The sequence below is a fragment of the Stenotrophomonas sp. YJH_SMC_82 genome (assembly GCF_059368875.1).
On record NZ_JCAFSE010000001.1, the window covers coordinates 1585853 to 1643523 of the forward strand.

The 57671-nt window shown below is 66.9% G+C and carries 50 protein-coding genes (2 of these 50 running past the window's edge); 30 read left to right on the forward strand and 20 right to left on the reverse strand.

What is annotated here, in order from left to right; all coding sequences use genetic code 11:
* The 3 genes in view from AC5P53_RS07110 to AC5P53_RS07120 are tightly spaced (at most 15 nt apart) and all read right to left on the reverse strand, a layout consistent with a single transcriptional unit that may run on beyond the window.
* Window positions 1–1499 carry the 5' end (the start) of a multidrug efflux RND transporter permease subunit gene (locus AC5P53_RS07110; protein ID WP_046431562.1) on the reverse strand. 1675 nt of this gene lie to the left of the window's left edge, so the window shows 1499 of its 3174 coding nt (coding positions 1–1499); the start codon lies at window positions 1497–1499; its stop codon lies beyond the left edge, outside the window.
* Between the two features lie 15 nt (window positions 1500–1514).
* Window positions 1515–2783, reverse strand: coding sequence for an efflux RND transporter periplasmic adaptor subunit (locus tag AC5P53_RS07115; protein WP_032962064.1), 1269 nt, complete (start codon window positions 2781–2783; stop codon window positions 1515–1517).
* Complete coding sequence (locus AC5P53_RS07120; protein ID WP_111207029.1) at window positions 2783–3439, reverse strand: TetR/AcrR family transcriptional regulator; 657 nt, start codon at window positions 3437–3439, stop codon at window positions 2783–2785. The genes AC5P53_RS07115 and AC5P53_RS07120 overlap by 1 nt, the downstream gene beginning before the upstream one ends.
* Before the next feature lie 250 nt (window positions 3440–3689).
* Between AC5P53_RS07120 and AC5P53_RS07125 the strand changes: the two genes are divergently transcribed.
* The 4 genes from AC5P53_RS07125 (at window position 3690) to AC5P53_RS07140 (ending at window position 10909) form a co-directional block, all read left to right on the forward strand.
* A complete protein-coding gene (locus AC5P53_RS07125; RefSeq protein ID WP_046431556.1) occupies window positions 3690–8666 on the forward strand; it encodes an NAD-glutamate dehydrogenase in 4977 nt (1658 codons plus the stop codon).
* Window positions 8667–8948: 282 nt separating this feature from the next.
* Window positions 8949–9722 (forward strand): NAD kinase, encoded by a 774-nt coding sequence (locus AC5P53_RS07130; protein WP_032962058.1) that lies wholly within the window; start codon window positions 8949–8951, stop codon window positions 9720–9722.
* A gap of 47 nt (window positions 9723–9769) precedes the next feature.
* Window positions 9770–10714, forward strand: coding sequence for a 5'-nucleotidase (locus AC5P53_RS07135; protein ID WP_005410242.1), 945 nt, complete (start codon window positions 9770–9772; stop codon window positions 10712–10714).
* Between the two features lie 51 nt (window positions 10715–10765).
* Complete coding sequence (locus AC5P53_RS07140) at window positions 10766–10909, forward strand: hypothetical protein (RefSeq protein ID WP_241887349.1); 144 nt, start codon at window positions 10766–10768, stop codon at window positions 10907–10909.
* Between the two features lie 42 nt (window positions 10910–10951).
* Here AC5P53_RS07140 and AC5P53_RS07145 read toward each other — a convergent pair whose 3' ends face one another.
* From AC5P53_RS07145 to asnS, 12 genes are all read right to left on the reverse strand, one after another.
* Window positions 10952–11503, reverse strand: a complete 552-nt coding sequence (locus AC5P53_RS07145; protein WP_241887351.1) for a DUF2939 domain-containing protein — start codon at window positions 11501–11503, stop codon at window positions 10952–10954.
* A 42-nt stretch (window positions 11504–11545) separates the two neighbouring features.
* Entirely contained in the window at window positions 11546–12526 is a 981-nt protein-coding gene (locus AC5P53_RS07150) for an aldo/keto reductase (RefSeq protein ID WP_049408572.1), read from the reverse strand.
* A complete protein-coding gene (locus AC5P53_RS07155; protein ID WP_032962055.1) occupies window positions 12526–13212 on the reverse strand; it encodes a DUF2461 domain-containing protein in 687 nt (228 codons plus the stop codon). Before AC5P53_RS07155 ends, AC5P53_RS07150 begins: the two co-directional genes overlap by 1 nt.
* Entirely contained in the window at window positions 13209–14648 is a 1440-nt protein-coding gene (sbcB, locus tag AC5P53_RS07160; protein ID WP_241887352.1) for an exodeoxyribonuclease I, read from the reverse strand. Before sbcB ends, AC5P53_RS07155 begins: the two co-directional genes overlap by 4 nt.
* Window positions 14648–16015, reverse strand: coding sequence for an FAD-dependent oxidoreductase (locus tag AC5P53_RS07165; protein ID WP_014647668.1), 1368 nt, complete (start codon window positions 16013–16015; stop codon window positions 14648–14650). The genes sbcB and AC5P53_RS07165 overlap by 1 nt, the downstream gene beginning before the upstream one ends.
* 31 nt (window positions 16016–16046) lie before the next feature.
* Complete coding sequence (gene kynU / locus AC5P53_RS07170; RefSeq protein ID WP_014647667.1) at window positions 16047–17321, reverse strand: kynureninase; 1275 nt, start codon at window positions 17319–17321, stop codon at window positions 16047–16049.
* Between the two features lie 170 nt (window positions 17322–17491).
* Entirely contained in the window at window positions 17492–18013 is a 522-nt protein-coding gene (locus AC5P53_RS07175) for a 3-hydroxyanthranilate 3,4-dioxygenase (RefSeq protein ID WP_049442510.1), read from the reverse strand.
* A 19-nt stretch (window positions 18014–18032) separates the two neighbouring features.
* Window positions 18033–18695, reverse strand: coding sequence for a carbonate dehydratase (gene can, locus AC5P53_RS07180; protein WP_010480460.1), 663 nt, complete (start codon window positions 18693–18695; stop codon window positions 18033–18035).
* Window positions 18696–18767: 72 nt separating this feature from the next.
* A complete protein-coding gene (locus AC5P53_RS07185) occupies window positions 18768–19406 on the reverse strand; it encodes an FMN-binding negative transcriptional regulator (RefSeq protein WP_014647665.1) in 639 nt (212 codons plus the stop codon).
* A gap of 7 nt (window positions 19407–19413) precedes the next feature.
* The gene (locus tag AC5P53_RS07190) at window positions 19414–19728 is read right to left on the reverse strand and encodes a hypothetical protein (protein WP_006453002.1); all 315 of its coding nucleotides are present in this window, start codon (window positions 19726–19728) and stop codon (window positions 19414–19416) included.
* Window positions 19729–19735: 7 nt separating this feature from the next.
* Window positions 19736–20035 carry a hypothetical protein gene (locus AC5P53_RS07195; protein ID WP_005410232.1) on the reverse strand — a complete coding sequence of 100 codons (300 nt, stop codon included), beginning with the start codon at window positions 20033–20035 and terminating at the stop codon, window positions 19736–19738.
* Between the two features lie 30 nt (window positions 20036–20065).
* Window positions 20066–21460: an asparagine--tRNA ligase gene (asnS, locus tag AC5P53_RS07200; protein ID WP_014647663.1), complete on the reverse strand. Its 1395-nt coding sequence runs from the start codon at window positions 21458–21460 to the stop codon at window positions 20066–20068.
* A gap of 128 nt (window positions 21461–21588) precedes the next feature.
* Between asnS and AC5P53_RS07205 the strand changes: the two genes are divergently transcribed.
* From AC5P53_RS07205 to zipA, 7 genes are all read left to right on the forward strand, one after another.
* Window positions 21589–21927 (forward strand): HesB/IscA family protein, encoded by a 339-nt coding sequence (locus AC5P53_RS07205; protein ID WP_046431542.1) that lies wholly within the window; start codon window positions 21589–21591, stop codon window positions 21925–21927.
* 94 nt (window positions 21928–22021) lie between these two features.
* Entirely contained in the window at window positions 22022–22564 is a 543-nt protein-coding gene (locus AC5P53_RS07210; RefSeq protein ID WP_014647661.1) for a CbrC family protein, read from the forward strand.
* A gap of 185 nt (window positions 22565–22749) precedes the next feature.
* A complete protein-coding gene (gene rpsF / locus AC5P53_RS07215) occupies window positions 22750–23187 on the forward strand; it encodes a 30S ribosomal protein S6 (RefSeq protein ID WP_006452997.1) in 438 nt (145 codons plus the stop codon).
* Between the two features lie 11 nt (window positions 23188–23198).
* Window positions 23199–23429 carry a 30S ribosomal protein S18 gene (gene rpsR / locus AC5P53_RS07220; protein WP_002804494.1) on the forward strand — a complete coding sequence of 77 codons (231 nt, stop codon included), beginning with the start codon at window positions 23199–23201 and terminating at the stop codon, window positions 23427–23429.
* 105 nt (window positions 23430–23534) lie between these two features.
* The gene (gene rplI, locus AC5P53_RS07225; RefSeq protein WP_014647660.1) at window positions 23535–23984 is read left to right on the forward strand and encodes a 50S ribosomal protein L9; all 450 of its coding nucleotides are present in this window, start codon (window positions 23535–23537) and stop codon (window positions 23982–23984) included.
* Window positions 23985–24243: 259 nt separating this feature from the next.
* On the forward strand, window positions 24244–27747 hold the full coding sequence (gene smc, locus AC5P53_RS07230) for a chromosome segregation protein SMC (RefSeq protein ID WP_241887354.1): 3504 nt from the start codon (window positions 24244–24246) through the stop codon (window positions 27745–27747).
* A 46-nt stretch (window positions 27748–27793) separates the two neighbouring features.
* Window positions 27794–28531 carry a cell division protein ZipA gene (gene zipA, locus AC5P53_RS07235; RefSeq protein ID WP_014647658.1) on the forward strand — a complete coding sequence of 246 codons (738 nt, stop codon included), beginning with the start codon at window positions 27794–27796 and terminating at the stop codon, window positions 28529–28531.
* Window positions 28532–28621: 90 nt separating this feature from the next.
* Here the strand turns inward: zipA and AC5P53_RS07240 are convergent, their stop codons facing one another.
* A complete protein-coding gene (locus AC5P53_RS07240; protein WP_049420860.1) occupies window positions 28622–29746 on the reverse strand; it encodes a pyridoxal phosphate-dependent aminotransferase in 1125 nt (374 codons plus the stop codon).
* Between the two features lie 224 nt (window positions 29747–29970).
* Between AC5P53_RS07240 and ligA the strand changes: the two genes are divergently transcribed.
* The 9 genes from ligA to AC5P53_RS07285 all read left to right on the forward strand — a co-directional run bounded on the left by ligA (window position 29971) and on the right by AC5P53_RS07285 (window position 44486).
* Entirely contained in the window at window positions 29971–32442 is a 2472-nt protein-coding gene (gene ligA / locus AC5P53_RS07245; RefSeq protein ID WP_172412079.1) for an NAD-dependent DNA ligase LigA, read from the forward strand.
* Window positions 32443–32490: 48 nt separating this feature from the next.
* Window positions 32491–32976 (forward strand): GNAT family N-acetyltransferase, encoded by a 486-nt coding sequence (locus AC5P53_RS07250; RefSeq protein ID WP_010480482.1) that lies wholly within the window; start codon window positions 32491–32493, stop codon window positions 32974–32976.
* Complete coding sequence (gene epmA, locus AC5P53_RS07255) at window positions 32973–33929, forward strand: EF-P lysine aminoacylase EpmA (protein ID WP_014647654.1); 957 nt, start codon at window positions 32973–32975, stop codon at window positions 33927–33929. The genes AC5P53_RS07250 and epmA overlap by 4 nt, the downstream gene beginning before the upstream one ends.
* 138 nt (window positions 33930–34067) lie before the next feature.
* Complete coding sequence (locus AC5P53_RS07260; RefSeq protein WP_241887356.1) at window positions 34068–34799, forward strand: DUF3011 domain-containing protein; 732 nt, start codon at window positions 34068–34070, stop codon at window positions 34797–34799.
* A 47-nt stretch (window positions 34800–34846) separates the two neighbouring features.
* On the forward strand, window positions 34847–35911 hold the full coding sequence (gene mtnA, locus AC5P53_RS07265) for an S-methyl-5-thioribose-1-phosphate isomerase (protein WP_014647652.1): 1065 nt from the start codon (window positions 34847–34849) through the stop codon (window positions 35909–35911).
* A 297-nt stretch (window positions 35912–36208) separates the two neighbouring features.
* Complete coding sequence (gyrA, locus tag AC5P53_RS07270; RefSeq protein ID WP_049442467.1) at window positions 36209–38935, forward strand: DNA gyrase subunit A; 2727 nt, start codon at window positions 36209–36211, stop codon at window positions 38933–38935.
* A gap of 131 nt (window positions 38936–39066) precedes the next feature.
* Entirely contained in the window at window positions 39067–41595 is a 2529-nt protein-coding gene (locus AC5P53_RS07275) for a membrane-bound PQQ-dependent dehydrogenase, glucose/quinate/shikimate family (protein ID WP_241887358.1), read from the forward strand.
* A gap of 123 nt (window positions 41596–41718) precedes the next feature.
* A complete protein-coding gene (locus AC5P53_RS07280; protein WP_241887360.1) occupies window positions 41719–42807 on the forward strand; it encodes a lysozyme inhibitor LprI family protein in 1089 nt (362 codons plus the stop codon).
* 47 nt (window positions 42808–42854) lie between these two features.
* Window positions 42855–44486 carry a peptidoglycan-binding domain-containing protein gene (locus AC5P53_RS07285; RefSeq protein ID WP_495227204.1) on the forward strand — a complete coding sequence of 544 codons (1632 nt, stop codon included), beginning with the start codon at window positions 42855–42857 and terminating at the stop codon, window positions 44484–44486.
* Between the two features lie 51 nt (window positions 44487–44537).
* Here the strand turns inward: AC5P53_RS07285 and AC5P53_RS07290 are convergent, their stop codons facing one another.
* Window positions 44538–45527 (reverse strand): zinc-dependent alcohol dehydrogenase family protein, encoded by a 990-nt coding sequence (locus tag AC5P53_RS07290; RefSeq protein ID WP_046431502.1) that lies wholly within the window; start codon window positions 45525–45527, stop codon window positions 44538–44540.
* Between the two features lie 119 nt (window positions 45528–45646).
* On the opposite strand from AC5P53_RS07290, the gene AC5P53_RS07295 reads away from it, so the two are divergent.
* The 3 genes from AC5P53_RS07295 (at window position 45647) to AC5P53_RS07305 (ending at window position 48604) form a co-directional block, all read left to right on the forward strand.
* On the forward strand, window positions 45647–46552 hold the full coding sequence (locus AC5P53_RS07295) for a LysR family transcriptional regulator (protein WP_049408602.1): 906 nt from the start codon (window positions 45647–45649) through the stop codon (window positions 46550–46552).
* A 62-nt stretch (window positions 46553–46614) separates the two neighbouring features.
* Complete coding sequence (locus tag AC5P53_RS07300) at window positions 46615–47307, forward strand: DUF4952 domain-containing protein (protein ID WP_495227206.1); 693 nt, start codon at window positions 46615–46617, stop codon at window positions 47305–47307.
* The gene (locus AC5P53_RS07305) at window positions 47228–48604 is read left to right on the forward strand and encodes a serine hydrolase domain-containing protein (protein ID WP_227863943.1); all 1377 of its coding nucleotides are present in this window, start codon (window positions 47228–47230) and stop codon (window positions 48602–48604) included. The genes AC5P53_RS07300 and AC5P53_RS07305 overlap by 80 nt, the downstream gene beginning before the upstream one ends.
* Before the next feature lie 16 nt (window positions 48605–48620).
* Here AC5P53_RS07305 and AC5P53_RS07310 read toward each other — a convergent pair whose 3' ends face one another.
* Together AC5P53_RS07310 and AC5P53_RS07315 are read right to left on the reverse strand one after the other, a co-directional pair.
* Window positions 48621–49013, reverse strand: a complete 393-nt coding sequence (locus AC5P53_RS07310; protein WP_014647643.1) for a DUF3037 domain-containing protein — start codon at window positions 49011–49013, stop codon at window positions 48621–48623.
* The gene (locus AC5P53_RS07315) at window positions 48991–49767 is read right to left on the reverse strand and encodes a HipA family kinase (RefSeq protein WP_241887366.1); all 777 of its coding nucleotides are present in this window, start codon (window positions 49765–49767) and stop codon (window positions 48991–48993) included. The genes AC5P53_RS07310 and AC5P53_RS07315 overlap by 23 nt, the downstream gene beginning before the upstream one ends.
* A 467-nt stretch (window positions 49768–50234) precedes the next feature.
* Between AC5P53_RS07315 and AC5P53_RS07320 the strand changes: the two genes are divergently transcribed.
* The 4 genes from AC5P53_RS07320 to AC5P53_RS07335 all read left to right on the forward strand — a co-directional run bounded on the left by AC5P53_RS07320 (window position 50235) and on the right by AC5P53_RS07335 (window position 54502).
* Entirely contained in the window at window positions 50235–50564 is a 330-nt protein-coding gene (locus AC5P53_RS07320; protein ID WP_014647641.1) for a hypothetical protein, read from the forward strand.
* A 168-nt stretch (window positions 50565–50732) separates the two neighbouring features.
* Complete coding sequence (locus AC5P53_RS07325) at window positions 50733–53195, forward strand: S9 family peptidase (RefSeq protein WP_111207043.1); 2463 nt, start codon at window positions 50733–50735, stop codon at window positions 53193–53195.
* Between the two features lie 169 nt (window positions 53196–53364).
* Window positions 53365–54063: a hypothetical protein gene (locus AC5P53_RS07330; protein WP_232503914.1), complete on the forward strand. Its 699-nt coding sequence runs from the start codon at window positions 53365–53367 to the stop codon at window positions 54061–54063.
* A gap of 118 nt (window positions 54064–54181) precedes the next feature.
* Window positions 54182–54502, forward strand: coding sequence for a hypothetical protein (locus AC5P53_RS07335; protein ID WP_041863592.1), 321 nt, complete (start codon window positions 54182–54184; stop codon window positions 54500–54502).
* A gap of 13 nt (window positions 54503–54515) precedes the next feature.
* Here the strand turns inward: AC5P53_RS07335 and AC5P53_RS07340 are convergent, their stop codons facing one another.
* Window positions 54516–55499: a hypothetical protein gene (locus AC5P53_RS07340; RefSeq protein WP_241887368.1), complete on the reverse strand. Its 984-nt coding sequence runs from the start codon at window positions 55497–55499 to the stop codon at window positions 54516–54518.
* A gap of 138 nt (window positions 55500–55637) precedes the next feature.
* On the opposite strand from AC5P53_RS07340, the gene AC5P53_RS07345 reads away from it, so the two are divergent.
* The 3 genes from AC5P53_RS07345 to AC5P53_RS07355 form a co-directional block, all read left to right on the forward strand.
* Complete coding sequence (locus tag AC5P53_RS07345) at window positions 55638–56603, forward strand: DUF2268 domain-containing putative Zn-dependent protease (RefSeq protein ID WP_241887371.1); 966 nt, start codon at window positions 55638–55640, stop codon at window positions 56601–56603.
* 49 nt (window positions 56604–56652) lie between these two features.
* The gene (locus tag AC5P53_RS07350; protein WP_014647636.1) at window positions 56653–57435 is read left to right on the forward strand and encodes an SGNH/GDSL hydrolase family protein; all 783 of its coding nucleotides are present in this window, start codon (window positions 56653–56655) and stop codon (window positions 57433–57435) included.
* 141 nt (window positions 57436–57576) lie between these two features.
* Window positions 57577–57671, forward strand: the 5' end (the start) of a protein-coding gene (locus AC5P53_RS07355; protein ID WP_049408613.1) for a hypothetical protein. The gene runs 583 nt beyond the window's last position; only the first 95 of its 678 coding nucleotides appear in the window; its start codon is at window positions 57577–57579; its stop codon lies beyond the right edge, outside the window.

The window sequence follows — 57671 nt, forward strand, 5'->3', positions numbered from 1 at the left end:
GTCGGCTTGAGGAAGGTCGCGCACAGCGCCGGGGTGAAGCCCAGTGCCAGGAACGCCGAGAACGCCATCGAGATGGCGATGGTCAGAGCGAACTGCTTGTAGATCTCACCGGCGGCGCCGCCCTGCAGGGCGGACGGGATGAACACCGCCGCCAGCACGACGGTGATCGCCACCACCGCGCCGGTGATCTGGGTCATCGCCTTCTGCGTGGCCGGCTTCGGCGCCAGGCCTTCCTCGCTCATGATGCGTTCGACGTTCTCGATCACCACGATCGCATCGTCGACCACGATGCCGATCGCCAGCACCATCGCGAACAGGGTCAGCTGGTTGATCGTGAAGCCGATCATCCACATGCCCAGGAAGGTACCGAGCAGGGCGACGGGGATGACCAGGGTCGGGATCAGTGTGGCGCGGAAGTTCTGCAGGAAGATCAGCATCACCAGGAACACCAGCAGGACCGCTTCAAACAGGGTCTTGACCACTTCCTGGATCGAGATCTTGACGAAGGTGGTGCTGTCGTACGGCGAGAACCAGGTCACCCCGGACGGGAAACTGGGCTGCAGCTCGTCCATCTTGGCGCGCACCGCTTCGGCCACGTTCAGGGCGTTGGCGCCCGGCAGCAGCTGGATGGCGAAGGCGCCGGTCGGCTTGCCGTTGTACTGGGTGTCGAAGCCGTAGTTGTTGGCACCGAAGGCGACGCGGGCGATGTCCTTGAGGAGCACGCGCGAGCCATCGGCGTTGGCGCGCAGGATGATGTTCTCGAATTCCTGCGGCGAGCTGAAGCGGCCTTCGGCCGAGACCGTGGCGGTGAAGTGCTGGCCTTCCGGCGACGGGTCCGAACCCAGCGCACCGGCGGCGAACTGCACGTTCTGCGCACGTACCGCGGCCAGTACCTGGCTGGCCGACAGGCCATAGCCCTGCATCTTCTCCGGGTTCAGCCAGATGTTCATGGCGTACTCGGAACCGAACTGCTGGGTGCTGCCGACGCCGGGGATACGCGAGACCTGGTCGAGCACGCGCGAGCCGACGATGTCGTTCAGGGCGTCACGGTTGATGGTCGGGGTATCGGACTGCAGCGCCACCACCATCAGGAAGCCGGCATTGGCCTTGGCCACCACCACGCCCTGCTGGGTCACTTCCGAAGGCAGTCGTGGCGTGGCCAGCGAAACCTTGTTCTGCACCTGCACCTGGGCGATGTCCGGATCGGTGCCGGTCTCGAAGGTCAGGGTGATCTGCGCGCGGCCGTTGGAGGCCGACGAGGAGCTGAAGTACAGCAGGTGATCGATACCGGTCAGCTGCTGCTCGATCACCTGGGTGACCGATTTCTCGGTGGTGTCCGCGCTGGCGCCCGGGTAGGTCGCCGAGACGGTGACCTGCGGCGGGGCGATGTTGGGATAGGACTCCACGCCCAGGTTGAGGATCGCGATCACGCCGCTGAGCGAGATCAGGATCGCAACCACCCAGGCGAAGACTGGATGTTCGATGAAAAATTTAGGCATGACGGAAGGTTCCCGTTACTGCTTGTTCGAATCGGTGGCGGCCGGCTTGGCCGCATCGGCCTGTTCCGGCTTGGCCGCGTCGGCCGGTGCCTTGCCTGCCGCCGGTGCTGCGCCCGCCGGAGCGGCGCCGCCTGCGGCAGGCTTGCCGTTGGCGTCCTGCCCCGGGGTCCACGGCTTGGCCACCGCCGGTGCACCTTCCTTGACCTTCTGCACGCCGGCCACGATCACCTTGTCACCGGCGGCCAGGCCGTCGCTGACCAGCCAGTTGCCGTTCTGCGCGCCATCGGTCTTCACGTTCTTGCGCACCACCTTGCCGTCGGCACCGACAACCATCACGTAGCCGCCGGTGGTGTCACGCAGCAGCGCCTGCTGCGGCACCAGGTAGGCATTGTTGCGCTCGCCCAGGTTGGCCTGGAAGCTGACGAAGGCGCCCGGCAGCAGGATCTGCTGGGGGTTCGGCAGCAGCGCACGCAGCGACACCGCACCGGTGGCCGGGTCGACCGTGGTCGAGGAGAAGTCCAGCGTGCCCGGCTCACCATAGGTGCTGCCGTCGGCCAGCTTGACGTTGACCGTGGCCTTGCCGTCGCCGGACAGCGCCAGCGAGCCCTTGGCCTGCTGCGCGCGCAGCTGGGTCAGCTCATCCACGCTCAGCGAGAAGTTCACATACAGCGGGTCGAGCTGGTCAACGGTGGTCAGCAGGGTCACATCGCCCTGGCCGACCAGCGCGCCCTCGGTGACCTGCTGCTTGTTGGCCACGCCACTGATCGGCGCGGTCACTTCGGCGTAGCCCAGGTTGATCCGCGAAGAAGTCACTGCCGCTTCGGCCTGCTTGACGGCGGCCAGGGCGGTGCGCTCGGCCGATTCGGCGTTGTCCAGGTCGGACTTGGAGACGAACTGCTGCGGCGCCAGCGAGCGCGCGCGATCGGCGGCGACCTTGGCATTGGCGTAGGTGGCGCGGGCCGAAGCCAGCTGGGCCTCGGAGGCGTTGAGCGAGGCACGCAACGGCGCCGGGTCGATCAGGAACAGGGTCTGGCCCTGCTTGACCTGCGAACCTTCCTGGTAAACGCGCTTGAGCAGCACGCCGGGTACGCGTGCGCGGACGTCGGCGCTGCGGAACGGCGACAGGCGGCCGACCAGCTCGCGCTGCAGCGGCAGGGTCTGCGGCTTGGCGTCGATCACGCCCACCTCCGGCGGCGGGGGCGTCTGCTGTTCCGGCTTCTTGCAGGCAGCCAGCGCGACAGCAACGGCGCACGTCAAGGCAAGGGTGCGGAGTGGGGCGGTCATCAGGAGGAACTCCGGGGTTGGTTTGTAGACGGGGCCGGCGACGGCTGTGGCGCGAACGCGCGCAGGAAGCTGTCGACGGAGAACTCTGCCCAGCGCCGACGCAGGAGCGCGTCATCACGATGGGGGGTATGGAAGCGCTGTTTGTCGAAATCCTGACCGGCGATCATGCTCAGCAGCAGTTCGGCCATGAAGTGCGGGTCGTCATGCCGGAGCTGGCCTTGCATGCAAACGGTTTCAATCCATTCAGCAAGATGAAGCGTCAGCGCGCCGGCACCGTGCCGGTACAGCGTACGCGCCTCTTCGGGAAACTGGGCTGCCTCGGCTGCAATCAGCCGGCAGGCCTGTCCTACGTGCGGTTGGTTGAAATGCTCCAGGAAGTCGGTGGCGAACTGGAGAAGGCTGGCACGCAGGTCGTCACTGCGGAGTGCACGCAGCATGGCCCCGGTGGCGTGGCCGACGTGGCGCTGCATCACCCGGCGCAGCAGTTCCTGCTTGCTGCCGTAGCGCGAGTACAGGGTCTGCTTGGAGCAGCCGGCATGCTGGGCCACTGCGTCCATGCTCATCTGCATGCCCTGCTCGGCCAGCAGTCTGCGCACGGCATCGAACACGCGCTCATCGCGCGCGTCGAGGGCAACGGGGAGGTAGGCCGGGTTCACGCGGTGGACTATACCGTCCAGTTCAGGATTGTGGAATCGAATCGGCGTCGCCGCGTGTGTCTTTCGGTAACACGCTTTGCCGATCCTGTCGGCACTGCTGAAGCAGGCGCCAGCTCCATACCGGAGCGAACTGAATAGGCGTCTAAACCGCAGCAAACCCGAATCTGCTTATTCCGTCCTGCAGCAAGGCCTTTTCGTGCGGTAGGGCTACAATTTCATTTTCCCAACTGAGCAAGCGCATCGCTCTGCCATGAAACCGCAAAAAACCGCAGCCAAGACCGTGAAAAACAAGACGAAACCAGCAGAGTCGGAGGTCGCAGTGACCGCTGGTTTCTCCCTGGAGCCGGTGTACACGGCCTTGCGCAAGCGCTACCCCGCGGCCGCACAGGCCGAAGCGGTGGCCTTCGCCACTGACTTCTACAAGCGCATGGAATCGGACGAGTTCCCGCACCACAGCGCTGAAGAGTGGGCCGCGCTCGCGGCTGAGACGCTGGAATTCGCCCGTGCCCGCAAGGCCGGCAAGGCCAACGTCCGCGTGTTCAATCCGACTGCGAAGGCCAACGGTTGGGAATCGCCGCACACCGTGCTGCAGATCGTCAACGACGACATGCCGTTCCTGGTCGATACCGTCACCATGTCGCTGGCCGAGCAGGGCGTGGGTGTCCACGTGCTGGGCCACCCGGTGCTGCGCTTCACCCGCGACAAGGCCGGCAAGCTGGTCAAGGTCGGCGAGGGCGATGCCGAGTCGGTGATGCTGCTGGAGATCGACCGCCAGCCGGCCGACGCCATGGCTGCCATCGAACAGGCCATCAACAAGGCGCTGGACGAAGTGCGTGCGATCGTGCGCGACTGGCAGCCGATGAAGGACAAGGCACTGGCGCTGGCCGACGACCTCGGCAGCCGCCAGCTGCCGGTCGACGACGCATCGCGCAAGGAAGCACAGGAGTTCCTGCGCTGGGCCGCCGACAACCACTTCACCTTCTTCGGCTACCGCGAATACCGCGTCGAGAAGCAGGGCAAGGAAGAGGTGCTGGCGCCGCTGAACGACACCGGCCTGGGCCTGATGCGCGGCAAGGACAAGTCCGCCGCCCGTCCGGTCAAGACCCTGGCCGCGCAGGGCCTGAACACCACGTCCGGTCTGAAGGATGCGCTGATCCTGACCAAGACCAATGCCCGTTCGCGCGTGCATCGCGCTGGCTACATGGATTACATCGGCGTGCTGGAATTCGACGCCAAGGGCAAGATCATCGGCGAGCAGCGCTTCCTCGGCCTGTTCACCTCCAGCGCCTACAACCGCCGCCCGTGGGAAATCCCGCTGGTGCGCCAGCGCCACGAGCACGTGATGAAGCAGTCGGGCCTGGCCCCGGCCAGCCACAGTGGCAAGGCCCTGCGTCACATCCTGGAAACCCTGCCGCGCGAAGAACTGTTCCAGTCCAGCGAGGACGAACTGTTCCGCACCGCGATGGGCGTGCTGGGCCTGCAGGAGCGCGTGCGCAGCCGCCTGTTCCTGCGCCGCGACAAGTACAGCCGTTTCATCTCCGCGCTAGTCTACCTGCCGCGTGAGCGCTTCAACACCGACGTGCGCCTGCGCATCGAAGCGATGCTGAAGGACGCGCTGCACGGCGAGTACGTCGACAGCTCGGTGGTGCTGGGCGAATCGCCGCTGGCCCAGGTGCACCTGATCGTGCGCCCGAAGCCGGGTGAGATGCTCGACGTCGATACCGCCGAACTGGAGCAGAAGCTGGCCCAGGTGCTGCGCAACTGGCAGGACGACCTGCGCGAAGCGCTGGTGGCCCGCCACGGCGAGACCGAAGGCCTGCGCATCGCCGCCCGTATCGGCAAGGCGCTGCCGGCCGGCTACATCGAAGACAACAGCACCGCGGTTGCCGCCAACGATGTCAGCCAGCTCGACGCCCTGACCGGCCCGGACGACCTGCGCCTGAGCCTGCAGGCCGTGCCGCGCGAAAGCGGTGATGGCCTGCGCCTGAAGCTGTATCGCCAGCTGGACGACATTCCGCTGTCGGACGCGCTGCCGATGATGGAAAACATGGGCTTGCGAGTGATCGCCGAGCGTCCGTACCGCCTGTCGGTCGACAACGCCCCGGTGTACGTGCAGGACTTCGAGGTCGAGTCGACCGCCGGCGCGATCGATGCCGCCAGTGTCGATGAAGCCTTCGGCGAGACCTTCGCCCGCGTCTGGCACGGCGATGCCGAGAACGACGGCTTCAACCGCCTGGTGCTGGCTGCCGGCCTGCACTGGCGCCAGGTCGCCATGCTGCGCGGCTACTGCAAGTACCTGCTGCAGACCGGCGTGCCGTTCTCCCAGGCCTACGTGGAAGGCACCTTCGCGCGCTACCCGCTGCTGGCCCGCCTGCTGGTCGAGCTGTTCGAAGCCCGCTTCGATCCGGCCACCGGCCACGAGAGCAAGGACGACATCGCCGCCGGCCAGGCCCAGCTGAAGGCCCACTTCGACGTGCTGGCTGCCGGTGACGATGCCACCTTGAAGGTGCTCAAGACCGTGGTCGATGCCCGCAAGGGTGACCGCGACGCGCAGATGCAGGCCGCGCGCGATGCGCTGCTGAAGCTGATGGACCGCGTGTCCAGCCTGGACGAGGACCGCATCCTGCGCTCGTTCATGGGCGTGATCGACGCGACCCTGCGTACCAGCTACTACCAGACCGATGCCAACGGCCAGCACGGCCATGTCATCAGCTTCAAGTTCGATTCGGCGCTGGTGCCGGACCTGCCGAAGCCGCGCCCGTACCGCGAGATCTTCGTCTACGGCCCGCGCGTGGAAGGTACCCACCTGCGCTTCGGCGCGGTCGCCCGTGGTGGCCTGCGCTGGTCGGACCGTCGCGAAGACTTCCGTACCGAAGTGCTGGGCCTGGTCAAGGCACAGATGGTCAAGAACACCGTCATCGTGCCGGTCGGCGCGAAGGGCGGCTTCTTCGCCAAGACCCCGCCGGTGAACGGCGACCGTGATGCGATCTTCGCCAACGGCGTGGCCTGCTACAAGCTGTTCATCCAGGGCCTGCTGGACATCACCGACAACATCGTCAACAACAAGATCGTGCCGCCGGTGGATGTCGTGCGCCACGACATGGACGATCCGTACCTGGTGGTGGCCGCCGACAAGGGCACTGCGACCTTCTCCGACATCGCCAACGGCCTGGCCATCGCGCACGGCTTCTGGATGGGCGATGCGTTCGCCTCCGGTGGTTCGGTCGGTTACGACCACAAGGGCATGGGCATCACCGCACGCGGTGCGTGGGAGTCGGTCAAGCGCCACTTCCGTGCGCTGGGCCGTGACAGCCAGAGCCAGGACTTCACCGCGGTCGGCGTCGGCGACATGTCCGGCGACGTGTTCGGCAACGGCATGCTGCTGTCGCGCCACATCCGCCTGGTGGCTGCGTTCGATCACCGCCACATCTTCCTGGACCCGAACCCGGACGCGGCCACCACGTTCGTCGAACGTGAGCGCCTGTTCACCGTGCCGCGTTCGAGCTGGGCGGACTACGATGCCAAGCTGATCAGCAAGGGCGGCGGCGTGTACCCGCGCAGCCTGAAGTCGATCGAGATCACCCCGCAGGTGCGTGAAGCGCTGGGCCTGGACGAGAACGTCAAGGCGCTGTCGCCGAACGAGCTGATGAGCGCGATCCTGAAGGCACCGGTCGACCTGCTGTGGAACGGCGGCATCGGTACCTACGTCAAGGCCGCCAGCGAGCAGCACAGCGATGTCGGCGACCGTGCCAACAACGCGCTGCGCGTGAACGGTGGCGAGCTGCGCTGCAAGGTGGTAGGCGAGGGCGGCAACCTGGGCATGACCCAGCTGGGCCGCATCGAAGCCGCGCAGGCCGGCGTGCTGCTCAACACCGACTTCATCGACAACTCGGCCGGTGTCGACACCTCCGACCATGAAGTCAACATCAAGATCCTGCTCAACGATGTGGTGCGGGCCAAGAAGCTGACCGTCGAGCAGCGCAACAAGCTGCTGGCCTCGATGACCGATGAAGTCGCCGAGCTGGTGCTCAACGACAACTACCGCCAGAACCAGGCGCTGAGCCTGATGGAGCGGATGGCGGTCAAGCGCCTGGGTTCCAAGCAGCACTTCATCCGTACCCTGGAACAGCAGGGCCTGCTTGATCGCCAGATCGAGTTCCTGCCGTCCGATGCCGAGCTGTCGCAGCGCAAGGCGCGCGGCCAGGGCCTGACCCGTCCGGAACTGTCGGTGCTGCTGTCCTACTCCAAGCTGGTGGCATTCGCCCAGCTGCTGGATTCGGACATCCCGGAAGATCCGTACCTGTCCAAGGAACTGCAGCGCTACTTCCCGACCCCGCTGCAGAAGAAGTACGCCGACGCAATGGAGCGTCACCGCCTGAAGCGCGAAATCATCGCCACGGCCGTGACCAACCAGACCATCAACCGCATGGGCGCCACCTTCCTGATGCGCATGCAGGAAGACACCGGCCGTTCCATCGCCGAGGTCGCCAAGGCCTACACCATCAGCCGTGAAACGCTGGATGCACGCGCGCTGTGGGCGCAGATCGATGCCCTCGACGGCAAGGTGCCGGAGTCGGTGCAGATCGACGCCCTGGAAGTGATCTGGAAGCTGCAGCGCTCGTTCGTGCGCTGGCTGCTGTCGCGCCCCGGCGCGATGCCCGGCATCACCGAAGCGGTCAACCGCTACCAGGGCCCGTTCAACGACATCCGCGTTGCCTCGGGTGTGCTGCCGGATTCGCAGCGTCCGACCTACGAAGCCCTGGTGGCCGAGTGGAAGGAAAAGGGCCTGCCGTCCGCGCTGGCGCAGCAGCTGGCCGAACTGCACTTCCTGGAGCCGGCGTTCGACATCATCGAACTGGCCCGTACCCGCAAGCTGAAGCCGGTGGACGTGTCCAAGGTCCACTTCCGCCTGGGCGATGCCCTGCAGCTGCCGTGGCTGTTCGAGCAGGTCGATGCGCTGGAGGTCAATGGCCGTTGGCACGCGGTGGCACGTGGCGTGCTGCGTGACGAGCTGGCCGCCAACCACCGCAACCTGGCGGGCCAGGTGCTGGGTACCAAGGGCAGCAGTGCCGAAGCAAAGGTGGCGGCCTGGATGGGGCGCGACGACAGCAGCCTGCGCTTCACCCTGGCAATGCTGGCCGAACTGGCCGAGCAGAAGACCCTGGACTACCCGACCGTTTCGGTCGCGGTGCAGCGCCTGGGTCAGCTGGCCGCGCATGGTGCGTAAGCGCATTCGCGCTGACGCCCCACGGTTTGCTCTGCAAACCGTGGGCCCCATGCCAACCATGCTCCCAGACCCCCGCGCCGTTGGCGCGCCCCCCTGACTCAGGGGGGGCTCCTGATCTGCAGCAGTTGGAGGAACGGCCCCGCGAAAGCGGGGCCGTTCTGCATTGCCGGGTAGTGCCGGCCGCTGGCCGGCAACCGCGCGGACCACAATCGGGTGCAGCTGCCGGCCAGCGGCCGGCACTACCGGGTATGCTCTTGCTGGCACACCCACCCGGATCCACCGATGAGCGACACCCCCCGCATCGCTTTCCTGGCCAGCGCCACCGAACCTGCACAGATGGCCCGCGCCGCGATGGTCTCGCGTTATGGCGATCACGCGCCGGAGCAGGCCGACGTGCTGTGTCCGCTGGGGGGCGACGGTTTCATGCTGCAGACCCTGCATCGGCATGGGCACCTGGGCAAGCCGGTGTTCGGCATGAAGCTGGGCACCGTCGGCTTCCTGATGAACCAGTACCGTGGCGACGACGACGTGCAGGCCCGCATTGCGCGTGCCGAACCGGCCAACCTGCGCCCGCTGGAAATGGTGGCGCTGACCGAGTCGGGCACCAGTACCGGTTCGCTGGCCTACAACGATGTCTCGCTGCTGCGCCAGACCCGGCAGGCCGCGCATATCGGCATCGACCTCAACGGCCAGGAACGCGTGGCCGAGCTGATCGGTGACGGCGTGCTGGTGGCCACCCCGGCGGGCAGCACCGCCTACAACTATTCCGCGCATGGCCCGGTATTGCCGCTGGGCTCGCACACCATCGCGCTGACGCCGTTGGCCCCGTACCGGCCGCGTCGCTGGCGCGGGGCGATCCTCAAGGCCGATACCGAGGTGCGCTTCCGCGTGCTCGACCCGTACAAGCGCCCGGTCAGCGTCACGGCGGATTCGCACGAGACCCGCGACGTGGTCGAGGTGACCATCCGCGAGTCGAAGGACCGCCGCGTGACCCTGCTGTTCGACCCGGAGCACAACCTGGAAGACAGGATCCTGAGCGAACAGTTCGTTTTTTGAGGACAATGGGCGGCCGGCCCCGCCGACCGCTTGAAGGACTCCCACCGATGGGCGACAACTCCCCCCGCTTGCTGACCGTCGCGGTGACCTCGCGCGCGCTGTTCGACCTCGAGGAAAGCCATGCGCTGTTCGAAAGTGATGGCGTGGCGGCCTACGCCGAATTCCAGCGCCAGCACGAGGACGATATCCTCGGCCCCGGCGTGGCCTTCCCGGTGGTGCGCAAGCTGCTGGCGCTGAACCAGGGCGCCAGCCCGGAGAACCCGCGGGTCGAGGTGATCCTGCTGTCGCGCAACTCGGCCGATACCGGCCTGCGCATCTTCAATTCGATCCAGCACTATGGGCTGGGCATCATCCGCGCGACCTTCACCGCCGGCGAGCCGACCTGGCCGTACGTGAAGCCGTTCGGTACCGACCTGTTCCTGTCGGCCAACCCCGAATCGGTGCGCAGCGCGCTGCGTCATGGCATCGCGGCGGCAACCATCCTGCCCAAGCCGCCGGGCGAGACCGCTGCGGCAGCCGCCGACCAGATCGATACTGGTCGCCCGGCCGGCCAGCTGCGCATCGCCTTCGATGGTGACGCGGTGATCTTCGGTGACGAGAGCGAGCGCATCTCGCGCGAGCAGGGCGTGGAAGCGTTTGGCCGCCACGAGCGCGAGCGCGCCCGCGAGCCGCTCAGCGGCGGTCCCTTCCGTGGCTTCCTGTCGGCCCTGCATACGCTGCAGGAAGTGTTCCCGGCCGGCGAGAGCGCGCCGATCCGTACCGCGCTCGTCACCGCGCGTTCGGCACCGGCGCATGAGCGGGTGATCCGCACCCTGCGCGAGTGGGGCGTGCGCCTGGACGAGGCACTGTTCCTGGGCGGCCGTCACAAGGGCCCGTTCCTGCAGGCCTTCGGTGCCGACATCTTCTTCGACGATTCGCAGCACAACATCGACAGCGCCCGCGAGCATGTGGCCGCCGGCCACGTGCCGCACGGCGTCGCCAACGAGGGGTAGGGCGGACTCGACCGGTAGGTGCCAACCGTTGGTTGGCACTGCCTAGGACCCATGCCCACCAAGGTGGGCATCTACCACAGCGACATGCCCACCAAGGTGGGCATCTACCACAGCGACATGCCCACCAAGGTGGGCATCTACCACAGCGACATGCCCACCAAGGTGGGCATCTACCAGAGCCACATGCCCCGGTAGTTGCCAACCTTGGTTGGCGCTGCCGTCAGGCCACGGGTCCGATCAAGGGCTGCCCGACATTCCCAGCTGCAGGTCCACCACCTTCCAGCGCAGGCCCTGCGGCTCCAGCACCACCTTCAACGGTGGCTGGCCGTGGCCGCGATCGACGTCGATCACGAATCGGTCCAGTGCCTCGAAATGATGCTCGGCATGCTTCAGCGGCCGCGCCGGTTCGGTCGCACCGAAGGCATCGCCGCCCTGCAGTTCATTGCGGCCACGCTTCCACAGCACGTGGCCCTGCAGCATCGCGCCGATCCCGGTCGGGGTCACCATGGTCTCCACTGCGGCACCGCCAAGCTGGTCGCCCAGCCCATAGAGCAGGGCGCCGAACGGGCTGGATGCCACGTCGGGGCCGGCCTGGCGCACCAGGTAGTCGTTGAGCTGCGCACGCAGGCTGCTGCGCACGCGCGGGAAGTCGACGTAACGCTCCAGTCGGGCGGTGTCGCGCTGCTCGATGGCCTTGGACAGGCCATTGACGGTCATGTAGGGGCCGCCGAACCACCAGGCGGCGACGGCCAGGACCAGCAGCACAATGAGTGCGGTGAGTTTCTTCATGCCGACCAGACTGCCGCAATGGCGGCAGTGCCGGGTGAAGACTCAATGACTGGGCGAGCCACGGCCGTCACCGAAGGCATCGACCAGCTGTTGCCGTTCGGCCGGGGTCAGCGCTTCCAGCCGCGTCGCCAGCACCTCGTCGAGGCTGCGGGTGCGGGTGGTGCCAAGGATGCCGCTGGCCACGCCGGGATGGCCCAGCGCATAGGCGAAGGCGGTCTGGGCCGGGCGTTGGCTGCGGATCGCGGCCACTGCCCGGCGCATCTGGCGGGCACTGCGCATCAGCTGGCGGCTGCTGGGCTTCAGCCAGGCGCGCGCCAGGTACCAGCCATCGGCCAGCCGTGGCAGGCGCGGGCGGGCGGGCAGCAGGTGGCCCTGCGCCAGCACGGTCCCGGCCAGCACGCCGATGCCCACCGCCTGCAACTGGTCGATCAGCGGTTCGCGGTCCTGCTGCAGGGCGTTGTAGTCCAGCAGCACCACATCGAAGGCGTCGGGATGGGCGATCATCCAGCGCAGGGTCGAGGCCGAGTGGGTGTTGATGCCGGTGTGCCGGATCAACCCGCGTTCGCGCAGGCGCTGCAGCGCGGCCAGCAGGTCATCGTTGATGTCGTGCTCGCTGGCGCCATGCAACTGGTAGATGTCCAGGTGATCCAGGCCGAGATTGCGCAGCGAAGCCTCGCAGCTGGCGGTGATGGCTGCCGGCGAGAAATTGCGTTGCTCGGCGCCGCTGACGCCGGCCTGGCCGGTCAGCGTGCCCCCCTTGCTGGAAATCACCAGCGCGTCGCGCGGGTATTGTTTCAGCAACGGGCGCAGGATGCGGCCCAGCCGCGGCTCGGCGTGGAAACCGGAGTAGTTGTGGCCGGTGTCCAACAGGTTCACGCCCTGTGCCAGTGCATGCTCGACCACGTTCGCGGCCGATTGTTCCGGGAATCGGCGATGCCCCCAGAAGCCGGAACAGCCCAGGCCCACCGGCGAAACCGCCAGGCCGGTGCGGCCCAGCGTGCGGCGTTGCTGTGCCAATGGCATCAGAATTCCAGGTCCAGCGCCGCGCACAGGTAGTCGACGAACGGGCCGAGCGCGGCCAGATCCTTGCCCAGCGTGGACAGCAGGCGCGGACCGGTCATGGTGGCGTCGTCCAGCGAGCGCCACATCACCCAGTTGCGGTGCTTGAGGTCGTCGATGAACTCGAAGTCGGCGGGGAAGCCACGCGGCGGACGCACCAGCTTTTCGCTCTCCTCGAAATCGAAGCGCTTGCGCAGGCCCGGTGCGTGCGCGGCGGCCTTCCAGCTGCCCGGGTTGTCGAGGATGAAGTGGCGCACGCGGCGCTGGGTTTCCGGTTCCGGATGCCACAGGCCGGCACCGACGAAGCTCTCGCCCGGCTGCAGGTGCACGTAGAACGAAGGCGCGGCTACTTCACGGCGGCGCTCATGGAACAGGCGTGCGCCCTGCCAGGTCTTGTACGGTGACTTGTCGTTGGAGAAGCGCGCGTCGCGGTGGATGCGGAACAGCGAGCCGCCGACGCCGCGCGTATCGGCACGGAAGTGTTCGCTGACCTCGGCCAGGGCCGGTTGCAGGTCGCCCAGCAGGCGCAGGAACGGCTGCCGTACGTGGTCTTCATACTGCTGGCGGTGGTCGTTGAACCAGGCCTTGTCGTTGTGCCGCGCCAGGCTGCGCAGGAACCTGAAACTGGCGTCCGAGAAGTAGGTGCTCACAGTGTCTCCTGCAGGTGCTGGCCCCAGTCGCGCAGCGATTGCAGCAGGGCCTGGCGCCGCGCATCGTCGGGCGCTTCGGCGGCCAGTGCATCGAGCTGCTGCCGGTACTGGGGCAGGTTGAGTTCGCCCAGCCCGCCGTCGCCGAGCAGGCGCTGGCGGCGGTAATCCTGCCAGCGCTGGCGTTCCGCCGGCGCGAGGCTGTCGGGGTGGTTGCGCGCGCGGTAGCGGAACAGCAGCTCCGGCAGGCGCGGGTCGCGGAAACGGCCTTCCAGCGCGGCCAGCTGCTCGGGCGCGGTGGTGCGTGCCAGCGCAAGCAGCGGTTTGTCGCCGTTGCCGAGGAAACCGTCGTACAGCGAGGCATCGACGTCGGCCACGGTGGCGACGCGGGGCTGGTTGTAGACCTGGCGGGCCTTCTCGGCCAGCTGCGGGGCGAACGCGCGCAGCCGTTCCACCTTGGCCTCGATCGCGGCCGCGTCCAGGCCGAGGCGCGCGTGGTCATCGGCGCGCAGGTGGTTCCAGGCGATCAACGCCGGGACCTTGTTCAGATGCACTTCCTTCAGCGGCACCCGCGCCACGCCTTCGGGCAGCTCGCTGGCGCGCAGGTAAAGGCGCTGTGCGATCACCTCGGCCGGCAGTTCCAGCAGGTCGTCGATCTCGCCTTCCAGGTCGAACACGATCACCCGGTTGTTGATGGTGGGGTGCACGGCCAGCGGGAGTACTGGCGCCGCGCACAGGCGACTGGCCGGGTAGCGCATGGAAATGTGCAGTACCGGCTTCATCGCGGCCACGTCCAGCAGGCCGCCGACGAAGCGCTTGTCACGCAGCTTCAGCGCGTACTCCCACAGGCGCGGCTGCGACTGCTTGAACAGGCGTGCCATGCCGATGGTGGCACGTACGTCGGACAGCGCTTCGTGCGCATCGCCCTCGCGCACGTTGTTGGCCTCGGCCAGGTGCTCGAGCTTGAACGAGGTGGCGCCGTCCTCGCGCAGCGGCCACTGGATGCCGTCCGGGCGCATCGCGCGCATCAGGCGCAGCATGTCCAGCAGGTCCCAGCGCGAATTGCCGTTGCGCCACTCGCGCTCGTACGGGTCGTGGAAATTGCGGAACAGCCCGTAGCGGACGAATTCATCGTCAAAGCGCAGCGTGTTATAGCCCAGCGCGCAGGTGCCGGGGCGCGACAGCTGTTCGTTGATGCGGTCGAAGGCCTCGGCCTCGCTGATGCCCTCGGCCAGGGCCTGCTGCGGGGTGATGCCGGTAACCAGGGTGGCCATCGGCGAGGGCAGCAGGTCATCGGCCGGGCGCACGAAGAAGCTGACCGGCGTATCGATCTCGTTGAGGTCGGCATCGGTACGGATCGCGGCGTACTGCGAGATGCGCGTGCGCCGCGGGTCCTGGCCGAAGGTTTCCAGGTCGTAGAACAGGAAGCTGTCGGCCATCAGTGCGCGCCCTCCAGGACCGGCAGCTGCGCGTGGATCTGCGCTTCCAGCGCGGCCCAGTCGATGTTGTCCAGTGAATCGTGACCGGTGGTGGCGGCCACCAGCATGTCGCGTTGCAGTTCGGTGCGGCGCAGCGCCTCGGCGTACGGTGTGTGCAGGAAGGTGACCATCGTGTAGTGCGGCACGAAGCGGGTCGGCCAGCGCCGCTGCAGTTCCTGCTCCAGTTCGCGCTGCAGCAGGAACGCAGGATCGGCGACACGGTCGCGCATCTCCAGGTAGTTCTCCAGCGCCATCTGCTGGATGGCACGTGCATTCGGCTTGCGCTCGGCTTCGAACGCGGCGAACGCGCCTTCCAGGTCATCCGCTTCCATCAGGTGCCGGGCCAGCGCAACGCAGTCCTCGAACGCGCAGTTCATGCCCTGGCCGTGGAATGGCACCATCGCATGCGCGGCATCGCCGATCAGTACGGCGCGACCGTGCTGGTGCCAGCGCTCCAGGGTGAGCGTGCCGAGCAGCCCCGGCGGGTGCTGTTCCCAGTCCGCGCGCAGGTTCGGGATCAGCGGCAGGGTGTCGGCGAACTCCCGCGCGAACAGCGCCTCGGCCTGCGCGCCGGTGTTGACCGTGGCGAAGCTGGGATCGCCCTGGTTGGGAAGGAACAGGGTGACGGTGAAGGTGCCTTCGTGGTTGGGCAGGGCGATGCACATGTAATGGCCACGTGGCCAGATGTGCAGCGCATTGCGCTCGATTCGGAAGCTGCCGTCGGCGGCCGGTGGGATCTCCAGCTCCTTGTAGGAGTGGTCGAGGAAGGCGATGTCCTCGCCCAGCGGGGCACGGCGGTTCATCGCCGCGCGCAGGGCCGAACCGGCGCCGTCGGCACCGATCAGGGTGTCGAAGCGGATGTCGTGCGGGCTGTCGTCGCGGTCATCGATGAAACGCGCGTAACCGGCGTCGAAATCAACGGTGTGCAGGCGCCGATGGAAGTGCACGGTGGCGCCGGCCTGCTCGGCCAGTTCCAGCAACGTGGTGTTCAGATCGCTGCGGTGGATCGACCAGATCACTTCGCTGTCATCACGGCCATAGCGCTGCAGCTGCGGTTCGCCGTCGCGGGGGTGCACCATGCGGCCGCGCATCATCACCGCGCGTGCCATCACTTCGTCCTCCACACCCGCCTGGCGCAGCGCATTGCGCCCACGCTCGGCCAATGCCAGGTTGATCGAGCGGCCACTCTCGTAATCAGCCACGCGCGGATCACCGCGGCGTTCGTACAGGGTGATGCGCCAGCCTTGCCGCGACAGCAGGATGGCCAGCAGGGACCCGGCCAGGCCGGCACCGATAATGCTCAACGAGCGGGAAGCATGTGCGATCAACGAACTGTCCAGCAGCAGGGGAGGGACCGGCTCAAAGGCCGGCCCAGGCTTCCACTTCCTCGACGAAGTGGTGCACGTCCAGGTAGCGGTTGTAGAGCGGGGTGGGCGAGATGCGGATCACGTCGGGTTCGCGCCAGTCGCCGAGCACACCGATGCCGCGCAGGTGCTCGAACAGTGCGCGGCCACGCTCGCGGCCACCGATCACGCGCAGCGACAACTGGCAGCCGCGGCGCTGCGGATCGGCCGGGGTGATGATGTCCAGCACCTGCGGCAGGCGCGCGCGCACCAGTGCTTCGAGCATGCCGGTGAGCGCCAGCGATTTGCTGCGCAGCGCCTCCATGCCGGCGCGCTCGAACAGGTCCAGCGAGGCACGCAGCGGTGCCAGGCCGAGGATCGGTGGATTGCTCAGCTGCCAACCCTCGGCGCCGATGGCCGGGGTGAACTGCGGCGCCATCTGGAAGCGGGTGGCTTCCTCATGGCCCCACCAGCCAGCAAAGCGTGGCAGGGTGGTATCGCGGTGGTGGCGCTCGTGCACGAAGGCGCCAGCCACTGCGCCCGGGCCGCTGTTGAGGTACTTGTAATGGCACCACACGGCGAAATCGGGGGCCACGTCATGCAGGCGCAGCGGCAGGTTGCCGACCGAGTGCGCCAGGTCGAAGCCGATGCGTGCGCCCTGCAGGCGGGCGGCGCGGGTGATCGCATCGAGGTCGAAGGCCTGGCCGGTGCGGTACTGCACGCCAGGCCACAGCACCAGTGCCAGGCGCGGGCCGTGTTCGGTCATGGCGCGCTCGATGGCGTTCAGTGAAATCGTGCCGTTGGCTTCGTCCGGCTGCACTTCCACCAGGCACTCGGCCGGGTCGAAGCCATGGAAGCGGATCTGGGCTTCCACCGCGTGGCGATCGGTCGGGAACGCGCCGGCTTCCATCAGGATCACCGGGCGCTGCGTGGTCGGCCGGTAGAAGCTGACCATCATCAGGTGCAGGTTTACGCTCAGCGTGTTCATCGCCACCACTTCGCTGGGCAGCGCGCCAACCACGCGGGCCAGCTGCGCGCTCACCAGGCGGTGGTAGGACAGCCACTGCGTCGGGCCGGTGAAGTGGCCTTCCACCGCCAGTTCGCCCCACTGCTTCATCACTTCCTGCACCGCTGCCTGCGCGCCGCGGGGCTGCAGGCCCAGCGAGTTGCCCACGAAGTAGGTCTGCTCGCCGCCCTCATGGCGCGGAATCAGGAATTCACTGCGCAGCGGGCGCAGCGGATCGGCGGCGTCCAGGGCGATGGCGTGGGTGCGGCTGAGCAGGTCGGACATGGTCGGGCAACAGGCTGCAACGGGACCGCCAGTGTAGCGCCTGGGATGGTGGGACCGACGCCCTGAACGCCTGCGCGCCGGTTGAACTGTAGAGCCGAGCCCATGCTCGGCTTCGCGGCCCGGCAGCCGAGCATGGGCTCGGCTCTACAAGGGCCATGCCCGGCGACCGTTCAGCCCACCGCCGGCGCCGGCAGCGGATCCACGTGCCCGCACTGGCTGCAGGTACGCAGCTCCAGGCTGGCGTGGTAGCGCGCAAACACCTTGGGCAGGTCGGTCTCGATGTTCTGCAGCGGGAAGAACTCTTCGTGCAGCTTGTGGTTGCAGCGCTCGCAGTGCCAGATCACGCCGTCCATCTCGTGCGGCAGGCGCTTGCGCTCGACCACCAGGCCGATGCCACCGGGCGGGCGCCGCGGCGAGTGCGGAACCTTTGCCGGCAGCAGGAAGATCTCGCCGGCGCGGATCGGGATGTCGCGCACCGCGCCGTCTTCCTGCACCTTCAGCACCATCTCGCCTTCGAGCTGGTAGAACCACTCGGGGCCTTCGTCGTAGTGATAGTCGGTGCGCGAATTCGGCCCGCCGACTACCATCACGATGAAATCGCCGTTGTCGATCATCTTGTTGCCCACCGGCGGCTTCAGCAGGTGGCGGTTCTCTTCGATCCAGGCGTGCAGGTTGATCGGCGAAGCGAGCATGATGGTCATCCGTAAGGGATCAGTCGCGCTTGCCCTTGCGCGGGATGTAGGACAGGGCCTTTTCATATGCAGGCTGCAGCTCTTCCTGCGAACCGACGTCGATGCCCATCTCGCGCACGCGTCCGTCCTTCAGGCTGTAGACCCAGCCATGCACCATCAGCTTCTGGCCGCGGGCCCACGCATCCTGCACGATGGTCGAGCGGCACAGGTTGGCCACCTGCTCGATCACGTTCAGTTCGCACAGGCGCGCGTGCTTGAGCTCATCGGTCTCGATCGCATCGAGGATGCCAGTGTGCTTCTGCATCACGTCACCGACGTGGCGCAGCCAGTTGTCGGCCAGGCCGACGCGGGTGTTGTGCAGGCAGGCATGCACACCGCCGCAGCCGTAGTGGCCAACGATCAGGATGTGCTTCACCTTCAGCTGGTCCACCGCGTACTGCACCACGCTCAGGCAGTTCAGGTCGGTGTGCGCGACCACGTTGGCGACGTTGCGGTGCACGAACACTTCGCCCGGGGCCATGCCGATGATCTGGTTGGCCGGCACGCGCGAATCGGAGCAGCCGATCCACAGGTATTCCGGGTGCTGCTGCTTGGCCAGCTGGTGGAAGAACTCGGGGTCTTCCTTCTCGATCCGGTCGGCCCAGTCGCGGTTGTTCTGCAGCAGCTTGTGGATGTCTTTCATGTTCGGGTCCCTGGCGTCGGGTGGGGGCGCGCCGCAGCCGTCCGGCTGCGTCGTCGCGGGAATCTGCGGCGTTCAGTCGCTGCGGGCGGCCTGTTCGCGGTGCCAGCGCATCCACTGCGCCAACTCGGTGGAAGAGGGGGTGCCCAGCTGTTCCAGTTCGGCGATCACCGCACGCTGGTTGGCGTCGGGATGGTTCTGGCTCAGCTTGAGCTTCATCTGCACATGTTCGACCTGGAAACGGAAGCCGACGATGGCGCGCAGCTCCGGGCCGTGTTCGGCACGCGTGGCATCGAACTGCCAGGCCTGGCCGACGCTGGCTTCGAAGCGGTCGCTGATCGCGCCGACCAGCTCCGCCAGCGCGCCGGCATCGTCGAAGGTCTGCAGCTGGCCACGCAGCTCGGCAGCCGCATAGTTCCAGGTGGGTACCCGCGCGGCGGGCTCCTTGTCCGGATACCAGCTGGCGGAGACGTAACCGTGCGGTCCATCGACCAGCACCTTGGCCGCGCCGCTGTGGCGCGACTGCGGGTTGGCGCGGGCCCAGTGGCCGCGCAGTTCGATCTGGTCGCCGTCACGCCGGTACAGCACCGGCATCCGGGTCAGCTCCGGCAGGCCATCGCTGCCGGGGGTGAGCACGGTAACGAACGGGTCGCGCGCCAGCAGGCGGTCCAGCCAGAGCAGGTCGGTCTCGGCGAAGGCGCGCGGGGTGAACATGCAGGGGTCAGGCGCGCCCGCCGAGTGACTGGATCATGCGGCCACGCAGGCCCTCGTCGCTGTCGGCCTGCGGCGGCTGCACTTCGTGCAGGCTGAAGCCGCGCACCAGTGCGTCCTCCTCGTCCAGGCCGTCGTACTCGACGAACTCGGCGTCGAACAACTGCGAACGGGCGGTGTCTTCGCTGTCGTAGCTCAGCGTGTTGCCATCGCTGTCGAGCACTTCGGCAGTGCCGGCCGGGCGAACGCGCAGGCGCGCCCAGATGAGGGTGTTGCCGAGGCTGGCCAGCCACCAGCTGTCGCGCGAGGCGGTGATGTCATTCATGAGCGTATTACCAGAGCGAGGCCAGCCAGAGCAGGGCGGCCATGCCCAGTCCGGCCAGCAGGGTCAGCAGCGATACCCAGGCCGGTGTCGCCAGCCCGGACAGCGAGCGGTCCGGTTGCTGCCGATAGTCGCGTCGCAGCAGCCAGGCCAGGGCATCGGGCTTGAGGAAGGCGCCGCTGCCGAAGCGCGCGGCGAGCGCCGGATGGCGGTCGCGCACGTGCACCAGGGTCAGCGGCCAGAAGATCACGAAGGCACTGAACCCGGCCACTGCAACGCCGACGAAACAGAGGGCGAAGAACAGGGTCATGGGGGCGGTACCTCCGTGGTCGTGTGGGGCTTAGAAGTCCGCGCTGCCCGGCGCGCGCGGGTACGGGATCGCATCGCGGATGTTGGACAGCCCGCAGACGTACACCACCAGGCGTTCGAAGCCCAGGCCGAAGCCGGCGTGCGGCACCGAACCATAGCGGCGGAAATCGCGGTACCAGCTGTAGTGCTCGCGATCCAGGCCGAACTGGGCCATGCGCGCGTCCAGCACGTCCAGGCGCTCTTCGCGCTGGCTGCCGCCGATGATCTCGCCGATGCCCGGGGCCAGCACGTCCATCGCGGCAACGGTCCTGCCGTCGTCGTTCAGGCGCATGTAGAAGGCCTTGATGTGCTCCGGATAGTTGGTCACCACCACCGGGCGGCCGACGTGTTCCTCGGTCAGCCAGCGCTCGTGCTCGGTCTGCAGGTCCAGGCCCCATTCGACCGGGAAGTCGAACTTCCTGCCGGACTTCTGCAGCAGGCTGACCGCGTCGGTGTAGTCGATGCGCTCGAACGGTGCGTTGATGAAGTCTTCCAGCTTGGTGATCGCGTTCTTGTCCACGCGCTCGGCAATGAAGGCCAGGTCGTCGCTGCGTTCGTTCAGCACTGCGCGGAACAGGTACTTCAGGAACTCTTCGGCCAGGCGCGCGTCTTCGGCCAGGTCGGCGAAGGCGATTTCCGGCTCGATCATCCAGAACTCCGCCAGGTGGCGGGTGGTGTGGCTGTTCTCGGCGCGGAAGGTCGGGCCGAAGGTGTAGACCTTGCTCAGCGCCAGGCAGTAAGCCTCGACGTTCAGCTGGCCGGACACGGTCAGGAAGGTTTCCTTGCCGAAGAAGTCGCGGCTGAAATCGATCGCGCCCTTCTCGTCACGCGGCAGGTTCACCATGTCCAGAGTGGACACACGGAACATCTGCCCGGCGCCTTCGGCGTCGGAGGTGGTGATGATCGGGGTGCTGATCCAGTTGAAGCCGTTCTCGTGGAAGAAGCGGTGCACGGCCTGGGCCAGGCAGTTGCGGATGCGGGTGACCGCGCCGAACAGGTTGGTGCGCGGACGCAGGTGCGCCACTTCGCGCAGGAACTCCGGCGACATCGGCTTGGGCTGGATCGGGTAGGTGAGCGGGTCTTCGACCCAGCCGACCACGTCCAGCGTGCTGGCCTGGATCTCGAACGACTGGCCCTTGCCCTGCGACTTCACCAGCGTGCCGGTGGCGATGACCGAGCAGCCGCTGGTCAGGCGCTTGATCTCATCGAAGTTGGCCAGGCTGTCGCCGGCCACGACCTGGATCGGGGCGAAGCAGGAGCCGTCGCTCACATTCACGAAGGCCAGATTCGCTGAACCGCGCACCGTGCGCACCCATCCGCGTACCGTGACTTCGCCGCCTTCCGGGATCTTCCCGGCAAGCGCATGTTCAACGCTGACCACCGTCATGACTTGAATCCTCTGCTGATCGACTCGATCTGTGAACACGGGAGTTTACCGGTTGCAGCGTTCTGCTTGCGAGGCATTTTTCGTGGCAACGGCTCCTTATAATGTCCCCCTACCTCTGGAGTAGCCCCATGGCCGTCAGCCTGACCCCCATTGCCTTCGAGCGCGTGCAGCGCTTCGTCGCCCAGACCCCCGGCGCGCTGGGCCTGCGTTTCGGCGTGACCAAGACCGGCTGCTCCGGCTGGGGCCACGTGACCGACCTGGCCCGCGAAGAGCGCGAGGGCGACACGGTGTTCGAGCAGGAGGGCGTGAAGATCTACGTCGACGCCAAGAGCCTGGCCCTGGTGGACGGCACCGTGATCGACTTCGGCAAGCACGGCCTGAGCGAGACCTTCACGTTCAGCAACCCGAACGCCACCGCCGAGTGTGGCTGCGGCGAGAGCTTCACCACCGACGCCGACAAGGCCTGAGGGCCGGCCACCGGGCATGGCCCGGCGCTGACCAGGCGTGCTCTGGTGGGCGCCGACCTTGGTCGGCACGCTGGGCTCGGCAGGGACCCCACGGATGGAACGACCGCTTTTCACCTATCACCCCAATGCCTACGACCTCTCCTTCGAAGAGGTCGAGGGGATCTGCGACTGCTGCGGACAGGCGCGCGCACTGCGCTATCGCGGACCGTTCTACACCCGCCTGCGCCCGGATTACCTGTGCCCCTGGTGTATCGCCGATGGCAGGGCTGCGGCCAGTTACGAGGGGGAGTTCATCGGCTGGAGCGATATCGAGGGGGTATCCCCGGATCCGGCTGATCCGCCGCCGACCATCGCCCGTGAGCTGCTGCTGGAGATCTGCGAGCGCACCCCGGGCTACTCCTCCTGGCAGCAATCGGTCTGGTTGAGCCATTGCGAACGGCCCTGCGCCTTCCTCGGCTACGCCGGCAGCGACGATCTGCTGCCGATCCTCGACCAGGTCCGGCCGGACGTGGCGGCGGTCAATCCGCGCGACGCCGACTGGGTGCTGGAGCATCTGAGCCGGGACGGGATGATGGTCGGCTGCCTGTTCCAATGCCTGGAATGCGGCCAGCATCGTCTTCACGTCGATCTGGAATGAGCACGTGCCGGACATGGGCCGGCGCTCCCGTTCAGGTTGCCCGGTTTGCGCCCGGTTGCCCGGTGGCGCCGCTTGCCGCATAATGCGCGGCTTCCTGCCTTCCCGGCGGGAATCCTTGCCCCACCGCGGTCTCAACGGCGGGGGGCTGTCCGGCCGCAAGGCCACATCCGAAAGGTAGAAAAAACATGAGTCGTCATTACGAAATCGTGTTCATGGTCCACCCGGACCAGAGCGAGCAGGTCCCGGCCATGATCGAGCGCTACAAGTCGCTGGTCGAGAACGGCAACGGCACCATCCACCGTCTGGAAGACTGGGGCCGCCGCCAGCTGGCGTACCCGATCCAGAACCTGGTGAAGGCCCACTACGTGCTGATGAACATCGAAGCCGACCAGGCCGTTCTGAACGAACTGACCGAAAGCTTCCGCTTCAACGACGCCGTTCTGCGCAACCTGGTCATCAAGCGTGACGAGGCTGACACCGAGCAGTCGCTGATCATGAAGAGCAAGGACGAGAAGGGTGACAAGCCGGAGCGCGGTGAGCGCCGTCGTCGTGACGACGAAGAAGGCGAGTCCACCACCACCGCTGACAACGAAGCCGGCGACGACGCCGCTTCCGCCGCCTAAGGAGCCTTCCCATGTCCAAGTTCTTCCGTCGCCGCAAGTTCTGCAAGTTCACGGCTGAAGGTGTGAAGGAGATCGACTACAAGGATCTCAACACCCTGCGCCAGTACCTGACCGAGAACGGCAAGATCGTGCCGAGCCGCGTCACCGGTACCAAGTCGAAGTACCAGCGCCAGCTGGCGACCGCCGTCAAGCGCGCCCGCTTCCTGGCCCTGATCCCGTACACCGACAACCACGACGTCTGATGCCCGGCGGGGCGGCCCGGTGCCGCCCCCGCTGTGCCAGCTATTCGGACAGCCTGTGTTGCGGGGCATCGCCTCGCTAACGAATAACTCATCTGGAGCAATACCATGCAGCTGATCCTCCTGCAGAAAGTCACCAACCTCGGCAACCTGGGCGACCTGGTCGACGTGAAGCCGGGCTACGGCCGTAACTTCCTCGTGCCGCAGGGCAAGGCCGTTCCGGCCACCGAGAGCAACAAGGCCGAGTTCGAAGCCAAGCGCGCCGAATACGAAGCCAAGGCCCAGGCCATCCACGCCGACGCTGACGCCCGCAAGGCCAAGCTGGACGGCGCGAGCGTGACCATCCCGGCCAACGCTTCGACCGAAGGCAAGCTGTACGGCTCGGTCGGCGCCCGCGAAATCGCCGATGCCTTCACCGCTGCCGGCCTGCCGGTCAGCAAGAGCGAAGTCATCCTGGGCGAAGGTGCCTTCCGCAACATCGGCGAGTACGACGTGCTGATCCACCTGCACGCCGACGTCGAGACCACCGTCAAGGTCGTCGTCGTCGCCGAAGCCTGATCCCACGCCGCAAGGCCTGGCATCACCGCAGAACGGGCGCCCGCAAGGGTGCCCGTTTTGTTTTATGGCTCCGTTTCGTGGCGTGCGGCCACGTCCGGCCGACGGGGTGGGGCTGGACAATGTTCCACGCCCATTCGTAGAACACGGCCACATCGGTATACTCAGGGCGTCACACCCGTTCCACGGGCATCGATCCCAGCAGGATCAATGACTTGGAGGGTAAACGCAGGCCGCTTGCCGGCCCCAGTCCGGAACCCCTATGCGTCTTTCCACGATCAAGCTGTCCGGCTTCAAGTCGTTCGTCGATCCGACCACCCTGCACCTGCCGACCAACATGACCGGCGTGGTGGGCCCCAATGGCTGCGGCAAGTCGAACATCATCGATGCCGTGCGCTGGGTCATGGGCGAGAGTTCGGCCAGCCGCCTGCGTGGCGACTCGCTGACCGACGTGATCTTCTCCGGGTCCAATGCCCGCAAGCCGGTCTCGCAGGCTACCGTCGAGCTGATCTTCGACAACTCCGACCACACGATCTCCGGCGAATACGCCTCGTTCAACGAAATCTCGGTCAAGCGCACGGTCAGCCGCGACGGCACCAGCAACTATTACCTCAACGGCACCAAGTGCCGCCGCCGCGACATCACCGACCTGTTCCTCGGCACCGGCCTGGGCCCGCGCAGCTACTCGATCATCGAGCAGGGCATGATCAGCCAGATCATCGAAGCGCGCCCGGAAGACCTGCGCGTGTACCTGGAAGAGGCAGCCGGCATCTCCAAGTACAAGGAGCGCCGCAAGGAGACCGAGACCCGCATCCGCCACACCCGCGAGAACCTGGACCGGCTGGGCGACCTGCGCGACGAGATCAGCAAGCAGCTCGAACACCTCAAGCGCCAGGCCAGGCAGGCCGAGCAGTACCAGGCCCTGCAGGAAGAGCGCCGGGTCAAGGATGCCGAGTGGAAGGCGCTGGAATTCCGTGGTCTCGACGGTCGCCTGTCGAAGCTGCGCGAAGGCCTGTCGCAGGAAGAGACCAAGCTGCAGCAGCTGATCGCCGACCAGCGTGATGCCGAGGCCCGCATCGAGACCTCGCGCGCGCGGCGCGAAGAGGCCGCCGACGCGCTCAACACCGCGCAGGCCGCGGTCTACCAGGTCGGAAGCACGCTGGCGCGCCTGGAACAGCAGATCCAGCACCAGCGCGAGCTGTCGCAGCGCCTGCACAAGGCGCGCGATGAAACCCAGCAGGCCCTGGCCGAACTGGGCCAGCACATCAGCGGCGACGAGGCCAAACTGAGGGTGCTGCGCGAGGCAGTGGAGGCCGCCACCCCGCAGCTGGAAGCGCTGCAGGAAGAGAACGAGATCAAGCAGGAAAGCCTGCGCGAGGCCGAAGACCGGCTGGCCAGTTGGCAGCAGCGCTGGGAGCAGCACACCTCGCAGAGTTCGGAGGCGTCGCGCGCCGGTGATGTCGAGCGCACGCGCGTGGACTACCTGGACAAGCAGATCCTCGACGCCGACCGGCGTCGCGAGGCCCTGGCCGCCGAGCGCGCCGGGCTGGACGTGGACGCGCTGGAAGAAGCCTTCGAGCAGCTGCACCTGCAGCACGACACGCAGAAGGCCGCGCTGGATGAACTGAGCGAAGACGTCGAGCTGCGCAAGCAGGGCGTGGCGGCCGTGCAGGAACAGCAGCGCAATGGCCAGAACGAACTGGCCGAACTGCGCAAGCAGGCCAACGGCCTGCGCGGTCGCCTGGCCTCGCTGGAAACCCTGCAGCAGGCCGCGCTGGGCCAGGAGCAGGGCGCGGCCGTCGCGTGGCTGAAGGCGCGCGGGCTGGATTCGGCGGCACGTGTCGGCGAACGCCTGGACGTCGATGCCGGTTGGGAAAACGCGGTGGAAAGTGCGCTCGGCCAGCTGATCGAAGGCGTGCTGGTCGATGACCCGGGCAGCCTGGTCAACGCCCTCGGCGAACTCGGCGACGGCCACATTGCGCTGGTCGCCAGCGCGGATGCCGAGGTCAAGGCCGCACCGACGTCGCTGGCCGCACGCGTGCGTGGCCCGGCGGCGATCCGTCGCCTGCTGGCGCACCTGCATGGTGCCAAGGACCTGTCCGAGGCGAAGGCCCTGCAGGCCAGCCTTCCGGAAGGCGATTCGATCATCACCCAGAGCGGCGAGCGCCTGGGCCAGGGCTGGCTGCGCGTGTCGCGCTCCGGTGCAGCCCAGCAGGGTGCTCTGCTGCGCGAACGCGAGATCAACGAGCTGCGCGAGCAGATCGAGCAGCTGCAGGACCGCGAGGCCGAGCTGGAAGAACAGCTGGCCGGTTTCCGTGAGCAACTGCAGGCCGCCGAACAGCAGCGCGAGGACGCGCAGCGCGCGCTGTACCAGGCCCACCGCGCGGTGTCCGAGCTGGCCGGCCAGCTGCAGGGGCAGCAGGGCAAGGTAGAGGCTGCACGCACGCGCATCGACCGCATCGAAGGCGAGCTGAAGCAACTGCAGGAAACGATTGAAGCCAACAACGCGCAGGCGCGCGAAGCGCGCTCGCGGTTGGAGAACGCGGTCAGCAGCATGGGTGACCTGGAGTCGACCCGGCAGCGGCTGGAGGGCGAGCGCCGCCAGCTGACCGAGGCGCGCGACCTGGCCCGCGATGCTGCCCGTGCAGTGCGCGAGCGCTCGCATTCGCTGGCCCTGACCCTGGAATCGCAGCGTGCGCAGCTGGCCTCGTTGAGCCAGGCGCTGGAGCGCATGGGCACCCAGCGCGGGCAGCTGGATTCGCGGCTGGGCGAGCTGCATTCACAGCTGGACGAAGGTGATTCGCCGGTCGAATCGCTGCAGGCCGAACACCAGAACGCGCTGGAAGAGCGCGTGCGCGCCGATCGCGTGCTGACCGAGGCGCGGACGCTACTGGACGGCATCGACGCCGAGCTGCGCAATTACGAGCAGACCCGTCACCAGCGTGACGAACAGGCGCTGGCCCAGCGCGAGCGTATTTCGCAGCGCAAGCTGGACCAGCAGGCACTGGTGCTCAGCGCGGACACCCTGCAGGCGGCGGTGGAAAAGGCCGGCTTCGTGCTGCAGGACGTGCTCAACGCACTCCCCGAGGATGCGCGCCTGGGCGACTGGGAGCAGGCCGTGCATCAGATCGACGCACGCATGCGCCGGCTGGAGCCGGTCAACCTTGCGGCCATCCACGAGTACGGCGAGGCTTCGCAGCGCTCGGATTACCTGGATTCGCAGCACACCGACCTGACTACGGCGCTGGAAACCCTCGAGGATGCCATCCGCAAGATCGACCGCGAGACCCGCGGCCGTTTCAAGGACACCTTCGACCGCGTCAATGCTGGCGTGCAGGCGCTGTACCCGCGCCTGTTCGGTGGCGGCCACGCCTACCTGGAGCTGACCGGTGAAGACCTGCTCGACACCGGTGTGACCATCATGGCGCGCCCGCCGGGCAAGCGCGTGTCCAGCATCTCGCTGCTGTCCGGCGGCGAGAAGGCGATGACGGCAGTGGCGCTGGTGTTCGCCATCTTCCAGCTGAACCCCGCGCCATTCTGCCTGCTGGACGAGGTGGACGCGCCGCTGGACGAAGCCAACGTCGGCCGGCTGGCCAACATGGTCAAGGAAATGAGCGAGAAGGTGCAGTTCCTGTTCGTCAGCCATAACAAGGCGACGATGGAGGCCGCGCACCAGCTCTCGGGCGTGACCATGCGCGAACCGGGCGTCAGCCGCCTGGTCAGCGTGGACCTGGAAGAAGCCGCGCGATTGGCGGGCGCGGCCTGACGTGCCATCCTAGTTACCTGAATGAACTAGCCGGAGAACCTATCGAATGTCCGACACGGCACTGTTGCGCATCGGCATCCTGGCCGCCGGCCTGCTGTTGATCGCCGCGATCTTCCTGTTTGGCCGTCCGAAGAAGAAGCCCCAAGGACGCCGCGTGGAAAGCGCGGAACCGGCCAGCGGCGAGCGCCGCGAACCGGTATTGGGCGAGGACGGCGTTGTCGTGGCCGATGGCCGCGTCGAACCGGGCATGGGCACGGAAGGCGAACAGGCCGAACTCGGCCTGGGCGATACCGACCCGGGCGCCAGCGATCTCGGCAAGCGCGCCACCCAGGATTTCGACAAGATCGTTTCGCTGTTCGTGGCCGCCCGGGCCGGCGAGCAGCTGCGCGGCGAAGACATCGTGGTAGCGGCGGAGAAGACCGGCCTGGTGTTCGGCCACATGAACGTGTTCCACCGTCTGGTGGAAGGCCATCCCGAGCGCGGGCCGATCTTCTCGATGGCCAGCATCATGAAGCCAGGCAGCTTCGACATGGCCAACATCCGTGCCATGGAAACCCCGGCCATCGCCTTCTTCCTGACCCTGCCGGCGCCGCTGACCGCGCTGGATGCCTGGGAGAAGATGCTGCCGACGGTGCAGCGCATGGCCGAACTGCTGGATGGCGTGGTGCTGGATGACAGCCGCAACGCCCTGGGTCGCCAGCGCATCGCGCACATCCGTGACGAGCTGCGCGCCTACGACCGCCAGCACCAGGCGCCGCCGCTGACCAAGACCCCGCGCTGGTGAGCGCCATGGCGTGCCGACCAACGGTCGGCACCCACCCCGACCAACTGTCGGCACCCACAACAGTAGATCCACGCCCTGCGTGGATGGGGTCTACGCCGGTACGCCGGCCACCTTGGCAAACGCGCGGCGGAACGCGGCCATCTCGTCCTCGCTGCCGACGGTCACGCGCACGTGCTGCGGCCAGATCGGCCAGCTGCGCCCGATCACCACACCGTTGTCGGCCATCGCCTTGGCGAACGTGCTGCCGTCGCGTTGCACGTCGACCACGAAGCAGTTCGCTTCCGACGGCAGGCAGCTGAAACCACGCTTGCCCAGCCATGCGATGGTGGCCTGGCGCACCTTGGCGTTCTGCAGGCGACGCTGCGGAATCAGCTGCGGATCCTGCAGGCTGGCCAGCGCCGCCGCCAGCGCGGGCACCGGTAGCGGGTTGTCGCCGGGGCTGGCCAGCTCGCGCAGACGCTCGGGATGTGCGGCCGCCAGGCCCAGGCGCAGGCCGGCCATGCCGTACAGCTTGGAGAATGTACGCAGTACGATCAGATCGTCGCGCTGCGCCACCTGCGCGATCAGGCTGGGCTGCTCGCTGTATTGCAGGTAGGCCTCGTCGACCAGCACGCGGGTGGAAGCAGGCTTGTGGGCCAGCAGCCAGGCGAGCTCATCCGGTGGGCTGATCGAACCGGTCGGGTTGTTCGGATTGCACACGTACAGCAGCCCGGTCGGGCGCGCATGCGCGGCTGCGACCATCGCACGCAGGTCGTGTGCGCCGTCATTGCGCAGCGGCACCTTCTGCACGTGTGCACCATGTGCGGCAGCGACCTCGCCCAGGGTCTCGAAGGTGGGGTCGGCCACCACCAGTCCCGCCTGCGGGCCGGTCCACAACGTGGCGGCGCGGTTCAACGGTTCGCTCGAGCCCGGATAGAGGCGCACATGGTCGGCCGGGATACGGGCCTGCTCGATGAAGGCATCGCGCACCTGTGCCGCCAGGGCGAAGCGGTAGCGGCCGCAGCTGGCGATGCTGTCGCGCGCCGCCTGCTGGGCAGCGGGGGAGGGGCCGTAGGGGCATTCGTTGAAGTTCAGGAGTACCGCGCCTTCGGCAGGGGCCGCACCGACGGTGGCCGCGGATTGGGCCTGGCCACGCAGCGGCAGGCCGCTGCCGGCGACGGCAAGGCTGGCACCGGCCAGCTGCAGGAAGCGTCTACGGGAGTCAGGCAGGGTCATGGGCAGGATTCCGATGGGGCCGTCGCACGCTAGCGCCGGCGTGAGCGGGCGGCAAGGTGCTTTTTGTGGCGTCGAGCCATGCTCGACTACAGACGTGCCAACCAAGGTTGGCACCTACCGGAGCGGGGAGTGCCCGTCGAGCACGCTCGACGCTGCAAGGGCGGGGCGTTACAGGGCCTGACGGCCGGGCGCGGTAGAATCCCCGGCCATCCCAGAACCACCGGATCCCGATGAGCCCCAGCCCCGCCGAACGCGCCGAAGATCTCCGCCGGCAGATCGCCCAGGCCAACCGCGCCTACCACGAGCTGGACGCGCCGGAGATCCCCGACGTCGACTACGACCGGATGGTGCGCGAGCTGGAAGCGTTGGAGCGCGAGCACCCGGAACTGGCCCGTGCCGACAGCCCGACCCAACAGGTCGGTGCACGCCCGTCCGGCCGCTTCCCCGAAGTGCGCCATGCGGTGCCGATGCTGTCGCTGTCCAATGCCTTCAGCGATGAGGAAGTGGCCGACTTCGTGCGCCGCATCGATGAGCGCCTGGGCCGCCGCAGCCTGCAGTTCTCGGCCGAACCGAAGATGGATGGCCTGGCGATCAGCCTGCGCTACGAGGACGGTCATTTCGTACTCGGCGCAACCCGCGGTGATGGCAGTACCGGCGAGGACGTGACCGCCAACCTGCGTGAAATCGGCGATGTTCCCAAGCGCCTGCACGGCAAGGACTGGCCGGATGTGCTGGAGGTGCGTGGCGAGGTGTACATGGCCCGCGCCGATTTCGAGGCCTACAACGAACGTGCGCGCCAGCAGGGCGGCAAGGTGCTGGCCAACCCGCGCAACGCGGCAGCGGGTTCACTGCGCCAGCTCGATCCGAAGATCAGTGCGCAGCGCCGGCTGAGTTTCTTCGCCTACGGCACCGGTGAAGTGCAGGGCGGCGAGCTGCCGGACACCCATTCGGGCACACTGGCCCAGCTCGGCGCCTGGGGCTTCCCGGTCAGCGGGTTGTGCAAGGTGGTGCAAGGCGCCGACGGCCTGCTCGGCTACTACCGTGACATCGGCGAGCGTCGCGATGGCCTGCCGTTCGACATCGATGGTGTGGTCTACAAGCTGGATGACCGCGCCGGCCAGCAGGCCATGGGTTTTGTCTCGCGTGCGCCACGCTGGGCCATCGCGCACAAGTTCCCGGCACAGGAACAGAGCACCACGGTGGAGGCGATCGAGATCCAGATCGGCCGCACCGGTGCCGCCACGCCGGTCGCGCGGCTGGCACCGGTGGCTGTGGCCGGCGTGATCGTGTCCAATGCCACGTTGCACAATGCCGATCAGATCGCGCGTCTCGATGTGCGTGTCGGTGACAGCGTGATCGTGCGACGTGCTGGCGACGTGATTCCGGAAGTGGTCAGCGTCATCCTCGACCGCCGTCCACAGGGCACCTCGCCCTGGCAGATGCCGACGCGCTGCCCGGTGTGCGGCTCGGAAATCGTGCGCGAGGAAGGTGCAGCTGCGTGGCGCTGTTCGGGCGAACTGTCCTGCCCGGCGCAGCGCAAGGAGGCCATTGCCCATTTCGCTTCGCGCCGTGCGATGGATATCGACGGCCTCGGCGACAAGTACATCGAAACCCTGGTCGACGCCGGCATCGTCAGGAGCGTGGCCGATCTGTACCGGCTCAACCGCGACCAGCTGTTGCACCTGAAGCTGGTGCTGGATGCCGAGGACCCTTCCGCACTGGCCGCCGCGCTGAAGCTGCACCTGCCGGCAGAAGGCAGCGGCGCGGTGCTCAATGCGGTGCTCAAGCTGGATGGCAACGATCCGGCGTGGCGCGCGCAGGCGCTGGCACAGCCGGCCAGCTTCGAATGGAACACGAAGAAGATCGCCACCAAATGGGCCGACAACCTGATCGCGGCAATCGACGCCAGTCGCGCAGCCACGCTGGAGCGCCTGCTGTTCGCGCTTGGCATCGAGCACGTCGGCGAGAGCACGGCCAAGGCGCTGGCGCAGTGGTTCGGTGACCTGGAACTGATCCGCCACCTGCCATGGCCGTTGTTCAAGCGCGTGCCGGACATCGGTGGCGAAGTGGCGCGTTCTCTCGGCCATTTCTTCGAGCAGCAGGGCAACCAGCAGGCCATCGACGACCTGCTGCAGGTCGGGCAGGTGCGCATCAGTGATGTGCACGCGCCCAGTGCCAAGCTGCGCGAAGGCCTGGATCTGGCGCAACTGCTGGTCGAATCGGAAATCCCCGGCATCACCCGCCTGCGTGCGGAGAAGCTGGTGGCTGCCTTGCCGGGTGCCCAGGCGGTGCTGGATGCCGAGCATGGCCAGTTCGTCAACGCCGGCCTGCCGGACGACACTGCGCGCGGTCTGGCCGACTGGCTCGATGCCGATGGCCATGGCGCGATGCTGCTGGCAGCCGAGAAGGCGATGCAGCAGATCCTGGCCAAGGCGCCGGCGCTGGCCGAGATCGTGGCCGGCCCGCTGGATGGGCAGACCGTGGTGCTGACCGGCACCCTGGCCCAGCTCACCCGCGATGCCGCCAAGGAACGCCTGGAAGCGCTGGGTGCCAAGGTTTCCGGCAGCGTGTCGAAGAAGACCAGCTTCGTGGTCGCCGGCACCGAGGCCGGCTCCAAGCTGGACAAGGCGCAATCGCTGGGCGTGCCGGTGTGGGACGAAGACCGCCTGCTGGCCTACCTCGCCGAACACGAATGATGACCCGCCGGGTGCCCGGCGCCCGGCATGAAAGACGAAGGAACACCGATGCAGACCGCCCCGCTGGATTTCCGCCTGGCCACCCGTGCCGACGAAGAACTGTTGATCGCGTTGATGCGCGAGTTCTACGCCGAAGACAGGATCGACTTCGATGACGCGCGCGTGCGTCGCGGCGTGGACGCGCTGCTGGCCGATCCGCGCAATGGCGAAGTGCTGCTGTGGCTGGACGAGGCCGGCGAGGTGGTCGGCTACGCGGTGATCGCGATGGGCTTCAGCCTGGAGCAGGGCGGCCACTTCATGCTGCTGGACGAGCTGTACCTGAGTCATCGCGCGCGCGGTCGTGGTCGCGGCAAGCAGGCGCTGGCCATCTGTGAACAGCGCGCTCGCGGGCGTGGTGTCAGCCGCCTGCGCCTGGAGGTGAACCACCACAACGAACTGGCCCGCCGCCTGTACCTGGCCAGCGGTTACATCGACGACACCCGCGATCTGCTGACCCTGCCGCTCGACCATCCGCGCCCGGAGGGCATCCTGTGAGCGAGGCCCTGCTGCGCGCGCTGCAGCAGCGCGCCACGCTCAACGCGCTGGTGCGCCGCTTCTTCGCCGAGCGCGATGTGCTGGAGGTGGAAACGCCGATCCTGTCGGTGGCAGGCAACACCGAGCCGAACATCGACAGCTTCCATACCGATTTCACCGGCCATGTCGATGCCGGTGGCCGTCGTCGCTGGCTGCGCACTTCGCCGGAATATCCGCTCAAGCGCCTGCTGGCGGCCGGTGTGGGCGACTGCTACGAACTGGGCCGGGTGTTCCGCAACGGCGAGGCCGGTGGCCGCCACAACCCGGAATTCACCATGCTGGAGTGGTATCGGGTCGGCTGGGACCACCACCGGTTGATGGAGGAAACCGCCGAGTTGGTCGGCCAGGCGCTGGCCCTGGTCGGACGCCGTGCAACGCTGCGTGTGTTGAGTTACCGCGAGCTGTTCCAGCAGCACGTGGGCCTGGATCCGTTCGAGGCCGATGAAGCCGCGCTGCGTGTTGCACTTGGCGACGTGCACATCGACCCGGTCGGGTTGACCCGTGATGACTGGCTGGACCTGTTGATGACCCACCACATCCAGCCGCAGTTCGATGACGCGGTGATGACCGTGGTGCATGACTGGCCGGCCAGCCAGGCCGCGCTGGCCCGCATCCGTCCGGGCACGCCGCCGCTGGCCGAGCGTTTCGAGCTGTACCTGGGTGCAGTGGAGCTGGCCAACGGCTATCACGAACTGAACGACGCCCACGAGCAGCGCGCCCGGTTCCAGCGTGACCAGCAGCGCCGCCACGAACGTGGACAGGTGCAGCCGGCCGTGGACGAGGCACTGCTGTCGGCGTTGCCGTCGATGCCTGCCTGTGCCGGCGTGGCGGTGGGTGTCGATCGCCTGTTGATGGCGATGAACCGCACGCCACGCATCGCCGATGTGCTGGCCTACGACTTCGCCCACGCGTGATCCCCGCGTGTTGCTGAACATCGCAGGCTGAACGAAACGCGGGTTCGGTGCGCTTGCGTCGGTAAGCACGATGATGCTCTTATCACGGCCAATGCCGGACACTGGCATCCAGTTCATCCATTCCTGCTGGGGAAGGCTTTGGTCAAGTGGTTCGCGGTTGTCGCTGCACCGGTGTACTCCATTGCGCTCTGGGGTGCCTGGCTGCCGTCGCCGGCGTCGGCCCAGCAGGTGGGCTACGACGATGAAGTGGTGACCTGCGAATCACGCGACATGGGTTGGGTGCACTGCGATATCGAGGTTGCCAACGGCGTCGACCTGGTGCGCCAGCTGTCCAGCAACAGCTGCATCCGCGGCAGCGAGTGGGGCACTGACCGCAGTGGTGTGTGGGTCACCCTGGGCTGCCGTGCCGAGTTCCGCGCCCGGCGCGCAGCGGGCGCGGCGCCGCCGGCTGACAGCTCGGGCAAGCGCCTGGTGCGCCGTGTGGTGCGCTGCGAGTCCAATGGCCGTCCGCAGAGTTGCCCGGTACGACTCGATGGCGCGCCGGTGCGCCTGCTGCGCCAGTTGTCGGTGTTGCCGTGCCGCGAAGGGCAGGGCTGGGGCTACAAGCGCAATGAAGTCTGGACCAGCCGTGGCTGCCAGGGTGACTTCGAAGTGGCCGATGACGATGGCCGCTTCGTCGACATGCCGCGCCGCCTGACCTGCGAATCGAAGTCGAAGAAGCGGCGCTTCTGCGGTGCCAGCATCTCGGTTGGCGCCGTGGTCTCCGAGCAGCTGTCCAGCACGCCCTGCGAGGAAGGCAGTACCTGGGGCTGGAGCCGCAACGGGATCTGGGTGAACGGCGGCTGCCGCGCCGAATTCTCGGTGAATTGAGCCCGGGCAGGCTCCAACCCTGCGGGGCGTGGCCCTACAATGGGCCCATGAACACTGCCTCTGACATCGACTACGCCCGTTACGACCACATCCGCCCGATCCTGTGGACCGGCGATGCCCTGCAACTGCTGGACCAGCGCAAGCTGCCGTTCGTGGTCGAGCACGTGGTCTGCCATGACAGCGACGAGGTTGCCAGCGCGATCCACGCATTGACCGTGCGTGGCGCGCCGGCGATCGGCATTGCCGCTGCCTGGGGTGTCGTGCTGGCTGCACGCGAGGTGCAGGCCGCCGATGGTGCGCACGCCCTGCAGCAGCTGGAACCGGCCCTGCAGCGCCTCAATGCATCGCGCCCGACTGCGGTCAACCTGGCCTGGGCGCTGGCGCGCATGCGCCGTTGCCTGAACGCCGCCGGCGCCGACTGGAAGGCGTTGCTGGAATCGGAAGCGCAGGCCATCGCCGAGGAAGACCTGGCCGCCAACCGCCACATGGGTGCACTGGGCGCGGGCCTGATCGAGGCTGGCAGCGGCGTGCTGACCCACTGCAATACCGGCTCGCTGGCCACTGCGGGGTTCGGTACCGCGCTGGGCGTGATCCGCGCCGGCATGGCCCAGCACCGCATCGCCCGCGTGTTCGCCGGCGAAACCCGGCCGTGGCTGCAGGGGGCACGCCTGACCGTGTGGGAACTGCAGCAGGACGGCATCGATGCCACCCTGATCGCCGATTCGGCTGCCTCGCACCTGATGAAGACCGGCGCCGTGCAATGGGTGATCGTGGGCGCGGACCGCATCTGCGCCAATGGCGATACCGCCAACAAGATCGGCACCTACCAGCTGGCCATCGCCGCCCGCCACCACGGCGTCAAGTTCATGGTGGTCGCACCGTCCTCGACCGTGGACATGGAGACCGTGGACGGCAGCCAGATCGAGATCGAGCAGCGCGACCCGGGCGAGCTGTACGGCGTGGGGGGTACCCGTACCGTCGCCGAGGGCATTGCTGCCTGGAACCCGGTGTTCGACGTCACCCCGGGCGAGCTGATCGACGCCATCGTGACCGAGCGCGGGGTCATCCTGAACCCGACCGCCGGGAACATGCGCACCGCCTTCGGCGGCTGAGGCGGGCAGGAAGGTCCCGGGGTCGGATCCCTTTTCGCAGGAAAGGGCTCTGACCCCAGGCAGGCCTCATCCACGCACGGCGTGGATCTACTGATTTCGCGCAGCCGAGCATGGGCTCGGCTCTACAGGGGCGGTATGGGGCCCTAAGTTCCTGATTTGTGCCGGTAAAATCCCCGTAAAGGGAGGCGGAAAACGGCCTGTTGTGGTAGTATCCACAGGTTGAATCGAGGTTCCGGCGCGACCCCCTCCCGCAGAGGGCTGCGCCGGACTGGACCGCTACCAGACAACGGAACCCGAATGGCAGAAACCGCCAAGGAAATCATCCAGGTCAACCTGGAAGACGAGATGCGCAAGAGCTACCTCGATTACGCCATGAGCGTGATCGTGGGCCGCGCGCTGCCGGATGCGCGCGACGGCCTCAAGCCGGTGCATCGCCGCGTGCTGTACGCGATGAACGAACTCAACGCGCACAGCAACAAGCCCTACTTCAAGTCGGCGCGTATCGTCGGTGACGTCATCGGTAAGTACCACCCGCATGGCGATCAGTCGGTGTACGACACGCTGGTGCGCTTGGCACAGCCGTTCTCGCTGCGCTACATGCTGGTCGACGGCCAGGGTAACTTCGGTTCGATCGACGGCGACTCCGCTGCAGCAATGCGATACACCGAGGCGCGCATGTCGCGCCTGGCGCATGAGCTGATGGCGGACATCGACAAGGAAACCGTCGATTTCCAGCCCAACTACGATGAGAAGGAACTGGAGCCGACGGTCATGCCGACCCGGTTCCCGAACCTGCTGGTCAATGGTTCGGCTGGCATCGCGGTGGGCATGGCGACCAACATTCCGCCGCACAACCTGAGCGAATCGATCAACGCCTGCATCGCGCTGATCGACAACCCGGACATCGATGTCGACGGCCTGATGGAATACATCCCGGGCCCGGATTTCCCGACTGCCGGCATCATCAACGGCACTGCCGGCATCGTCGCCGGCTACCGCACCGGCCGTGGCCGCGTGCGCATCCGTGCCAAGGCCGATATCGAAGTGGCCGACAACGGCCGCGAATCGATCATCGTCACTGAAATTCCTTACCAGGTGAACAAGGCGCGTCTGATCGAGAAGATCGCCGAGCTGGTCAAGGAAAAGAAGATCGAAGGCATCAGCGAGCTGCGCGATGAGTCCGACAAGGACGGCATGCGCATCTACATCGAGATCAAGCGCGGTGAATCTGCCGAGGTTGTGCTGAACAACCTGTACCAGCAGACGCAGATGGAATCGGTGTTCGGCATCAACATGGTGGCGCTGGTCGATGGCCGCCCGCAGTTGATGAACCTCAAGCAGATGCTGGAGGCGTTCGTCCGCCACCGTCGCGAAGTGGTCACCCGCCGCACCGTGTTCGAGCTGCGCAAGGCGCGCGCCCGTGCCCACGTGCTGGAAGGCCTGACCGTTGCGTTGGCCAACATCGACGAGATGATCGAACTGATCAAGACCTCGCCGAACCCGAACGAAGCCCGCGAGCGCATGCTGGCCCGCGTGTGGGAGCCGGGCCTGGTCGGTGCGATGCTGGGTGCGGCCGGTGCCGAGGCCTCCCGTCCGGAAGACCTGCCCAAGGGCGTGGGCCTGATCGAGGGCGGCTACCAGCTGACCGAGATCCAGGCCACCCAGATCCTGGAAATGCGGCTGCACCGCCTGACCGGGCTGGAGCAGGACCGCCTGACCGACGAGTACAAGCAGCTGCTGGAAGTGATCGCCGGGCTGATCCACATCCTGGAAGATCCCGACCGCCTGCTGCAGGTGATCCGCGAGGAGCTGGTCAACGTCAAGGCCGAATTCGGCGACGAACGTCGCACCGAAATCCGCCACAGCGAAGAGGACCTGGACATCCTCGACCTGATCGCGCCGGAAGACGTGGTGGTTACCGTGTCGCATGCCGGTTACGTGAAGCGGCAGCCGGTGAGCGTATACCGCGCACAGCGCCGTGGTGGCCGTGGCCGCAGCGCGGCGGCGACCAAGGAAGAGGATTTCATCGAACAGCTGTGGCTGGTCAACACGCACGACACGCTGCTGACCTTCACCAGCTCGGGCAAGGTGTTCTGGCTGCCGGTCTACCAGCTGCCCGAAGCCGGTTCCAACGCCCGCGGCCGTCCGATCATCAACTGGATCCCGCTGGAGCCGGGCGAACGCGTGCAGGCCGTGCTGCCGGTGCGCGAGTACGCCGATGGCCAGTTCGTGTTCTTCGCCACGAAGAACGGTACGGTCAAGAAGACCCCGCTGAGCGAGTTCGCCTTCCGCCTGGCCCGCGGCAAGATCGCGATCAACCTGGACGAGGGCGATGCGCTGGTCGGCGTCGGCTTGACCGACGGCCAGCGTGACATCCTGCTGTTCGCCTCCAACGGCAAGACCGTGCGCTTCGGTGAGGACAAGGTCCGCTCGATGGGCCGTACTGCCACCGGCGTGCGCGGCATCAAGATGCCGGCCGGCGAGGAAGTGGTCAGCCTGATCGTGGCCGAAAGTGCCGGTGGCAGCGAGGACGAGAACGAGGACGACAGCGGTGTCGAGGAAGCCGCTGCCAATGGCGACGCGGTGATCGACGGCGCCGACGACGCCAGCGTTCAGTACATCCTTACCGCCACCGAGAACGGCTACGGCAAGCGCACCCCGCTGCCGGACTACCCGCGCAAGGGCCGTGGTACGCAGGGCGTGATCGGCATCCAGACCACCGAGCGCAACGGCAAGCTGGTCGCCGCAGTGCTGATGGGCTCCAGCGACGAAGTCCTGCTGATCTCCGATGGTGGCACCCTGGTGCGTACGCGTGGCTCGGAAATCAGCCGCGTCGGCCGCAACACCCAGGGCGTGACCCTGATCCGCCTGTCCAAGGACGAGAAGCTGCAGGCGGTGGAGCGCATGGATGCCTCGATCGACGAGGACGAGGATGAGGTGGCAGTGCCTGGCCCGGCCCCGGCCGCGACCACGACCGATGGCGCCCCGGCGGCTTCCAGCAGCGAGGACGCCGCGCAGGAGTGATCCTGCCGCAAGGTTGAGCTACGCGACGACGCCGGCCCTGTGCCGGCGTCGTCGTATCCGGATGCCGCACATACGCGCGCGCTTCACGTCGGCGGTGGGATAACGGCGCATGCTGCCCCCGGAGATCGACGATGTCCGCCACGCCGCCGTCCGCTCCTGCTCCCGTCCGCGCCTCCCGGCATCCTCTCGTTACCGTGCTGTCGCTGCTGCTGGTCCTGCTCGGCCTGGTCATCGGCGGGCTCGGCGCGTGGTTGCTCAGCCTGGGCGGCTCGGCGTACTACGCCATCGCCGGGGCCGGCCTGCTGGCCAGTGGCCTCCTGTTGTTCGGCAATCGCCGCAGCGGCGCGCTGCTGTATGCGCTGGTGTTCGCCGGTACGCTGTTGTGGACCTGGTGGGAGTCGGGCAGCGACTACTGGCGCTGGGTACCGCGGCTCGGCCTGGTGACCGCGCTTGGCATCGTGCTGGCGCTGCTGGCGCCCACCCTCCACCAACCGGTTTCCAGGCGCCTGTCGCGCAGCGTGGCCGGCGTGCTGATGCTGGTGTTCGTCGCTGCCTTCGGATTGGCGTTCGCGCCGCACGGCGAAGTGGACGGGCACCAGCCGTTCCCGGAAGGCGCGGCCAGCGTCGGGCTGGAACCGACCCGCGACACCACCGGCCTGCAGCCGGCCGACCAGCCTGCCGAAGGGGACTGGCCGGCGTGGGGGCGCAGCAATGCCGCCACCCGCTATTCGCCGCTGCAGCAGATCACCCCGGCCAACGTGGCCACGCTGCAGCTGGCCTGGCAGTTCCGCACCGGCGATATGCCGAAGAAGCGCTGGGGTGCGGAAACCACGCCACTGAAGATCGGCGACCGTCTGTACCTGTGCACCGCCCGCAACCGCCTGATCGCACTGGATGCGGCCAGCGGCAAGGAAGTGTGGCGGTTCGATCCGAAGGTAAAGGACGCTTCGATTCCATACACCGCCGCCTGCCGTGGCGTGAGTTATTACGAGCAACCGGCCACGCCGATCCTCGCCGATGCCGCATTGGCCGATGCCGCTGCTGATCTGGCGTTGCCGGAACCGCCGCCCAGTGCCACCCGCAGCGCTGCACCGGGCAGTCGTCCGGCATGCTGGGCGCGCATCATCGAGGGCACGCTGGACGGGCGCATCATCGCGGTGGATGCCGACAGTGGCCGCCCCTGTGCGAATTTCGGCAACAACGGCCAGGTCGACATCACTCTGGGCATGGGCGAGGTGCCACCGGGCTATGTGTCGATCACCTCGCCACCGGCCATCGTGCGCGGGGTGATCGTCACCGGCCACCAGGTGCTGGATGGTCAGCGCCGCGACGCGCCGTCGGGCGTGATCCAGGCCTACGATGCGATCACCGGCAAGCTGCGCTGGGCGTGGGACATGGACCAGCCCGAACGCAGCGGCTTGCCGCCGCATGAGCAGACCTACACGCGCGGCACGCCGAACATGTGGACCACCGCGACCGGTGATGAGGCGCTGGGGCTGGTCTATCTGCCGCTGGGCAATTCCGCTGGCGATTACTGGAGTGGCTCACGCACGGAAAACCAGAACCGCTACGCGACGTCGCTGGTGGCGATCAATGTGGCCACGGGCAAGCCGGCCTGGCATTTCCAGGCGGTGCGCAAGGATGTGTGGGACTACGACCTGGGTTCGCAGGCCAGCCTGATCGATTACCCGACGGCGGCTGGCAAGGTGCCGGCGCTCCTGCTGCCGACCAAGCAGGGTGATCTCTACATCCTTGACCGCCGCAACGGCCAGCTGCTGACCGCCGCCGAAGAGCGCAGGGTGCCGGTCGGCGGTGTCGAACCGGAACAACGCTCACCCAGGCAGCTGTTCTCGCTGTATCACACGCTGCGCCGGCAGCATGACCTGACCGAGCGCGACATGTGGGGCATCACCCCGGTCGACCAGCTGATCTGCCGCATCCAGTTCCGCAAGGCGTACTACGAAGGCTTCTACACCCCGCCGAGCAGTGATCGCCATTCCATCGAATATCCCGGCTACAACGGCGGTTCGGATTGGGGAAGTGTGTCCATCGATACACGCCGCGGCGTGATCGTGGCCAACTACAACGACATGCCCAACTACAACCGGCTGGTGCCACGCGCCGAGGCCGACAGGCTGGGCTGGCTGCCACGCGAGAAGGTCCGGTTCGACAAGGGCGGCGCCGAAGGCGCGGGCGACCCACAGGTGGGCACGCCCTACGCCATCCAGGTGAACGCCGGTTGGCGCCTGCCTTTCACTGGTCTGCTGTGCAAGCAGCCACCCTATGGCGGCATCCGGGCCATCGACCTGCGCACCGGCAAGCTGCTGTGGGACCGTCCGTTCGGCAGTGCGCGCGGCAACGGACCATTCGGCATCCGTTCGGGCCTGCCCATCGAGATCGGCACGCCGAACAATGGCGGTTCGGTAGTCACCGCCAGCGGCCTGATCTTCATCGCCGCCGCCACTGATGACCTGCTGCGCGCCATCGACCTGAAGACCGGCAAGGAGCTGTGGCATGCCAAGCTGCCCGCGGGTGGCCAGGCCAATCCGATGGTGTACGCGCAGGGCGGGCGCCAGTACGTGGTGATCATGGCTGGCGGCCACCATTTCATGGAAACCCCGAACGGCGATTACGTGATGGCCTACGCACTGCCGAAATAGCGCTGCCGGCCTGAGTGCGGCCTACGGGCTGTGACCGCTGTCGCTGAAGTTGCGCTGGCGACCGGGCAGCATCCATCATCGGAACAGGACGGGGCCGGCCAACGCCCCCAGGGAAGGAAACGCATGCTGAACTCCGAACGCCTGCCGGGGCGTGCCACCCGGCTGCTGGCAGGACTGCTTCTGCTTGGCCCTTGCCTGTGGGCAAGCGCGCAGGCGTCGCCCCAGCCCGCGGCACGCAAGGTGCCCAGCGGTGCCGAACTGATCGCAGGCGATGCGCGCTCTCTGAGCCCCGCTCATGCGCCTTGCATGGCGGCCGCAGGCACCGCGCTGGACGCCCGTCGCCGTTGTGCCGACGCTGAACTCAAGGTGCACGACGATGCACTCAATGCCGCCTACAGCGCGGCGCGCTCCGCACTGACCGCCAGTGATCAGCAGGTGCTGCGCGATCTGCAGCGGCAATGGCTGCGCCAGCGCGACAACCGGTGCCCGGAAGGCAGCACGGCCGTTGCCCAGCTGGATTCACAGCAGTGCCGCACGCACATGACCCTGCTGCGTGCCCGCCAGTTGCAGGGCGGCGGTGCGGCGGCGCTGGTGGCGGAAGCCAAGGCGGCCCCGGCGCCGGCGCAGGCCGCTGTGCATGCCGCCGATGCCGCGCCCGACAAGCAGGGCAGGATCGTCCTGCGGCCCGGCGAGGGCAGGCTCACACCGGCACTGCAGGTGGTCTTCCAGGTGACCGATTGCAGCGGCACCGACAACGTGACGACCTGCCAGGTGCGAAGCATGGGCGTGACCCGTGGTGGGCGCAACGTGGTGGTCACGGGCGTGCAGCCGCGCCTGACCCGCGCCGGCACCGGTGCCCAGGGTGCGACCGCCGTGCTGCTGACCGTTTCGGATTTCAATGGTGATGGCGTGCCGGACCTGCAGGTGTGGCAGGACAACAGCGGTGTCTACAACGTTCCGGTGCATGCGTTCTACCTGTTCGATGCCAAGCGCAACCGCTATGTGCGTGCCAAGGCGTTGGAAGCGGCCATCGGTGGGCGCGACATCGACCATATCGACAATGGGCGGTTCGTGCTTCGCGCGAAGGTCAGCCCGTGCGAGCGCGAGGACAAGGTCATCCAGCTGCGCGGAACCGGCACGCGCACGTTGCTGCAGCGCCGCTATGACACCTGCAGGGGCGAGGTCCCGACCGAACCGGACCTGCTGAAGTAGGTCTTCCCCCGACGAATGGATGCGTTCCGGAACTGGAGAGCTGAAGGATGAGCGAAGGCTATGGAAAAGGTGGGTCGGGCTTCGGCCTGACCCGGGACCAGTCGGTCGAGATGATCGTGCGTACCTGCATCGACAACGGCATTACCGACCATCGGCAGATTGCCTATGTGCTGGCCACGGCGCAGCACGAATCGCGTGATTTCGCCGCGCCGGAGGAAGACTGGGGCAGGAAGCAGGCGGTGGATCTGCGCTACTTCGGCGGCGAGGAGTATTTCGGCCGGGGCTTTGCCCACCTCACCCACGTCAACAACTACGAGCGGCTGGGCGAGGCGCTGGGGATCGGCCGCGAGCTGGTCGAGCATCCGGAACGGGCTGCCCAGGCAGACATCGCCACCAAGGTGCTGGTGGTGGGGATGCGCGACGGCCTGTTCGGTGCGCGGCTGTCCGACAACGTCAACGCCAACCATGCCGACTACCGGCAGGCGCGGGCCTCGGTCAATGGCGGTGAGCTGAACAACGGCAGTCCCTATCCAGACGCCATCGCCGCACGGGCCACTGAGTGGGAATCCCAGGTTGCCGGCCTGGTCCAGCGTGTGCAGCAACCAGGCTTCCAGATGCCGGTGACGACCCCCCAGGCGCCCACCGGGGCGATGGACCTGCACCGGGGTGACGCCAACCAGCACGTGCTGGAAGCGCAGCAGTACCTGCAGCGCTTGGACATCCGCAACAACGCCAATGCCGCGATCAAGCCCGACGGTGATTTCGGCGCCTCCACCGAGCAGGCCGTGCGCCGCTTCCAGACCGAGCGGGGTATCAGCCCGGCCAATGGCCGCATCGACGCTGCGCTGCTGGAACGCATGCGCAGCGACACGCTGGCGGTCGATCCGGACTTCAAGCGCCGGACGGTGACCGACCTGACCGGGCCGCTGGCCGACGGCAACCTGGGCCCCGGTGAGAAGGGCGAGCCGGTGTTCGAAATGCGCCGGCAGCTGGAGGCGTTAGGGTACCTGACCGAACCGAACCCACGTGCCGAGCGCGATGCGCGCACGTTTGATGCCGGCATGCAGGCGGCCATGCGCAACTTCCAGCAGGACTATGGCCTGCCGCTGCGCCCCGGCGGCGTCATCGACACGGATGCGCGCCGGCAGTTGAACGATGCCGCCGTCGCTCGCGAGCATGCGCCGACCACCGAGTTCGACCGCGCGGAGAACTGGCCGCCGCAGCGTCCGCCCTATACGCGGGCGGAGTTCCAGCCGGAGCAGGTGCAGGCGCGGCAGCAGGCAGCGGCGAATGCACCGGTCGCTGGTCCGGCCGCGCCGGAGCCCGCACCGCAGCCCAATGGCATGGAATCGCTGTCGCCCAGGGACGCCGCGCTGTTCGAGCGCATCCGCCAGGGGGTACCTGGCACCATCGGCGACGAGCACGTCATGCAGGCAGTGCTGGAGTCCAAGCGCAACGGCATCGATGATGCCGCGCGCGTCGACCGGGTGATGATGGCCGGAGACCGCCTGTGGGTTGCCGGGTTGATTCCCGGTGAGCGCGCCAGTGTGGATACGGCACAGCCGGCGCGCTCGATGGAGGAAACGGTGAATGATCTGGCCGGTGACAACCGGCAGCGCGAGCACCAGCTCACCCTCGAAAGCCGCCAGCATGAGAACCGCGGGCCTTCAATGGCCTGAGCCTGCGGCAGCGACGTGCCCGCAGTGGGTCCGTCGCTGCCGGCAGGGTGTTTACAGCGTCACCACCACTTTGCCGATCTGTTCGTTCGATTCCAGGTAGCGGTGGGCGTCCTGGATCTGTGCGAAGGGGAACACCTTCGCGATCTTCGGCGCCAGCGTGCCCTTGTCCAGGCCGTCGACGATGAACGCTTTGGCACGTGCCAGCGCGGCATCGTCGGAGACGATTTCCGAGTACAGGTAGCCCTTCAGCGTCAGCGACTTGCCCAGCACGTTGAACAACGGGAACGGGGTGGGTTCGCTGCTCAGCGCGCCGTATTCCAGCAGGATGCCGCCACGGGCCATTGCCTCGGTCAGCGGCACGAACTGCGGGCCACCGATCGGGTCGAACACCACGCGGGCGCCGGCACCGCCGGTGATGCGCGCCACTTCGGCTGCCAGGTCCTGTTCCTGGGTGGCGATGACATGGGCGGCACCGGCATCGAGCAAGGCCTGGCGCTTGCCCGGGCCACGGGTCACCGCAATCGGCGTGGCACCCACTGCATTGGCGATCTGGATCGCGGCCAGGCCGACGCTGCTGCTGGCAGCGGTGATGATGACGGAATCCCCGGCGGCCAGCTGCGCCTGCTCCAACAGTGCGCCCCAGGCGGTGACGTACTGCATCCACACCGCAGCCGCCGTTTCGAAGCCCAGCGCCTGCGGGTGCTTGACCACCAGTCGTGCCGGCACGTTGGCCAGCTCGCCGTAGGTGCCCCAGCGGGCGATGTCCAGCGGCGGCACCACGCTCACCGCATCGCCAGCAGTGAATCCGCTCACCGCACTGCCGACCGCCTCGACCATGCCGGCCGCTTCATAGCCCAGCCGGCTGGGGAACTGCGCCTCCTGCAGATAGGCGCCGTTGCGGAACATCACCTCGGCACGGTTCAGGCCGATGGCCTTGACCCGGATCTGGACCTCGTCGGCGGCGGGGGCGGGAACATCGATGTCGTCGATGCGCAGCACATCGGCGCTGCCATATTCGTGGATGCGGACAACCTGGCTCATGGGGGGCTCCTGGGCAAGGCCGGCGCTGGGGCCGGCGGAAAGGTGGAGGCTACTGTGCGCGTGGCCTGCCTCCAGAATAAGGGGTAATCTGGCGTTTCATTGAAAACCAATTGTTTGCAATGGACCTGATCGCTCCCCTGCGGACCTTCGTCAAAGTGGCCGAGGTCGGCTCCTTCGCCGCTGCCGCCGACGCGCTGGACCTGTCGCCGCAGCTGGTCGGCAAACACGTGCAGTCGCTGGAACAACACCTGGGCGTGCGCCTGCTCAACCGCACCACGCGCAAGCAGAGCCTGACCGACTTCGGCCAGGCCTATCTGGCGCGTGCGCGGGTGATCCTGGAGGAGGTGGAAGGCGCCGAGCAGCTGGCCGAAGTGGCGCGCGGGCGGCCGATGGGGCGCCTGCGCGTCAGCGCACCGGTCACCTTCGGCGTGCATGCACTGGGGCCGGCGGTGGTGGCCTACCTGCAGCAGTACCCGGACGTGCAGGTTGATCTGAACCTGTCCAACAGCCTGGTGGACATCGTCGAGGACGGCTTTGATCTGGTGTTCCGCACCGGTGATCTGGCCGACAGTGGGCTGGTGGCGCGACGGCTGGGGCCGTATCCGCTGGTGCTGTGTGCATCGCCGGCGTACCTCGCATCGCGCCCAGCCATTGTCCATCCGGCCGATCTGAGTCGGCACGAGTGCCTGGGCTTCGCCCATTCGATCATCCGCACGCGCTGGAGTTTCCGCGATGCTGACGGCAGCGTGCTGAGCGTGCCGGTGTCCAGCCGCTTCATGGTCAACCAGGCCGAGCCGCTGCTGACCGCGGCAGTCGGAGGGCTGGGGTTGATCCTGCAGCCCCATGAAATGCTTGCCGCCGCGCTGGCGCGTGGTGAACTGGTGGAAGTGCTGCCGGACTACGTGCCGGTGTCGACGTGGATCAACCTGGTGTACCCGCGCGACCGCCAGCTGACGCCCAAGCTGCGCAGTTTCCTGGACTTCTGCGTGGCACGCTTCAGCGAGCAGACGATGGCACGGCGATAGCACGGCATCGGTTGGCATTCCTGTGACTACCTGCGAAGGATCGCCCTGAGACGATTGGCCGGTTGCCGCTGCGTAGCGCGCGCTTGCTGCTGGGGCTGGCGGCATTGCTGTTCGCCGCCAACGTGATTGCGCAGCAGACGCCTGCGCAGGCGCTGGCCGCATGGGAAGCGCAGGGGCATGCGGATGGCCTGGCGCGACCGGATATCGAATGCCAGGATTTCCTGCAGGCGATGGGCCGGAAGCCTGCGGGCCTGGAATACAGCGGCTGCAGCCAGGACGACGCGTCCTGCATGAAACCCATGCAGGCCCACTACCGCGTTCCAGGTACCCAGGCAGTGAAGGTGGAAGCCTATCTGCGCGAGACCTTTGGCATGCCTGCATTGCGCTACGCCTGTTGCGGCTGGAGCAATGGCGCGCCGTACTACTGGCGCGACGGCCCGGATGCGGTGAGGTACCAGATCGGCATGGGCGTGGAATCGCTGCCGCATGAGCGGGGCGATTGGCATCGCATCGAGGCGTTCATCGTCACGGCTGAGGTGCTGCGGCAGGGTCCCTGGCATGGATGCAGCGGGCGGTTCCATGATCTAGGATGCGCCCAGGGATACCCGCAAAGGAACTGCCATGAAGGCTGTTGGATGCCTGCTGCTCTGCAAAGTACTGGCCTGTTCGGTGCTGATGACGCTTTGGGCTGTTCCGGCAGTGGGCGCCGCCTCCAGCGTGCGTGCACATCCGCATGCGCAGGACGCCATCGGTGACTGGCTTGCGGCCTTCAATGCGGGCAGCCTCGAGGGGTTGCAGGCATTCGCCGATAGATACGCGAAGAAGCAAGGCAGCGGTCCCAAGGACTATCTCGAGTTCCGCGAAAGCACAGGCCCCTTGCGCGTACTCGAATCAACCGAGAGTGCACCCGGCCAAGCGAAGCTGCTGGTGATGGGCCAGATGAACGAACGCGCGATGTGGGTGACCGCCGTCATGGACCCGGCCAATCCGTCGCACCTGATGCAGTTCCAGATCGAGGGCACTGAAACGCCGGACAAGCACAAGCCGGCACGGGTTGCATTGCCTGCCCTGATGGCCGACGTCACAGCAAAGCTGGAGGCGCTGCGGGCACAGGACGCGCTGTCGGGCGCGTTGCAGGTGGCACAGAATGGGAAGGTGCTGCTGGACTGGCGCGGTGGTGATGCCGATCGCAGCACTGGAATTGCAGTGGGCGTGGAGACGCAGTTCCGCCTTGCGTCCTCCAACAAGATGTTCACCGCCGTGGCCATCCTGCAGCTGGTGCAGGATGGCAGGCTCAGTCTCGATGACACGATCGGCAAGCACTTGCCGGACTATCCGAACAAGGCTGTCGCCAGCAGCGTGACCGTGCGCGAGTTGCTGTCACACACCAGTGGCCTGGGGGACTTCTTTGGCGATGGTTTCGAACAGTATTCCGCGTCCCTGAAGACGCTGGATGACTACGTGCAGCGGTTCGCCAGGGATGCGCCGCAGTTCACGCCCGGCAGCCAGGACAGCTACTCCAACTATGGCTTCATCGTATTGGGACGCATCATCGAGGCGGTATCGGGGCAGTCGTACTACGCATATGTGGAGGAGCACATCCTGCACCCGGTGGGCATGACCGGCACCGGCTTCGAGCCGGAAACAGCGAGCGTTCCAAAGCGTGCCGTCGCTTACACGAAGCACGATGGGCAATGGGTCCGTGAAACGAAGTCGCTGCCCTGGCGCGGCATGTCGGCCGGTGGTGGCTACAGCACAGTGGCCGATATGGTGAAATTCGCCGAGGCACTGCAAGGCGGGAAGCTGGTTTCACCTGCATTGCTGCAGCAGGCCACCACGGCGCAGAACCACAAGGGCTGGTATGGCTTTGGTTTCGTGGTTCAGGGCGAGGGCAGGGAGCATCAGTACGGCCACGAAGGCGGTGCGCCCGGATCGAACAGTGCCATCGTGGTGCTGCCGGCGCAGGGCTACGTGATCGTTGGCCTGGCCAATGTCGATCCGGATGCGATCGGCAATGTGGTCAACTACATCGCGCGAAGGTTGCCACTGTGAACGCGGCAGGTGCCGTTCATTCCGGTACCCGCACCATCTTCGTCATCAAGTGTTCCACCACACCCGCCGGGTCCGCAGTGCGGCCGACATGCGTGCTCGACATCTGTACAACCGAGCTGCGCTTGGCGGTGAGGAAATGAAAGCGGGCGCGCGCGGGCAGCTTTGCGATGGGTCCGGCGCTGGCGTCGCCACGGCAGATGGCCACGATTGCATCCAGCCATGGCTGCAGCGCGTCCTGGTCCAGCGCCGGTGCGAAGGCACGCAGGCGCTCAGGATCGATTTCGATGGCCGCCTCCAGATGGCGCGCGCCAGGGCAGGAGACGATCACCCCGACGTTGATGAATTCCTCGCGTTCCACCCGCGGCACGACGCGGATGACCGCATAGTCATACGTGTGCAGCGTGGGCACGGATGGCCTCCTGCACGAACACTGCACGCACTTTCAGGCGGTGCTTGAGATAGTCGATATAGCCCTGGCGATAGGCCTGTCGGCTGTCGAACGCCGGTTCGTCCACCAGCCAGCTGTCCGGCACCAGGCCAACGATGCGCTCGATTTCGGCATCGGTCAGGCACGCAGCCAGTTCTGCGTCCACCTCGGCAATGCGGCTGGCGAACGACAGCAGCACGTGGTCGCGGATCAGCACGAACGGCTTCTCGCAGGCATCGCCGGCGCTGGCCCAGTCGTGGTGGAAGTACATGGCCGCACCGTGGTCGATCAGGTACAGCTTGCGATGCCATACCATCAGGTTGGGGTTGCGGGTGGTGCGATCGACGTTGCTGGTGAATGCATCGAACCAGACGATGCGCGAGGCCAGCTCGGCATCCACAGGCATCGCGGCCGGGTCGTAATTGATTGCACCGGGCAGATAGTCCAGGCCCAGGTTCAGGCCCTCGCTGGCGCGGATCAGCTCCTGGATTTCCGGGTCGGGCTCGGTGCGGGCGAACTCGCGGTCCAGCTCGACGAACAGGATTTCCGGAATCGGCAGGCCCAGCGTGCGTGCCATCTCGCCGGCGATCAGCTCGGCGATCAACGCCTTCGGGCCTTGGCCGGCTCCACGGAATTTCAGCACGGCCATGCCGTCGTCGTCGGTCTCGACCACGGCGGGCAGGGAGCCGCCTTCCCGTAACGGGGTGATGTAGCGGAGGGCATGTACGGTGCGCATGGACGCATTCTAGCGTCCTGCCAGGGCAGGCGTGCCGCAGCAGAGCGGGGCGCCAGCTTAATGAACGGGTACCGCGCGAACCGCTTGTTGCAGGTCGCCTGCAATCTTCACTTGTTCCTTCCGCGTGGAGTGGCAGCATTCGTTCCAACGGAGCAACGCACCCGCGTGTGACCTTCAACAGGAGGCGCTCATGCCACTACAGTGCAGCTGTCACGCTTCACCGTGTATGCAACGCAACGCGTGGTGTTGATCTTGACCTGACACGGTCCCGCCATCGGCGCAGATGGCCATCCGCCGCAGTTCCAGCCAAGTTCCAGACACCTTTCACCCATCGCACCCCCGCGTTGCCCGGTCGGGCCTGCGATCCAGCTACTTGCGCCCCGAGAGAGATTCCTGCGTTGCCGTCGACGCTGGCAGCGTGGGACCGCCGAACCCACGCTATCCCCACAGGCTTTGGAGGTGCACCGATGAACGACGAATTCAATGCCATGCTGCCCCCACTGGACGATGCCAAGGCCGAGGAAATGATCGGCAAGGTCGTGCTGGTGGGTGTCACCCGCTATGGTGGCGACGGCCAAGTGCAGGGTCTGGAGCAGTACGCGGGCACCGTGCTGCGCATCAGCGCCGACGAAGGCGTGGTGCTGGCCGACGAAGACGATGGTCATGAGCGCTACCTGCCGCCCATGCTCGACCAGTACCAGCGGGCCGAGCCAGGCGAATACCGCATGCGGAACAGTGGCATGATCGTGGTCGACCCCGATTACCTGACCGCCTGGGACCTGCACGCCCAGCAGTGACGACAGACCACGCCTGGCAGATGCCGGTCCATCGCCGGCCTCTCCGGACGTGTCCCACTTTGCCCCATCCGGCCTCTAGCCCTTCCGGCCCATTCATCCCATCCCCTGCGGTGCTAGATTCGGGTCCATGCCCGATTCCGGGTACCCATTCACACCCAGGGGATAAGGATGCTGATCCGTCGAACCTCTCTGGCGGCGGCTGTTGCCGTTGCCACCGTCGGCCTGTTGGCCGCTGGCCCGGCCTTGGCCGACTACGCCAAGCCGCCGGAACACCTGCTCAAGGTGCTGAAGGCACCGCCACCGCCGGCGCCGAACGTGGCCCCGGGCGGCCAGCGCCTGCTGCTGACCACCGCGCAGACCTACCCCTCGATCAGCCGCGTGGCCCAGCCCTACCTGAAGCTGGCCGGCGTGCGGCTGGAGCCGAAGAACCGCAGCCGCCATGACACCCCGGGTGGCTACGGCATTCCGGCCTGCGTGGCCGACTTCACCCTGGTCGACATCGGCAGTGGCAAGGAGACCAAGGTCAACCTGCCGCAGGGCTGTGCCACCGGCGCGCTGTGGTCGGCCGATGGCAGCCATTTCGCCTTCCAGAATGCGGTCGATACCAGCGTGCAGCTGTGGGTGGGCGATGCGGCCACCGGGCAGGTGAAGCAGGTGCCGAACGTGCAGCTGAACCCGATCTTCGGCTACACCGTGCAGTGGCTGGGCGGCAGCCAGAATCTGCTGGTGAAACTGGTACCGGCCAACCAGGGCCCGGCACCTTCCAACGGCGGCGTACCGACCGGCCCGGATGCACAGGAGTCGCTGGGCAGCAGTGGCGAGAGCAGCACCTATGAGGCCCGCGACACGCTGACCAGCGTGCACGACGAAAAGCTGTTCGCTTACTACGGTGCCTCGCAGTTGGCCGTGGTAGATACCGCCGCAGGCAGCGTGCGCCCGGTCGGGCAGCCGGCACTGTTCAACGAAGTCAGCGCCGCGCCCGATGGCGTGCACGTGCTGACTGAATCGATCAAGGCACCGTATTCGCACGCGGTGACCTACCAGCGTTTCGCCAACGACGTGGCCGTGCTGGATATCAGCAGTGGCCGCAGCACGCCGATCGCCAGCCTCCCGCTGGCCGACCGCGTGCCGGTGCACGGCGTGCCGGAAGGCCCGCGCGGTTTCGACTGGCGCGCCACCGATCCGGCTACCCTGGTCTACGCCGAAGCGCTAGACAAGGGCGACTGGAAGGTCAACGTGCCGCATCGCGATCGCGTGCTGATGCTGAAGGCGCCGTTCAACGGCAAGCCGACCGAAATCACCCGCACCGCGCAGCGCTTCGAAGGCTTCGCGTGGACCGCCGATCCGGCCGTGGCCTTCCAGTACGAGAACGACGAGAATCGTCACTGGATGCAGACCCGCATCGTGGATGTGGACCAGCCGAAGAAGGAAGGCCGCCTGCTGTGGGACATGTCCAGCGATGAGCTGTACGGCAACCCTGGCAATCTGGTCTTCACCCGCCTGCCGAATGGCGCGCAGGTGGTGCGCCGTGAGGGCAACCATGTGTTCCTCAGCGGCCGCGGTGCCTCGCCGCAGGGCGACCGTCCGTTCCTCGACCGCCTGGACCTGGCCACGTTGAAGAGCGAGCGCCTGTTCCGCAGCAGTGCAGACGCCTACGAACAGTTCCTCGGTTTCAGCAACACGCCGGGCCGCTACCTGACCTGGCATCAGTCGGTGATCGATCCGCCGAATGCCTTCGTCCGCCAGCAGGGTGAGGCGGTGGCTGATGCGAAGGCCGGCGAGGCGCAGTTCGCGTCCACCGCGACCGCACTGACCAAGCTGGTCGACCCGACACCGGAAGTGCGCCAGATCAAGAAGCAGCTGGTGACCTACAAGCGCGCCGACGGCGTGGACCTGTCGTTCACCCTGTACACGCCGCCGGGCTACAAGGAAGGCCAGCGCGTGCCGGCGATCCTGTACGCCTATCCGGCCGACTTCGCCAACGCCGCGCAGGCGGGGCAGGTGTCCGGTTCGCAGCAGACCTTCACCCGCCTGCAGCCGTACCGCCTGATGCTGCTGGCCGGCTACGCGATCATCGACAACGCCTCGTTCCCGATCGTGGGCGATCCGAAGAACGCCTACGACACCTACCTGGAGCAGCTGGAAGCCGACGCCAAGGCGGCGGTGGACAAGGCCGTGGACATGGGCGTGGTTGACCGCAACCGCATCGGCGTGACCGGCCACAGCCACGGCGGCCTGATGACCGCCAACCTGATCGCGCACACCAAGCTGTTCAAGGCCGGTGTGGCGACCAGCGGTTCGTACAACAAGACCTTTACCCCGTTCGGCTTCCAGAACGAGCGTCGCTCGGTGTGGCAGGCGCAGGACGTGTACCTGAAGGCCTCGCCGTTCTTCTATGCCGACAAGATCAAGCTGCCGCTGCTGCTGGTCCACGGCGAGGACGACGCCAACCCGGGCACCGAGCCGTTCCAGTCGCGCAAGCTGTACCAGGCGATCCGCGGCAACGGCGGCACCACCCGGCTGGTGATGCTGCCGAACGAGCCGCACTGGTACACCGCGCTGGAATCGAACGAACAGTTGGTGGCGGAAATGCTGAACTGGTTCGATACCTACGTGAAGAACGCCAAGTGAAGGAACAGGAAGGCCGCCTCAGAGCGGCCTTCCTGCATTCTGTAGAGCCGAGCCCATGCTCGGCTGCCGTTCGTCGGAACCCCAGAGGCAAGGCAGCTCCATGAAGACTTGGTTGTTGGGACTGACAGCGGTGTGCGCATCGTCTGCGGCGATGGCGGCACAGCCACAGATGAGCGTCGATGTGAGATACGACTGGTACGGCTGGGGCTCGGTATCGGAGCACTGGGTGATCCGGCGCGATGCCTATGGCCTGACCACCCGCGTGCAGGTGGTGGAGAGGCCCGACGGCAAGGCGCGATTGCCGGAGCTGCTGCCGTTTGGCGCCATGGCGGCGCTCGACACCGCGCTGCAGACCGCCCCGCTGACCAGGGCGGCCGCGGTGCAGCGGATCGCTTCGCGGCTGGATCGCGCCGAAATACTGTCCCTGGACCCGGGGCTGCACAGCTTGGACACGGATGCCTGCTCGTTCGCACAGCAGCGCGCGTGGGCGCGCAAGGCGCTGTCCGGACGGAGCCTGCAGTCGCGTGTCGACCGGCATTTCTCCGGGCTCTGGACCGATGATGTGCCGATGATGACGGTTGTCGTGAGCCGGCCGGGGCGTCCGGATGTGGTGCTGGTGTCGACCTCACAGAAGGTAATGATGCTGCCCTGGAAACGCCTGCCCTCGGTGGTTTTCGAGCAGCAGGACCTGGACAACGCGCAGGAGCAGTGGCACCCGGAACTGAGCGAAGCGGTGATTGCCCTGCTGCCGGAAGGGGAAGACTCACGCAGGCGTTTCCAGACGCGCTGGTTGCATGACCGGCTGCGCAGGGATCTCGCGATGGAGTCGCTGGACTGTGGCGCCAGGGGCAGGGAATCCGCCATGTGATCAATTGCGCATGTCCTGAAATCAACCGTGGAGACACGGTAACGGCGTGTTACCGGCACATTCGCACGCCACGCAAATGATCTAGGCTGAACCTGATAGCTCGTTTCAGGTCACTGCGATGAAAGCCATTCTCCTTGCTGCAACGTTGTCGTTGGCCCTGGTTTCAACCGCCCATGCCCAGTCGTTTCCTGCTGAGCTGACGCAATTGGGCATCGTCGCCGGCATGCCCTATGCCAAGGCCAAGCGCCTGCTGGATGCGGCAGGCTGGCAGGCGAGTCCGGCACAGGGCGCCCCCGAGTCACTTGAGGGCTTTCCGGAAGTCGGATGCCAGAAGGGCGGAAAGCAGTGCGCGACAACCTTCGAGAAGGGCGGGCAGCAGATCGCGGTGCAGCTGGGCACTACCTTGGCAGGGCAGCCGTTCGTGCAGGGCGCTGATTGAGCGCCTGCCACTCTCACGCCAGCGGTAGGCGATCCTGGGCGCGTGACAGCCGGTCATGCAGGTCACGCACATGCTCGGCCTTGGCATGCACCCGGGTGGTATCACCGAAGCTGCGCAGGTAGGCGCAGGCGGCGAAGCCGGCACTCTTCTTTTCGTAATCGGCAATCCAGGCCAACCGGTCCGGGTTGTTGGCCTGTTCGGCTGACCACGCAGCCACCGGTGGCCTGATGCGATAACGCAGGCCGACGCGCCACGGCTTCGGTGTCAGTCGGGCACGGAAGCAATGCTGCAGCCGGCACATGCGCGCGTACAGGGTGTCGGTGCCCAGTGCCTTGAAGAATGCCTGGAGCTGCTCGTCCTCGGGTGAGAACGTGGCATGCATCGCCAGCACGCGCAGCCCCGCCGGGGTGCGGTAGACGCGCAGATGCCAATCGGGATGCTGCTCGCTGAAGGCGTCCACGCGCTTCAGCGCAAGCCCTTCAGCACCGCCGGCAGCGGCCAGGCGCTGCTTCCGCCGCATCAGCAGTGCCGCGTTGACCAGCAGCACTGCCACCACGCCCAGTACCAGGCCCACCAGCCAATGCCAGAGCACGGTGCCGATGACGGCGCCGGCAAGCAGCACGAGCGCAGCGACGATGGCCGGTATCACGCATCCAGCCGGTGGCTGCGCATGGTCGATGTCGGCGAACAGCACGTCGGGGCTGTTGAGGCACAGCGCGCCATAGCTGTTGCGGGTGATGATGACATCGCCATCGCGCTGCACGATCTGCTCGCGGATCGGCACGCCCTCCACACCGTAGTTGCTGCGCACTTCGCGACGCGGCAGCACCTGCCCGGCGATGATGGCGTTGAGGGCTTCATGGGCACGTGCGTCGGCGTGGGCCTGAGCTTGGGCAGGCCCCTCGTCGGACCAACCGAAGCGGCGCACGACCATCGGCCGGCCACGGAAACGGGCCTGCAGGCGGGCTTCGGCCCAGTACGCGGGAACGATCATCATCGTGCGGTGCTCCATCATCCATGGCAGGTGCCTGAGTGAGTCTGGCACAGCCCCGAAGGGCCTGCATGTGCCCGCTGCGGTGGCCGGGGCGGAGTGGTAGATTGCGCGCTTCGCATGCACTCCACCAAGGACGGAGCGATGTCCAGTTTCCTGCGTTGCCTGCTTGCCCTGGCCTGTGCCGGGGCGGTCGGCGTGGCGTCGGCGGGAACCCCGCCGGGGCCGCAGATCCTCACCACCGATGCCAGCCGCTTCTACGCGCTCTACGACAGCACCGGCGGCAAGCCCAGCATCGCCCAGCTGGCCGGTTACCTGGCCGAAGGCAGTCCGGGCCTGGGTGAACTGGCGAAGGCGCGCCGGGTCACGCCCGAGCGTATGGCCGAGGCCATTGCCAGCCAGCCCGGGGTGTATGCGCAGGGACGCGGTTGCCTTGCAGAGCTGCCGGCGGTGAAGCAGCGCCTGGTGCAGGTGTTCGGCAACCTGCAGGCGATCTATCCGCAGGCCGCGTTTCCGCCGGTGACCATCGCGGTCGGCCGCGGCCGACCGGTCGGGTTGACCTCCAAGAGCGGGGTGATCATCGGCCTGGAAGCGCTGTGCGCAGCCGATTTCATGAATCCCAATGTGCAGGACCGCTTCGTGCACGTGATCGCGCACGAGTACGTGCACATCCAGCAGACCGGCCTGACCGACGTCGAGCCGGGCGACCCGCATGCGACGGTGCTGCGTGTTTCACTGGGCGAAGGCATCGCCGAGTTCATCGGCGAGCTGATTTCCGGCAATGTCGGCAACGGTCGCCACGCGGCCTGGATCCGTGGCCGGGAAGTACATATCGAAAGCGCCTTCGCACTGGATGTGGACAGCACCGATCTGTCGCCGTGGCTGTACAACTACAAGCCCGGTTCGCAGGAACCCTATGATCTGGGCTACTGGGTGGGCTATCGCATCGCCAAGGCCTATTACCTGCAGGCCAAGGACAAGCGTGACGCGGTGCGTGCGCTGATCCAGCAGGACAACCCGAAGGCGATCCTGGCCGCCAGTGGCTGGACGCCAGGCATGTGGATGCCGGCCAAGGTGACCGGCGTGGCGGCGCGGTCGGCGGCACGCTGAGCGCGGGGCCGCGCGCTAGACTGGCGCAGACATTCAACGGAGAGACCCCATGCGTTCCTTGTCCGCTGGCCTGGCCGCGGTTGCCCTCGGTAGCGCGATGAGCGCCCATGGGATGGCGGCCGACGTGCCCGCCGTCAACCCGTTGTTGGTGGAACCTGTCGAGCGACTGCGCCCGGACGAGGTGCGCTTCATGCAGCAGCGCCTGGCCGATTGGCCGGAACTGCAGCGTTACCGCGATGCCAACGCGCGACTGCCTGCCGCCGTACCGGGGCAACCACGCGTGGTGCTCTTCGGTGACTCGATCACCGAAGGCTGGGGCAGGGAGGGCAGCGCGACGTTCTTTCCCGGCAAGGGTTGGCTCAATCGCGGGATCAGCGGCCAGACCACGGCGCAGATGCTGGTGCGTTTCCCGCAGGACGTGCTGGCACTCAAGCCGCGGGTGGTGGTGATCCTGGCTGGCACCAACGACATCGCCGGCAACACCGGCCCGTCCACGCAGGCGATGATCGAAGACAACCTGCACGCGATGGTGGACCTGGCTCGTGCACATGGCATTGCCGTGGTGCTGGCATCGGTGCTGCCGGTCAGCGATTACCCGTGGTTGCCGGGCACGGCACCTGCGCCCAAGGTGCGCGCATTGAACGCGGCATTGAAGCGCTATGCCGATGCGAAGCAGCTGGTCTATCTGGACTACTACACGCCGATGGCCAATGCCGCCGGAGGGCTGGATCCGCAGCTGGCCGACGACGGCGTGCATCCCACCGCGAAGGGCTATGCGGTGATGGCGCCGTTGGCCGAGGCGGCGGTCAAGCGCGCAATGGCGCTGGAGTAGGCACAGTACCCGCACTGCACAGGATCCAGCCCGCCAAGGTACAGTGGCGCCGAAGCTGGCCACGCCGCGTGGCCGCCAGGGACGATGGGGTGGGTGATGCGGAAGGGAATCCAGGGATGGCTTTGCCGCAGTGGCGCAACGATGGCCTTGCTGCTGGCCGCCGTGCCGGCGTTCAGTGCAGACACGGCGGTGCCTTCGCCGCTGACGCGTGAACCGGTGGGCGGCGTTTCGTTGGC

What these genes read in the sequence shown, in the direction of transcription:
- AC5P53_RS07275 (WP_241887358.1), top strand. Translation starts at nt 39,067, where the DNA reads ATGTCCGCCACGCCGCCGTCCGCTCCTGCTCCCGTCCGCGCCTCCCGG.
- AC5P53_RS07280 (WP_241887360.1), top strand. Translation starts at nt 41,719, where the DNA reads ATGCTGAACTCCGAACGCCTGCCGGGGCGTGCCACCCGGCTGCTGGCA.
- rplI (WP_014647660.1), top strand. Translation starts at nt 23,535, where the DNA reads ATGCAGCTGATCCTCCTGCAGAAAGTCACCAACCTCGGCAACCTGGGC.
- AC5P53_RS07130 (WP_032962058.1), top strand. Translation starts at nt 8,949, where the DNA reads ATGAGCGACACCCCCCGCATCGCTTTCCTGGCCAGCGCCACCGAACCT.
- AC5P53_RS07195 (WP_005410232.1), bottom strand. Translation starts at nt 20,035, where the DNA reads ATGACCCTGTTCTTCGCCCTCTGTTTCGTCGGCGTTGCAGTGGCCGGG.
- AC5P53_RS07330 (WP_232503914.1), top strand. Translation starts at nt 53,365, where the DNA reads ATGAGCGTCGATGTGAGATACGACTGGTACGGCTGGGGCTCGGTATCG.
- sbcB (WP_241887352.1), bottom strand. Translation starts at nt 14,648, where the DNA reads ATGGCCGACAGCTTCCTGTTCTACGACCTGGAAACCTTCGGCCAGGAC.
- AC5P53_RS07315 (WP_241887366.1), bottom strand. Translation starts at nt 49,767, where the DNA reads ATGCGCACCGTACATGCCCTCCGCTACATCACCCCGTTACGGGAAGGC.
- smc (WP_241887354.1), top strand. Translation starts at nt 24,244, where the DNA reads ATGCGTCTTTCCACGATCAAGCTGTCCGGCTTCAAGTCGTTCGTCGAT.
- AC5P53_RS07185 (WP_014647665.1), bottom strand. Translation starts at nt 19,406, where the DNA reads ATGTTCACCCCGCGCGCCTTCGCCGAGACCGACCTGCTCTGGCTGGAC.
- AC5P53_RS07175 (WP_049442510.1), bottom strand. Translation starts at nt 18,013, where the DNA reads ATGCTCGCTTCGCCGATCAACCTGCACGCCTGGATCGAAGAGAACCGC.
- AC5P53_RS07295 (WP_049408602.1), top strand. Translation starts at nt 45,647, where the DNA reads ATGGACCTGATCGCTCCCCTGCGGACCTTCGTCAAAGTGGCCGAGGTC.
- AC5P53_RS07135 (WP_005410242.1), top strand. Translation starts at nt 9,770, where the DNA reads ATGGGCGACAACTCCCCCCGCTTGCTGACCGTCGCGGTGACCTCGCGC.
- gyrA (WP_049442467.1), top strand. Translation starts at nt 36,209, where the DNA reads ATGGCAGAAACCGCCAAGGAAATCATCCAGGTCAACCTGGAAGACGAG.
- zipA (WP_014647658.1), top strand. Translation starts at nt 27,794, where the DNA reads ATGTCCGACACGGCACTGTTGCGCATCGGCATCCTGGCCGCCGGCCTG.
- AC5P53_RS07240 (WP_049420860.1), bottom strand. Translation starts at nt 29,746, where the DNA reads ATGACCCTGCCTGACTCCCGTAGACGCTTCCTGCAGCTGGCCGGTGCC.
- AC5P53_RS07325 (WP_111207043.1), top strand. Translation starts at nt 50,733, where the DNA reads ATGCTGATCCGTCGAACCTCTCTGGCGGCGGCTGTTGCCGTTGCCACC.
- AC5P53_RS07115 (WP_032962064.1), bottom strand. Translation starts at nt 2,783, where the DNA reads ATGACCGCCCCACTCCGCACCCTTGCCTTGACGTGCGCCGTTGCTGTC.
- AC5P53_RS07205 (WP_046431542.1), top strand. Translation starts at nt 21,589, where the DNA reads ATGGCCGTCAGCCTGACCCCCATTGCCTTCGAGCGCGTGCAGCGCTTC.
- can (WP_010480460.1), bottom strand. Translation starts at nt 18,695, where the DNA reads ATGAAAGACATCCACAAGCTGCTGCAGAACAACCGCGACTGGGCCGAC.
- AC5P53_RS07340 (WP_241887368.1), bottom strand. Translation starts at nt 55,499, where the DNA reads ATGATGATCGTTCCCGCGTACTGGGCCGAAGCCCGCCTGCAGGCCCGT.
- AC5P53_RS07350 (WP_014647636.1), top strand. Translation starts at nt 56,653, where the DNA reads ATGCGTTCCTTGTCCGCTGGCCTGGCCGCGGTTGCCCTCGGTAGCGCG.
- AC5P53_RS07150 (WP_049408572.1), bottom strand. Translation starts at nt 12,526, where the DNA reads ATGCCATTGGCACAGCAACGCCGCACGCTGGGCCGCACCGGCCTGGCG.
- AC5P53_RS07140 (WP_241887349.1), top strand. Translation starts at nt 10,766, where the DNA reads ATGCCCACCAAGGTGGGCATCTACCACAGCGACATGCCCACCAAGGTG.
- AC5P53_RS07285 (WP_495227204.1), top strand. Translation starts at nt 42,855, where the DNA reads ATGAGCGAAGGCTATGGAAAAGGTGGGTCGGGCTTCGGCCTGACCCGG.
- mtnA (WP_014647652.1), top strand. Translation starts at nt 34,847, where the DNA reads ATGAACACTGCCTCTGACATCGACTACGCCCGTTACGACCACATCCGC.
- AC5P53_RS07250 (WP_010480482.1), top strand. Translation starts at nt 32,491, where the DNA reads ATGCAGACCGCCCCGCTGGATTTCCGCCTGGCCACCCGTGCCGACGAA.
- rpsF (WP_006452997.1), top strand. Translation starts at nt 22,750, where the DNA reads ATGAGTCGTCATTACGAAATCGTGTTCATGGTCCACCCGGACCAGAGC.
- AC5P53_RS07320 (WP_014647641.1), top strand. Translation starts at nt 50,235, where the DNA reads ATGAACGACGAATTCAATGCCATGCTGCCCCCACTGGACGATGCCAAG.
- rpsR (WP_002804494.1), top strand. Translation starts at nt 23,199, where the DNA reads ATGTCCAAGTTCTTCCGTCGCCGCAAGTTCTGCAAGTTCACGGCTGAA.
- AC5P53_RS07125 (WP_046431556.1), top strand. Translation starts at nt 3,690, where the DNA reads ATGAAACCGCAAAAAACCGCAGCCAAGACCGTGAAAAACAAGACGAAA.
- AC5P53_RS07190 (WP_006453002.1), bottom strand. Translation starts at nt 19,728, where the DNA reads ATGAATGACATCACCGCCTCGCGCGACAGCTGGTGGCTGGCCAGCCTC.
- asnS (WP_014647663.1), bottom strand. Translation starts at nt 21,460, where the DNA reads ATGACGGTGGTCAGCGTTGAACATGCGCTTGCCGGGAAGATCCCGGAA.
- AC5P53_RS07345 (WP_241887371.1), top strand. Translation starts at nt 55,638, where the DNA reads ATGTCCAGTTTCCTGCGTTGCCTGCTTGCCCTGGCCTGTGCCGGGGCG.
- AC5P53_RS07145 (WP_241887351.1), bottom strand. Translation starts at nt 11,503, where the DNA reads ATGAAGAAACTCACCGCACTCATTGTGCTGCTGGTCCTGGCCGTCGCC.
- AC5P53_RS07290 (WP_046431502.1), bottom strand. Translation starts at nt 45,527, where the DNA reads ATGAGCCAGGTTGTCCGCATCCACGAATATGGCAGCGCCGATGTGCTG.
- AC5P53_RS07335 (WP_041863592.1), top strand. Translation starts at nt 54,182, where the DNA reads ATGAAAGCCATTCTCCTTGCTGCAACGTTGTCGTTGGCCCTGGTTTCA.
- AC5P53_RS07305 (WP_227863943.1), top strand. Translation starts at nt 47,228, where the DNA reads ATGACGCTTTGGGCTGTTCCGGCAGTGGGCGCCGCCTCCAGCGTGCGT.
- kynU (WP_014647667.1), bottom strand. Translation starts at nt 17,321, where the DNA reads ATGTCCGACCTGCTCAGCCGCACCCACGCCATCGCCCTGGACGCCGCC.
- AC5P53_RS07210 (WP_014647661.1), top strand. Translation starts at nt 22,022, where the DNA reads ATGGAACGACCGCTTTTCACCTATCACCCCAATGCCTACGACCTCTCC.